The organism is Streptomyces sp. NPDC005955, from assembly GCF_042871255.1.
In the GTDB taxonomy this organism is placed as follows: Bacteria; Actinomycetota; Actinomycetes; order Streptomycetales; family Streptomycetaceae; genus Streptomyces.
In genome coordinates this window covers 180750-235464 of sequence record NZ_JBIAIF010000007.1, presented here as the reverse complement: position 1 = coordinate 235464, position 54715 = coordinate 180750, and the positions used below count along the sequence as shown (strand labels likewise).

The window sequence follows — 54715 nt, the reverse complement described above, 5'->3', positions numbered from 1 at the left end:
TCTCCGACCCGGCGAGCGGGAGCACCGGCCCCGGCCCCTCCTTCGAGGCGACCACGCCCCCGCCCCCGCCGGACCCCAAGGAGTTCATCTCCAGCGCGGACAAGGACAAGGCGCCGATCAGCGCGGACAGCCTCTTCCCCGACTCCCGGCTGACCGTGGGCCCCCTGGTCTACGACAAGGGCGCCACCAGCAGCACCGACAGCTGCGCCAGCGTCACCCGCGGTGACCTCGGCAAGGTCCTCACCGGCAACGGCTGCACCCGACTGATGCGGGCCACCTACACCAGGGACGGCATGGCCGTCACCGTCGGCGTCGCCCTGTTCGGGGACGCGACGAAGGCGACCAGGGCCAAGGACCAGGCCGACCGGGGCAACCTGCTCTCCCTCAGCGGCTCCGGCGTCTCCGGCTTCTGCAACACCACGATCTGCCGGACGACCACGAACGCGTACGGCCGGTACGCGTACTTCACGGTCGCCGGGTACACCAGCGGCAAGAACGTGACCCCGCAGGACCGCGCGGTCTACCGCACCGGCGACGACCTCGCCGAGTTCACCTTCCGGCAGATCATCCGCCGCGGGGAGGCCCAGGCGTCCGCCGCCGCCGAGAACCCGCTGTGACGCACCGCCGCGGGGTCAGCAGCACCCCGCGGCGCCCGCACCCGGCAGCGTCCGCTTGTTGCGGGCCTCCCGACTGCGCGCGGCGAGCAGGTCGTCAGCGGGGTAGGCGACCTCCTCCAGGGTCAGCCCGTGCGGACGGACCACGTGCACCGCGGAGTCCCGCACCCCGGCCGCCAACACCTTCGCGGGCCACTCGGGCCCCCGGTGCCCGTCCCCGACGAACAGCAGCGCCCCGATCAGCGAGCGCACCATGTTGTGACAGAACGCGTCGGCCCGCACCGTCGCGGTGACGATGCCCTCGCCGTCCCGCGCCAGGTGCAGTTCCTGGAGGGTGCGGATGGTGGTGGCCCCCTCGCGCCGCTTGCAGTACGCGGCGAAGTCGTGCTCCCCGACCAGGGCGCGGGCCGCCTCGTTCATCGCCTCGACGTCCAGCGGCCAGTCGTGCCACAGCACGTGCCCGCGCAGCAGCGGGTCCACCCCGCCCGGGTGATCGGTCACCCGGTACGCGTAGCGCCGCCAGATCGCCGAGAACCGGGCGTTGAAGCCGGCGGGGGCCGGCGCGACCCGCCACACCCGCACGTCCTTCGGGAGCCGCCCCGCAAGCCGCTTCAGCAGCTTCTCGCGGTGCTCCTCCCACACCCCGACCGGCAGGTCCACATGGGCGACCTGACCCCGCGCGTGCACCCCGGCGTCGGTCCGGCCGGCGACGGTCAGCTCGTAGGAGGCGTCCCCCGACCGGGTCACGGTCCGCAGGGCGTCCTCGACGACGCCCTGCACGGTGCGCCGCCCGCCGGCCTGCTTGGCCCACCCCGAGAACTCCGCACCGTCGTACGACAGGTCCAGCCGCACCCGGACGAACCCGGGCTCCACCTCGTCACTCACACCCTCATCCTCCCAGCTCACAGGGGTACGAACGGAAGACAGACGAAAGCGGGCCCGCCCCGGGGAAGGGGCGGACCCGCTCAGGCACGCATCAGCGTCAGGCGTCCTTGGACTCGCCCTCGGCGGGCTTGGCGTCCTCGACGACCTCGTCGGCCTTCGTCTCGGCGACGTCCTTCTTCAGGGCGTCCTCCTTGACGGCGCGCTTGGTCGCGGCCTCGGCCTCACCGGTGGCCTCCTGCGCCACGGTCAGCGCCTCCACCAGCTCGATGACCGCCATGGGCGCGTTGTCGCCCCGACGGTTGCCGATCTTGGTGATACGGGTGTAGCCACCCGGGCGGTTCTCGTAACGCGGGCCGATCTCCGTGAAGAGCGTGTGCACGATGCTCTTGTCGGTGATCACCTGGAGCACTTGGCGGCGGTTGTGAAGGTCACCCTTCTTCGCCTTGGTGACCAGACGCTCGGCGTAGGGCCGCAGACGGCGGGCCTTGGCCTCGGTGGTGGTGATGCGGCCGTGCTCGAAGAGCGACTTGGCGAGGTTCGCCAGCAGCAGCTTCTCGTGCGCGGCGCTGCCGCCCAGACGGGCACCCTTGGCGGGCTTCGGCATGGTGTTTCTCCTTGTGTGCTGCACCGGCCGTGTCAGGTACCGATGACAGTTCCCGCGAGGCGGCCGCCCCACGGAAGTACATGGCGTCCGTGGTCACCCTACGAGCGATGACGACGGTCCGCGTTTCCAGCCCGTCCGGCGCTTGAGGACAAGGCCGCAGGCCGGGCCTGAACGAAAACCACCCACCGGCGGAAGCCCGAGTACCCCCGGGCCCCGCCGGACGGCGACTAGTACTGCTCGGTCTCCACGAACCCGGCATCCGCGTCGTCGTCCGCGCCGAACGCGTCCGCAGCGGCGGTCGGGTCGAATCCGGGCGGGCTGTCCTTGAGCGCCAGGCCCATGCCGGCCAGCTTCGCCTTGACCTCGTCGATGGACTTCGCACCGAAGTTGCGGATGTCCAGCAGGTCCGCCTCGGACCGGGCGACGAGCTCGCCCACGGAGTGGATGCCCTCGCGCTTGAGGCAGTTGTAGGAGCGGACGGTGAGTTCCAGCTCCTCGATCGGCAGCGCGAGGTCGGCGGCCAGGGCGGCGTCCGTGGGGGACGGGCCCATGTCGATGCCCTCGGCGTCGATGTTCAGCTCGCGGGCGAGACCGAACAGCTCGACCAGGGTCTTGCCGGCCGACGCCATGGCGTCACGGGGACGCATGGCCTGCTTGGTCTCGACGTCGACGATCAGCTTGTCGAAGTCGGTGCGCTGCTCGACTCGGGTGGCCTCGACCTTGTACGTGACCTTGAGGACCGGCGAGTAGATCGAGTCGACCGGGATGCGGCCGATCTCCTGGCCGACCTGCTTGTTCTGCACGGCGGAGACGTAGCCGCGACCGCGCTCGACGGTCAGCTCCATCTCCAGCTTGCCCTTGCCGTTGAGCGTGGCGAGGACGAGGTCGGGGTTGTGCACCTCGACACCGGCCGGGGGCGCGATGTCGGCGGCGGTGACCAGACCCGGGCCCTGCTTGCGCAGGTACATCACGACCGGCTCGTCGTGCTCCGAGGAGACGACCAGCTGCTTGATGTTGAGGATCAGGTCGGTGACGTCCTCCTTGACGCCCGGCACGGTGGTGAACTCGTGCAGGACCCCGTCGATCCGGATGGACGTGACCGCCGCACCGGGGATCGAGGAGAGGAGCGTACGGCGCAGGGAGTTGCCGAGGGTGTAACCGAAGCCCGGCTCCAGCGGCTCGATCACGAACCGGGAACGGAACTCGTCGACGACCTCTTCGGTCAACGAGGGACGCTGAGCGATCAGCATGGGGTGATCAGATCCTTCTGTCGTGGACGCCCGCTATTTGACGTCCGACGGTTACTGCGTAGAACAAGGGTACGGGCGGCACGCCCCAGGAAGGCAGCGTGTCGCCCGAAGTCCTCACCAACCACAGATGCGTGACGCACCTGAGGTCAGACGCGCCTCCGCTTGGGCGGACGGCAGCCGTTGTGCGGAGTCGGGGTGACGTCCTGGATGGAGCCGACCTCAAGACCGGTGGCCTGGAGCGAACGGATCGCGGTCTCACGGCCGGAGCCGGGACCCTTGACGAACACGTCCACCTTGCGCATGCCGTGCTCCTGCGCGCGGCGGGCGGCCGACTCGGCGGCCATCTGCGCGGCGAACGGAGTCGACTTGCGGGAGCCCTTGAAGCCGACGTGGCCGGCGGAGGCCCAGGAGATCACGTTGCCCGTGGGGTCCGTGATCGAGACGATGGTGTTGTTGAACGTGCTCTTGATGTGCGCGTGGCCATGAGCGACGTTCTTCTTTTCCTTGCGGCGCACCTTCTTGGCGGCACCCTGACGACCCTTGGGGGGCATCTGTTTCTCCTACGGGAGGTGGTCGGTCCTACAGCGAAGACCGCTGACTAGCGTCCGCTGAGGACTACTTCTTGCCCGGCTTCTTCTTACCGGCAATGGCGCGACGCGGGCCCTTGCGGGTGCGGGCGTTGGTGCTGGTGCGCTGTCCGTGGACGGGCAGGCCGCGACGGTGACGGAGACCCTGGTAGCAGCCGATCTCGACCTTGCGGCGGATGTCCGCCTGGATCTCGCGACGGAGGTCACCCTCGGTCTTGAGGTGGTTGTCCACGTACTCGCGGATCTTGACCAGCTCCTCTTCGGAGAGGTCGCGAACGCGGGTGTTCGGGTTCACACCGGTCTCGGCCAGCGTCTGCTGGGAAAGGGTCCGGCCGATGCCGAACACGTAGGTGAGGGCAACCTCCACGCGCTTTTCGCGCGGGATGTCAACACCGGAAACGCGTGCCATTCAATGGCTCCAGTTGATATTCGGAGGTCTTCCGCAGGACCGGTCCCCTCCGCCGACCCCTTCGGGTGGTACGGAGCGGGTCCCCGGCCTCCGACCGGGGGTGTCGGACCGCTGACGGCCCGGGTCCTGCGTATGTACATGTCTGCTGCGTCGCGCGAGTTCTGCGGGTGCAGAAGGTGCGGTCGTGCGTCAGCCCTGGCGCTGCTTGTGGCGCGGGTTGTCGCAGATGACCATGACCCGACCGTGACGGCGGATCACCCTGCACTTGTCGCAGATCTTCTTGACGCTCGGCTTGACCTTCATGGGTGTGAGGTTCTCCGGGTCAGTGCCATCACCCCGAAGGCGGACCGAACGGTCCGATCCCGGGGGTAGGGCAAGATCTACTTGTAGCGGTAGACGATCCGGCCACGCGTCAGGTCGTACGGAGACAGCTCCACCACGACCCGGTCGTCAGGGAGGATGCGGATGTAGTGCATGCGCATCTTGCCGCTGATGTGTGCCAGGACCTGGTGGCCGTTCTGGAGCTCGACCTTGAACATGGCGTTCGGAAGAGACTCGACGACAGTGCCCTCGATCTCGATGGCACCTTGCTTCTTGGCCACGCTTCGCCCTTCGAATCGACTACCTTGGCCGGCCCCTGCTCCACCCGGCGACCACATGCGGACATGCAGACATGCGGGTACAAGAGGGCCGACGAGTCAGTCTACGTCAGCGCCCCAGGAAAGACGAATCGAGGAATGATGCCCCACGGCGGAGATCCTTAAGCGAACCGACACGGGGACACCACTCCCGTGGACGTGCACGTCACGGGCCCCCGCAGGGGCCCGGCCGGGCGGTCAGGCCAGCGGGTCCGGGGCGGCCGTGATCCCGTACTCGGCGAGCTTCGCCCGGCCGCAGTCGGGGGCGGTGAGCACCAGCGGACCCTCCTCGGTCAGCGCCACGGAGTGCTCCCAGTGCGAGGACCAGGTGCCGTCGGTGGACACCACCGTCCACTCGTCCTCCAGCACCGCGGTCTTCGGCGTGCCGAGCGACACCATGGGCTCGATGGCCAGACAGAAGCCGGGCACCAGCTTGGGCCCCTTGCCCCGGCGGCGCTCCACGTAGTTCAGCAGGTGCGGGTCCATGTGCATCTCGGTGCCGATGCCGTGCCCGCCGTAGTCCTGGACGATGCCGTACTTGCCGCCGCCGACCCGCGGCTGGCGACGGATGTACGTCTCGATCGCCCGGGAGATGTCCACCAGGCGGTTTCCCGCCTTCATCGCGGCGATCCCGGCCCACATGGACTCTTCGGTCACCCGGGACAGCTCGACCAGCTCCGGAGCGTGTCCGGACCCGACGAACGCGGTGAACGCGGCGTCGCCGTGCCAGCCGTCCACGATCGCCCCCGCGTCGATCGAGATCAGGTCGCCGTCCTTCAGGACCACCTCGTCGCTCGGGATGCCGTGGACGACGACCTCGTTGACCGAGGTGCAGATGGTGGCCGGGAAGCCGCCGTAGCCGAGGAAGTTCGAGGTGGCCCCGTGCTCGGCGATGACCTTGCGGGCCACCTGGTCCAGGTCCTTGGTGGTGGCCCCGGGGACCGCGGCCTCACGCGTGGCCGCGTGCACCGCGGCTACGACCAGGCCCGCCGCCCTCATCTTGGCGATCTGGTCGGGGGTCTTGATCTGCACCATGGCGGCGGGGGCCTTTCTGCAACGGTTCTCGGTCCCTCCCCACGATAGTTCCCTCCGGGGGGCTCGCCGCCGGGTGCGCTGCGGTGACCCACACCGTTCCGCGCGGGTGCGCTGTGGTCCCCCGCGCAGTTCCCCGCGCCCCTACCGGGGCCCGACCCGCCGCGGGTGCACTGTCCCCTGCGGGTGCGCTGTGGTTGCCCGCGCCGTTCCCCGCGCCCCTATCGGGGCCCGACCCGGTGCGGGTGCGCTGTCGCCTGCGGGGGCGTGGGGGTTGCTCGCGCCGTTCCCCGCGCCCCTGTCGGGGCACGACCTGCGGACGACGGCGGCGGGAAGGAGCGCCCCTTCAGGGGCGCGGGGAACTGCGCGAATGGCACCGCGCACCCGAGCCGAGCAGCGCACCGCCAGGTGAACGTACCGAAGGGGCGCGGGGAACTGCGCGGGCAACCACAGCGCACCCGCACGGAACGGGCCCCGGCGGGGGAACCTGGGAGGGTTCCCGCACCGGGGCCCGGACGGAGCAAACGTCAACGCATTACCGCGAGGTCAACGCGGACATCGCCCGCGCAGTGACCTCCTCAACCTTCCCGAGCGCGGAGATGGTCACGACCAACCCCTGCTCCCGGTAGTAGTCGATGATCGGCTCGGTCTGCGTGTGGTAGACCTCCAGCCGCTTGCGCACGGTCGCTTCGCTGTCGTCCTCGCGCTGGTACAACTCCCCGCCGCAGACGTCGCAGACGCCCTCGGTCGCGGGCTGCTTGTACGTCACGTGGAAGACGTGGCTGGAGTCCTTGCGGCAGATGCGCCGCCCGGCGATCCGCTTGACCACCTCGTCCTCGGGGACCTCAAGGTCCAGGACCGCGTCCAGCTTCATGGACTCGGCCGCGAGGGTCTCGTCCAGCGCCTCGGCCTGCGAGACGTTCCGCGGGAACCCGTCCAGCAGGAAGCCGCGTTCGGCGTCCGGCTGCTCCATGCGGTCCTTGGCCATCCCGATGGTGACTTCGTCCGGAACCAGGTTGCCCGCGTCCATGTACGACTTGGCCTGCTTGCCGAGCTCCGTGCCCTGGCTGATGTTGGCACGGAAGAGGTCGCCCGTGGAGATGTGCGGGATCGACAGGTTCTTGGCGAGGAACGCGGCCTGCGTACCCTTGCCCGCACCGGGCGGCCCGACGAGGACGATTCGCATCAGCGGAGGAACCCTTCGTAATTGCGCTGCTGGAGCTGGCTCTCGATCTGCTTCACCGTCTCCAGACCCACGCCGACGATGATCAGGATGCTGGTGCCACCGAACGGGAAGTTCTGATTGGCACCGAAGCCCGCCAACGCCATTGTTGGCACCAGAGCGATCAGCCCCAGATACAGCGAACCCGGCCAGGTGATCCGGTTGAGTACGTAGCTCAGATACTCAGCGGTCGGTCGGCCAGCCCGGATGCCCGGGATGAAGCCACCATACTTCTTCATGTTGTCCGCGACTTCCTCGGGGTTAAACGAGATCGCGACATAGAAGAAGGCGAAGAAGACGATCAGCAGGAAGTACGTGGTGATGTACATCGGAGAGTCCATCTCCGCGAGGTTCCGCTCGATCCAGGTCTTCCAGCCCGACGTGCCGCCCGCGAACTGGGCCACGAGTGCCGGGATGTACAGCAGTGACGAGGCGAAGATGACCGGGATCACACCCGCCTGGTTGACCTTCAGCGGAATGTATGTGGAGGTGCCGCCGTAGGACCGGCGGCCGATCATCCGCTTCGCGTACTGCACCGGGATGCGGCGTTGGGCCTGTTCGACGAAGACCACGAGGGCCACCATCACCAGGCCGACCAGGATGACGACGCCGAACTCGATCCAGCCGTCGGCCAGCTTGCCCTGCTCCTTGATCGTCCACAGCGCCCCGGGGAAGGTCGCGGCGATCGAGATGAACATGAGGATCGACATGCCGTTGCCGATGCCGCGGTCGGTGATGAGCTCACCGAGCCACATGACGACGGCCGTACCGGCGGTCATCACGATGACCATCGTGACGGTGACGAAGATGGACTGGTCGGGCACGATCTCGCCGGCCATGGAACAGCCTTGGAACAGGGTGCCGGTGCGCGCGGTGGCGACGAGTCCGGTGCCCTGGAGGACGGCCAGAGCCATCGTCAGGTAACGGGTGTACTGCGTGATCTTCGCCGTACCGGCCTGGCCCTCCTTCTTGAGGGCTTCCAGCCGCGGGATGACCACCGTCAGCAGCTGGAGGATGATGCTCGCCGTGATGTACGGCATGATGCCAAGCGCGAAGACCGTGATCTGCAGCAGCGCGCCGCCACTGAGCATATTGACCAGTCCGAACAGACCCTGGCTGGATTTGGCCTGGTCTACACAGAACTGGACATTCTCGTAGTTGACGCCGGGAATTGGCACGTGTGTACCAATCCGGTAGATCACGATGATGCCGAGCGTGAAGAGCAGCTTCTTGCGCAGGTCGGGCGTCTTGAACGCCCGGGAGAACGCGCTGAGCACGGTGCCTCCTGCGACCCCCGCGCACGTGCGTCAGAGGTGACGGTCTTGAGGTTTCGACGTATGGGTAAGGAACAGATAGACAACAACGCTCGCCACCTTACCGGCGACCGCACGCCCCTTGGAACGACCAACCGGGGATACCCCTTTTGTGGGGTATCCCCGGTCGGGATCGATCAGGTCATCGTGGCTCAGACGAGCTCGGTGACGGTACCGCCGGCAGCGGTGATCTTCTCCTTGGCGGATCCGGAGACGGCGTCAACCGTCACCGTCAGCGCCACGGAGACCTCGCCCTGTCCGAGGACCTTGACGAGACTGTTCTTGCGAACGGCACCCTTGGCGACCAGGTCGGCAACGGTGACCTCCCCACCCTCGGGGTAGAGGGCGGCGAGCTTGTCCAGGTTCACGACCTGGTACTCGGTCCGGAAGGGGTTCTTGAAGCCCTTGAGCTTCGGGAGACGCATGTGGAGGGGCATCTGCCCACCCTCGAAGCGCTCCGGAACCTGGTAACGGGCCTTGGTGCCCTTGGTACCACGACCGGCCGTCTTACCCTTCGACGCTTCACCACGACCGACACGGGTCTTCGTGGTCTTGGCGCCGGGGGCGGGACGGAGGTTGTGGAGCCGCAGCGGGTTCTGCTCCGCCATGATCAGTCGACCTCCTCGACCGTCACGAGGTGGCGGACGGTGTGCACCATGCCGCGGAACTCGGGACGATCATCCTTGACGACCACGTCGTTCAGGCGCTTGAGCCCGAGCGAACGCAGGGTGTCACGGTGGTTCTGCTTGCTACCGATGTACGACTTCGTCTGCGTGATCTTGAGGCGAGCCATTACGCACCCGCTCCCGCACGTGCACGCAGCAGGGCCGCGGGGGCCACGTCCTCGAGGGGCAGACCGCGGCGGGCCGCGATCTCCTCGGGACGCTGGAGGCCCTTGAGGGCCGCCACGGTGGCGTGCACGATGTTGATCGCGTTGTCGGAGCCGAGCGACTTCGACAGGATGTCGTGGACGCCGGCGCACTCGAGCACCGCGCGCACCGGGCCACCGGCGATAACGCCCGTACCGGGGGAAGCAGGCTTGAGCAGGACGACGCCCGCAGCCTTCTCGCCCTGGATCGGGTGGGGGATGGTGCCCTGGATGCGGGGGACCTTGAAGAAGTGCTTCTTGGCCTCCTCAACACCCTTGGCGATGGCGGCCGGCACCTCCTTGGCCTTGCCGTATCCGACACCCACGGTGCCGTCACCATCGCCCACCACGACCAGCGCGGTGAAGCTGAAGCGACGACCACCCTTCACAACCTTGGCGACGCGGTTGATCGCGACGACGCGCTCAACGTACGCGGTCTTCTCGGCGGCAGCTGCGCCGCCGTCACGGCCCTTCCGGTCCCGCCGCTCGCCGCCACCGGCACCGCCACCGCGGCGCTGGGGTCCAGCCATTGGAATTACCTCTCTCTGTTTCCGCTAGCTACGAGGGCTGGCTAGAACTTCAGCCCGGCCTCGCGGGCGGCGTCGGCCAGGGCGGCGATGCGCCCGGCGTACTGGTTGCCGCCGCGGTCGAACACGACGGTCTCAACGCCGGCGGCCTTGGCGCGCTCGGCGACCAGGGAACCGACCTGCTTGGCCTGCGCCGACTTGTCACCCTCGCCACCACGAATGCTGGTGTCCAGGGTCGACGCGGACGCAAGGGTGTGACCCTTGAGGTCGTCGATGACCTGAGCGATGATGTGGCGGTTCGAGCGCGTCACGACCAGGCGAGGACGCTCGGCCGTACCGGAGACCTTCTTGCGAATCCGGATGTGACGGCGCTTGATCGCGGCGCGCTTGTAGGCGTCGCCCTTGGCGATCTTCGTTCCGTATGCCATGGCTTACTTACCCGCCTTTCCGACCTTGCGGCGGATGACTTCGCCCTCGTACTTGACACCCTTGGCCTTGTACGGGTCGGGCTTGCGAAGCTTGCGGATGTTGGCCGCGACCTCGCCGACCTTCTGCTTGTCGATGCCCTCGACCGAGAGACGGGTCGGGGACTCCACCTTGAAGGTGATGCCCTCGGGCGCCTCGACCGTGATCGGGTGGCTGTATCCCAGCGCGAACTCCAAGTTGGAGCCCTTCGCCTGGACGCGGTAACCGACACCGCTGATTTCGAGCTTCTTCACGTAGCCCTCGGTCACGCCGGTGATCATGTTCGCCACCAGCGTGCGGGACAGGCCGTGGAGGGCCTTGTTCTGCCGCTCATCGTTGGGGCGGGTCACCTGGAGGGTGCCGTCTTCGCCCTTTTCGATCGCGATCGGGGCCACAACGGTGTGGGTCAGGGAACCCTTGGGGCCCTTCACCTGAACCGTGGGACCGTCGATGGTGACGTCCACGCCGGCGGGAACCGTGATGGGGAGCTTGCCAATACGCGACATAGCTGTTTCCTCCGTTCCCTTCCGCTACCAGACGTAGGCGAGGACTTCCCCACCCACGCCCTTCTTGCCGGCCTGCTTGTCGGTGAGGAGCCCGTGCGACGTGGAGATGATGGCCACGCCCAGGCCGCCGAGCACCTTCGGCAGGTTGGTGGACTTCGCGTACACCCGGAGTCCGGGCTTGGAGATCCGCTTGATGCCCGCGATGGAGCGCTCACGGTTGGGGCCGAACTTCAGCTCCAGGACGAGGTTCTTGCCGACCTCGGCGTCCTCGACCTTCCAGCCCGTGATGAAGCCCTCCTGCTGGAGGATCTCCGCGATGTGAGACTTGATCTTGCTGTGCGGCATGCCCACGGAGTCGTGGTACGCCGAGTTCGCGTTACGCAGACGCGTCAGCATGTCTGCGATCGGATCAGTCATGGTCATGAATTGGCCTTCGGCCTCTCTCGCCGGGGTTTCCTGTATGCGCCATCCCTCTCCCCACACAGGGGCGGGACGGGTGCGGCGCGGGGACCTACGGCGTAGTAAGCGTTGTCAGCGGGCCGTGAGGCCCGCGTGTGTACGGGCGGCAGACGCCCAACCCTCCTAGCCTAAGCCATGGAGGGCCGGGCCCCTGCCTGCCCTATGCCTACCGAGAGCGTCCGGTCGTTCCCCGAAGGGGGAACTACCAGCTGCTCTTGGTCACGCCCGGCAGCTCGCCGCGGTGAGCCATCTCACGAAGGCACACGCGGCAGAGGCCGAACTTGCGGTAGACGGAGTGCGGACGACCGCAGCGCTGGCAGCGCGTGTAGCCACGCACACCGAACTTGGGCTTGCGGGCGGCCTTGGCAATCAGAGCCTTCTTCGCCATCTCGCTCACGCCTCCTTGAAGGGGAAGCCGAGGTGACGGAGGAGCGCGCGGCCCTCAGCGTCGTTGGTCGCCGTGGTGACCACGGTGATGTCCATACCCCGGACGCGGTCGATCTTGTCCTGGTCGATCTCGTGGAACATGACCTGCTCCGTGAGACCGAAGGTGTAGTTGCCGCGGCCGTCGAACTGCTTCGGCGACAGGCCACGGAAGTCGCGGATGCGCGGGAGCGCGAGCGACAGGGTGCGGTCCAGGAACTCCCACATGCGGTCACCGCGGAGGGTGACGTGGGCGCCGATCGGCTGGCCCTCGCGCAGCTTGAACTGCGCGATGGACTTGCGGGCCTTGGTCACGGCGGGCTTCTGACCGGTGATCGTGGTGAGGTCCTTGATGGCACCCTCGATCAGCTTGGAGTCGCGGGCGGCGTCGCCCACACCCATGTTGACCACGATCTTGACGAGGCCCGGCACCTGCATGACGTTCTCGTGCGAGAACTCCTCACGCAGCTTGCCGATGATCTCCTCGCGGTACTTCGTCTTGAGACGCGGGATGGTGGTGGTCGTCATCAGATGTCCTCACCCGTCCGCTTGGCAACGCGGATCTTGTTGCCCTCGTCGTCGAAGCGGTACCCGACGCGGGTGACGACCTTCTTGCCGTCCTTCTCCACGACGAGCTGAACGTTGCTCACGTGAATCGGGGCCTCGGTGGTCACGATGCCGCCGGCCTGGGAGCCGCGGGCCGTCGGACCGGCCTTGGTGTGCTTCTTGACCCGGTTGACACCCTCGACCAGGACGCGGTCCTCGCGGGGGAAGGCCGCGATGACCTTGCCCTGCTTGCCCTTGTCCTTACCGGTGATGACCTGTACCAGGTCGCCCTTCTTGATCTTCATGCTTACAGCACCTCCGGCGCGAGCGAGATGATCTTCATGAACTTCTTCTCGCGCAGCTCACGGCCGACCGGGCCGAAGATACGGGTGCCGCGGGGGTCGCCGTCGTTCTTCAGAATGACGGCGGCGTTCTCGTCGAAGCGAATGTACGAGCCGTCGGGACGGCGGCGCTCCTTGACGGTGCGAACGATGACGGCCTTGACGACGTCACCCTTCTTCACGTTGCCACCGGGGATCGCGTCCTTGACGGTGGCGACGATGACGTCACCGATGCCCGCGTAGCGACGACCCGAGCCACCGAGAACACGAATGCAAAGGATTTCCTTCGCGCCCGTGTTGTCGGCGACGCGCAGTCGCGACTCCTGCTGGATCACGTCTATCTCCTGTTTGTCTGCCGGTTCCCGGCGAGCTCCGTAAGTCGTTTCACGGAGCTCGCCGAGCCTGGCGGAACGGTACTCGTGGGGTTACCCCCGACGAGTTGTTTACTTGGCCTTCTCGAGGATCTCGACGATGCGCCAGCGCTTCGTCGCGGACAGCGGCCGGGTCTCCATCAGGAGGACACGGTCGCCGACACCCGCGGCGTTCTGCTCGTCGTGCGCCTTGAGCTTGTTCGTACGGCGGATGACCTTGCCGTACAGGGCGTGCTTCACGCGGTCCTCGACGGCGACGACGACGGTCTTGTCCATCTTGTCGCTGACGACAAGACCCTCACGGGTCTTGCGGAAGCCGCGGGCGGCGTTCTCTTCAGTCACGTTCTTCTCGCTCATCAGGCGTTCTCCACCGTCTCGATGCCGAGCTCACGCTCACGCATGAGGGTGTAGATCCGGGCGATGTCCTTGCGGACGGCCTTGAGCCGGCCGTGGTTCTCGAGCTGGCCCGTCGCCGCCTGGAAGCGGAGGTTGAACAGCTCTTCCTTGGCCTCGCGGAGCTTGTTGAGGAGCTCCTCGTTGCCCAGCTCGCGCAGCTCGGACGCCTTGGTACCGGCCGACATCACGCTTCACCTGCCTCGCGCCGGACAATGCGGCACTTCATCGGAAGCTTGTGAGCAGCGCGGGTAAGCGCCTCACGCGCAATCTTCTCGTTCGGGTAGGACAGCTCGAACATCACCCGGCCGGGGTGAACGTTCGCGACCCACCACTCGGGCGAACCCTTACCGGAACCCATGCGGGTCTCGGCGGGCTTCTTCGTCAGCGGACGGTCCGGGTAGATGTTGATCCAGACCTTGCCGCCACGCTTGATGTGACGGGTCATCGCGATACGAGCGGCCTCGATCTGACGGTTCGTCACGTAGGCCGGAGTAAGCGCCTGGATGCCGTACTCGCCGAACGCGACCGTCGTCCCGCCCTTGGCCTGACCACGCCGCTTGGGGTGGTGCTGCTTGCGGTGCTTGACCCTACGGGGGATCAGCATGGGTCAGCCCTCCGTTCCGGTGCTCTCAGCGGCCGGAGCGGCGGTCTCGGCGGGAGCCTCGGCCTTGGGAGCCTCGGCAGCCCCACCGGACTGCTGCTGCGGCCGACGGCCACGGCCGCCGCGCTCGCCACCGCGGCCACCACGGCCACCGGCGGGACGGTCGGCACCGCCACGGGCCGGGCGGTTGCCGGCACGGGCGGCGGCGTTCTCGGCGCGGACCTCGGCGATGTTCTTGACGTCGCCCTTGTAGATCCACACCTTGACGCCGATGCGACCGAAGGTGGTCTTGGCCTCGAAGAAGCCGTAGTCCACGTTCGCACGGAGCGTGTGCAGGGGCACGCGGCCCTCGCGGTAGAACTCCGAGCGGGACATCTCGGCGCCGCCGAGACGGCCACCGCACTGGATCTTGATGCCCTTGGCGCCCGCCTTCATCGCCGACTGCATGCTCTTGCGCATGGCACGGCGGAAGGAGACGCGGGAGGACAGCTGCTCGGCGACGGCCTGGGCCACCAGCTGAGCGTCCGTCTCCGGGTTCTTGACCTCAAGGATGTTCAGCTGGACCTGCTTGCCGGTCAGCTTCTCCAGGTCGCCGCGGATACGGTCGGCCTCGGCGCCGCGGCGGCCGATGACGATGCCCGGACGCGCGGTGTGGATGTCGACGCGGACGCGGTCACGGGTGCGCTCGATCTCCACCTTCGAGATGCCGGCGCGCTCCATGCCGGACGTCATCATCCGACGGATGGCGACGTCTTCCTTGACGTAGTCCTTGTACAGCTTGTCGGCGTACCAACGGGACTTGAAGTCCGTGGTGATGCCGAGCCGGAACCCATGCGGGTTAACCTTCTGGCCCATTACCGGGTTCCTTCCTTGCTGCTGACGACCACGGTGATGTGGCTGGTCCGCTTGCGGATCCGGTAGGCACGGCCCTGGGCACGCGGACGGAACCGCTTCAGGGTCGGGCCCTCGTCGACGTACGCTTCGCTCACGACGAGCGAAGTGGCGTCCGTGTGGTCGTAGTTGTGCGCGGCGTTGGCAATGGCGCTGTCCAGCACCTTGCCCACCGGCGCACTCGCGGCCTGCGGGGCGAAACGCAGGACCGCCTGAGCCTCCGTGGCGTCCATGCCACGGATCAGGTCCACCACTCGGCGGGCCTTCATGGGCGTGACGCGGATGTACCGCGCCTGGGCCCTGGCTTCCATGGTTGTCCCTTCAGTGTCTGACACGTTCGTCATAGGTCGGTCACCCGCTGTTAGCGGCGCTTCGACTTCCGGTCGTCCTTGACGTGACCCCGGAAGGTGCGCGTCGGCGAGAACTCGCCGAGCTTGTGGCCGACCATCGACTCGGTGACGAACACCGGGATGTGGGTCTTGCCGTTGTGCACCGCGATCGTGTGGCCGAGCATGGCCGGGATGATCATCGAGCGACGGGACCAGGTCTTGATGACGTTCTTGGTGCCGGCTTCGTTCTGGGCGTCCACCTTCTTGATCAGGTGGTCGTCGACGAAGGGCCCCTTCTTGAGACTGCGCGGCATCTGAACCCGCTCCTAGCGCTTCTTGTTCGTCTTGCGGCGGCGGACGATGTACTTGCTCGACGCCTTCTTGGGCGAGCGAGTACGACCCTCCTTCTGACCCCACGGGGAGACCGGGTGGCGACCACCGGAGGTCTTGCCCTCACCACCACCGTGCGGGTGGTCAACCGGGTTCATCGCCACACCGCGGACGGTCGGACGAACGCCCAACCAGCGCTTGCGGCCGGCCTTGCCCCAGTTGATGTTCGACTGCTCGGCGTTGCCGACCTCGCCGACGGTGGCGCGGCAGCGCACGTCGACCAGGCGGATCTCTCCGGACGGCATGCGGAGGTGGGCCATAGCGCCCTCCTTCGCCAGCAGCTGCACGGAGGCACCGGCGGAGCGGGCGAACTTGGCGCCGCCGCCCGGACGCAGCTCGATCGCGTGGATCGTGGTACCGACCGGGATGTTGCGCAGGGCAAGGTTGTTGCCCGGCTTGATGTCGGCCCCGGGACCGTTCTCGACGCGGTCGCCCTGCGACAGGTTGCGGGGGGCGAGGATGTAACGCTTCTCGCCGTCCGCGTAGTGCAGCAGCGCGATGCGCGCGGTGCGGTTGGGGTCGTACTCGATGTGCGCGACCTTCGCCGGCACGCCGTCCTTGTCGTGCCGACGGAAGTCGATGACGCGGTAGGCGCGCTTGTGTCCGCCACCCTGGTGGCGAACGGTCACACGACCGGCGTTGTTACGGCCGCCCTTGCTGTGCAGGGGGCGGACCAGCGACTTCTCCGGCGTGGACCGCGTGATCTCGACGAAGTCGGCGACGCTGGAGCCACGACGGCCCGGAGTCGTCGGCTTGTACTTGCGGATACCCATTTCTCAGTCCTCGTCCGATATCGGACCAGGGCGCTCCGTTAGGAGGCCTGGCCGAAGATGTCGATACGGTCGCCCTCGGCGAGGGTCACGATGGCGCGCTTGGTGTCCGCGCGCTTGCCGAAACCGGTGCGGGTGCGCTTGCGCTTGCCCTGGCGGTTGATCGTGTTGACCCCGGTGACCTTGACCTCGAAGACCGCCTGGACGGCCTGCTTGATCTGGGTCTTGTTGGCCCGCGTGTCAACGACGAACGTGTACTTGTTCTCGTCGAGCAGCGCGTAGCTCTTCTCCGAGACGACCGGCTTGATCAGCACGTCACGGGGGTCCGTGAACGACTTGCTCAGCGGGGTCTCGACGGTGTTCTTGCCCTCGGTGGCGTGACGCTTCGCCTTGGCGATGCGCGCGGCCTTGGCGGCCTTGGCCGCCTTGGGGGCGATGCTCGGGTGACGCGTGGCCATCAGGCGTCACTCCCTTCGGTCTCAGTGGCCGTGGCGGGGCCGGACACGAAGGACTCGAAGGCGGCCTGGGTGAAGACCACGTCCTCGGAGCGGATCACGTCGTACGTGTTCAGCTGGCCCGGCTCCAGGAGGTGAACCTGGGGCAGGTTGCGGGCGGACAGCCACGCGGCCTCGTCGGCACGGTCGACGACCAGGAGCACGTTCTTGCGCTCGCTGATCTTGCCGAACAGCGTCCGGGCGGCCTTCGTGGAGGGGTTGTCGCCCTCGATCACGCCGGTGACGACGTGGATGCGGTTGTTGCGGGCCCGGTCGGTGAGGGCACCGCGCAGGGCGGCGGCCTTCATCTTCTTCGGGGTCCGCTGCGAGTAGTCACGCGGCACGGGACCGTGCACGACGCCACCACCGGCGAACTGCGGAGCGCGGGTCGAACCCTGGCGGGCGCGGCCGGTGCCCTTCTGGCGGTACGGCTTGCGGCCACCGCCGCGGACCTCGCCGCGCGTCTTCGTCTTGTGCGTGCCCTGGCGGGCAGCGGCCAGCTGAGCGACGACGACCTGGTGGATCAGCGGAATGCTGACCTTCGCGTCGAAGATCTCCGAGGGGAGTTCGACGGTCCCGGCCTTGTCGCCCGCGGGCGAAAGGATGTCAATGGTGCTCATCGTTACCTCAGGCCCCCTTGGCCGCAGTGCGGACCAGGACGAGGCCGCCGTTCGGACCAGGAACCGCGCCCTTGATGAGGAGCAGGCCCTTCTCCGCGTCAACGGCGTGGACGGTCAGGTTCTGGGTGGTGACCCGCTCGTTGCCCATGCGGCCCGCCATGCGCAGGCCCTTGAACACGCGACCCGGGGTGGCGCAGCCACCGATGGAGCCGGGCGAGCGGTGCTTGCGCTGGGTGCCGTGTCCGGCGCCGAGGCCCCGGAAGTTGTGGCGCTTCATGACACCGGCGAAGCCCTTGCCCTTGCTCTTGCCGGTGACGTCAACCTTGACGCCCGACTCGAAGGTCTCGGCAGTGAGCTCCTGGCCGAGGACGTACTCGCTGGCGTCAGCGGTACGGATCTCGACGAGGTGGCGGCGGGGGGTGACGTCGGCCTTGGTGAAGTGGCCCTTGAGGGGCTTGTTCACCTTGCGCGGGTCGATCTCGCCGAAGGCGATCTGGACCGACTCGTAGCCGTCGACGTCATTCGTACGGACCTGGGTCACGACGCAGGGTCCGGCCTTGACCACGGTCACCGGGACGACACGGTTGTTCTCGTCCCAGACCTGGGTCATGCCGAGCTTCTCGCCCAGGATGCCCTTGATCTGCTTGGTCATCTCGTTACACCGACCCCTCAGAGCTTGATCTCGATGTCGACGCCGGCCGGAAGGTCGAGTCGCATCAGAGAGTCAACGGTCTTGGGCGTCGGGTCGAGGATGTCGATCAGGCGCTTGTGCGTGCGCATCTCGAAGTGCTCGCGCGAGTCCTTGTACTTGTGCGGCGACTTGATGACGCAGTACACGTTCTTCTCAGTGGGAAGCGGCACCGGGCCCGCGACCGACGCACCAGTGCGAGTCACCGTCTCGACGATCTTCTTCGCCGAAGAGTCGATGACCTCGTGGTCGTAGGCCTTGAGCCGGATGCGGATCTTCTGTCCCGCCATGGCTACTTCGTAGTCCTGTTCTATGGGGAAACGCTCTGGTACCCGGAGAGCCGTTCCGGTTCCCTCCGCCGACCCACGCGGTCGGGCGTGTCGCGGTCCCGCTGACATGAATGTCCCTTGGGGGGACGTCCCTGCGAGGGGATCGCGGTCACAGACCGCGGGCCGGGGATGAAACACCCGCCGGGTGCCTGGCTGGTACCCCGCTCACACTTCCCGAAAGATTCCCGTACGTCCGCCCCAGCGCTGCCTCACGGCAGATAAGGGCGACGAGTACTGTGGGACTCGCTTCCGGTCCTCCCGGCGGGAGGCGTGCAGCATCGATACTCAACCGAGCAACCCCGACAGTCTGCCATACGGGGTGTGACCCTGGCCAATCGAGCCGTAGAGCGTACCCCAGGCCACTCTGGGCTACACACTCCCTACGCGAGGTCGTCTCCGGTGACGGTCAACCCGGCCAGGCGCCGGGGGCCGCTCCGTTCAGAACCTGTCGCCCTTCTCTCCCGTCGGAACCCGGTAGCACCCGGAGACCACCGTCACGCTGAGCGACTACGGCTCGTTCTTCGCCAGGCGAACCACCTGCACGCTGAACCTTCGCTCGTCGTGGTCGGCACACTCACTCACCGGGGACCGGGCTCCGCCACCTTGCCCTTGACCTCCAGGAGGTCCAGCAGGTCACTGGCGACCCGGCGGGTTTCACGTGTGGCGTCCTCGACCGCTCATCGTCCCCGCGGAAGGAACTCGGGATTCGGACTTTCCGGAATCGATCATGGCGCATCCAGTGATCGGAACCAGTGCGAAGGCGAGGGGGAGGCCGAGGCCCACCATCTAGTTCTCAAGTCTCACGTTCCCGTCGAGATCCTCCGCCGCGGTGAACACGAGGCCACCGGAGAGGCCGGCCTCGCCCTCCGGTACGACCTGACCGTTCCCCTGGCCCGCGCGGCGGCGGCCCGCGGCAGCCAGCTCCCCTCGCCGTACAAGCGGTACGCCATCGCTCCGGTGCGGCGGGCGGACCGGCCCGGCAAGGGGCGGTTCCGCGAGTTCGTCCAGTGCGACCTGGACATCGTCGGATCGTCGTCGCCGCTGTCGGACGCCGAGGTCGTCCTCGCCCTGCACGACGCCCTGGAAGCGCTGGGCGTACCCGAGTTCCGCTCCGGAATCACCTTCGACGGGCTCATCGGTCGACTCGGCGGCAAGGACTCCCCCGCCTGCGGCGGCTCCCTCGCGAGGAACAGGCATCGACAGCAGGCGGGTTCAGCCGATCGCCGCCAGGACCACCACCGACTCCACGAGCAGTACGAGTGACCCGTATCCGAGGATCTGGCCGACGGACCACACCCGGCGCCCCGCGTCCGTACGCACCACCGCGCCGTGCGCGGCCAGCGCTGCCGGTGTGCAGATGACGTAGAAGGCTGACGCGTACAGCAACCAGTCGAGGGCGTCCCGCCACGAACCGACACCGGGGCCTCGCCCGTAGGCTGCCGCGGCCAACGGCAACGAACCCCCTACGAGGAGCAGCGCGGCTGCGGTCATGGGCCACCACCAGCGCGGTCCGCTGCCCCGCCGCGCTCCCAGCCAGTGACCGAGGGCGACGGAAGGCAGTACGAACGCGGCAGAGACCAGTGCGCCGCTGAAGAGCAACGCCAGTACCAGCAGGGGCAGGACGAACACGGACCTCGCCCCCGGTGTCACGCCGAAGAGCGGCAGCGCCAGAAGCAGGCCCGAGCCCTCCACGCACAGCACGGCCATCGAGACCGACGACGGTGCCGTGGCCCGTTCCTTCCGAAGCGCTCCGCGCAGCAGTTGAGTCATCTCGCCCCCGTCCGGCAGCCATCATCGCGGACCGGGGACGTGCAGGAACACCCGCCTCGACGCAGCAGCGCACGTGGTGCTCGGGGATCAGCTCGCGGTCACCGTGAAGGCTTCGCGGTGTAGCGCGGGCAGCCCCAGGTGGTCGCAGATCAGCCGGGTCAGCCGCTCGTCGTGGTCGTCGTGGTCGTCGTACTCGCGCTCGCGCTCGTGCTCGTTGCCCAGCCCGGCCGCGGCGATGAGGGGAGCCATTTCGTTGGGCCAGTACTCCCCGACGTGGTCCGGGTCCTCGTAGTCGATGCAGGAGGAGATCCGGCCGTCCTCGTAGTGGTACGCCTTGGGGCCGTGGGCCTTCGCCAGGCACGGGTTGGGTATGAACACCATCAGCTGGGCGCCCCGGGGACACAGCTTGCGGTGGTCGATGGGGTCGAAGTCGTTGCGTTCCGGGTCGTGCAGGTGGTGGACGATCGCGCCCCAGCCGCCGGGCTCCGCGTCGTCGCCGTGAGCGAGCGGCGGGCGGTGCTGTGCGACCAGCCCCTCGGTCATCGCCGCCAGCCGGGTGCCCTTGAAGAACACGAGGACGGACTCGTCGTCGAGGTACCGGTCCTCGATCCATGCCATGACGCCCCGGTCGATCCACTTGGTCATGCACGGAACGGTAGCCAGCAGCACTGACATCGACCGGACGGCCGGGGGCGGGGCGCCGGCCCCGGACGTCAACCTCGGGGATATCCATGATCCGTTCGGGGAAAGGATTCCCGGGTCCGGAGATCGACGGCCCGCCGGACCCGATCGGACGACCGACGCACGCGTACGACACAGAGCACGTCCTTGCCGGCCCCCACCGACCGAAAGGCAACCTCTCCCTTGCGCGCACAGACTCCGACCCCCGTCCGTGAGCCCGCCCCCACCCTGCTCGAACGATTCCCCGTCTTACAGCGCGGACTCGAACGGCTGGAGCGCAACCCCACCGCCTACGGATTGGCGTTGTGGGCCAGCGGTCACCTCAAGCCGGTCTTCCTGGACCATGTGGTCACCCCCCGGCCCCGCGCCGAACTCGGTCCGGTGCGGGAGGTGTTGGAGGCGGGCCGCGAGGCGTACGCACAGCGGCTGACCGGGTTCCTGGCCCACGCCGACCACCTCGCGCGCATCCCCGTCGAGGGGAGGGAACGGGGGTCCACCCCGTACTGGGGCAACACCTGGCTGTCGCCACTGGACGCGCTCGGGCTGTACGGCATGCTCGCCGAGCACCAGCCGGCCCGCTACCTGGAGATCGGGTCCGGCAACTCCACCAAGTTCGTGCGCCGGGCCGTCACGGACCTCGGTCTGAAGACCCGGGTCACGTCGATCGACCCGCAGCCCAGGGCCACCATCGACCACCTCTGCGACGAGGTGGTCCGGGTGCCGCTCCAGGACGCGAGCCACGCGGTGTTCGAGGAGTTGGAGGCGGGCGACATCGTCTTCCTCGACGGTTCGCACCGGCTCCACATGGGGTCGGACGTCATGGTCTTCTTCTTCGAGCTGCTGCCCCGGCTGAAGCCCGGCGTGCTGATCCAGGTGCACGACATCATGCTTCCGGGGGACTACCCGGAGTCCTGGCGGTGGCGGCTGTACTCCGAGCAGTACCTGTTGGCGGCGATGCTGACGGCGGCGCCGGAGCGGTTCGACGTCCAGTTGCCGAACGCCTTCATCCACGGCGATCCGGAACTGAGCGGGATCCTCCGGCCGCTCTGGCAGCGGCTCGGGGTCACCCGGCACTTCGACCCCGGTTCCTTCTGGTGGCGCCACCAAGGCTGACGCGCCCCATGTCCTTCCGCCCGCCCCCCGTACAGCCGGGACACCGCCGCGCGCAGACCGGACAGTCACCGCACGCAAGCGTCGTATCGCTCAACAGGGCGGGCGGAAGTGGCGACATTGAGGGACGTGAACCGAGAAGCCTCTGAACTCCCCGGCCCCGTGCGGGCCTTCGAGGCCGAGCTGTCGTCCACCCGGGTGGGGGCACGGCTCGCCCGGCTACTTGCGGAGAGTCGACTCCGTTCCTGGGGCCTCTCCCTCGACGGCGCCCCGCTCGTCGTGGCCGAACCGGCGGCGAACGCGGCGCTGCACGGGAGCAGCGACCGCCAGGGCTTCCGTCTCGCCCTCACGGTCACGGCGTCGGCCCTGCGGATCGAGGTCTCCGACACCGCGGGTCACCGGGTGCCGGGAACCCGGGAGCCGGACGAGGATGCCGAGTCGGGGCGGGGGCTCCTGCTGGTGGAGGCCCTGGCGGACCACTGGGGTGTCACGTCGGGCCCTCCACCAGGCAAAACGGTGTGGGCGGAGATGTTCCTCCCCAGCGAGTGACGGGCCCGTTCGTCAATCCGAGCCGCCCATTCGCTCGAATTACTGAACGATGATCGAACAATCACCTGGCATTAAGCGATCTCTTTATGCTCCGGATCATGGTCACTTCCTCTCACGAGGCCGCTCACCGCATCTTCCAGGAACGTCCCGAGCTACTGAGCCCGGTCTTCCGTGTACTCGGCGTGCCCCTGCCCGAGAAATCCGACGTTGAGGTCCTGACAGGTGACGCAACCGAATTCCGACCTCTGGAACGCCGAGTCGACAGCGTCCTGAGGATCGAATCATCGGACGGCACCAAGTTCCTGCTGGCCATCGAAGCTCAGGGCAGACGGGATCCGGAGAAGGCCGCGAGCTGGACTTACTACCTGGCGTTCCTACACGCCAAGTACGACCTGCCCGCGCTCCTCCTGGTGGTGTGCCGGGACCGGGCGACCGCGAAATGGGCGACGGGCCCGTTCAGAACGGGCATCGAAGGCTGGACGGCCCTCAGCACCCACCCACTGGTCATCGGCCCCGACAACGCGCCGGTCATCACCAGCGCTGCCGAGGCCGCGAGGAATCTGGCACTCGCCACCTTCGCGGCCATGACTCATGGCAAGGATCGGGACATCACCCCGATACTGGATGCACTGGCTACTGCTCTCGGCTCCGTCGAGCTGGACACCGCCGAGTACTTCAGCGAACTACTGGAACTCGGACTGGGCGACACCCAGGCCCGGAACACCTGGAGGAACATGATGAGCGTAGGCACGTACTTCCCCGGCCGCGGGACGATCGTCGAAGAGTCCTATCTCAAAGGCAGGACCGACGGTCGGGCCGTGACCATCATCGACATCCTAGGGATGCGGGGCCTCACCCTCCCGGACGGAGTCCGGGAGCGGATCACCTCCACCACCGACGAGGACACGCTCATCCAGTGGTTGGAAAGGGCGCTCACCGCCACCGCCGTGGATGACCTGTTCGTGGACGAGCCGCCCCGGGCGACAACATCCAGCGAGGACGCGTAGCTCCTACCCCGGGCGCCCGAACCCGGCAACGCCCACGGCAGGGCCCGTACGACCACTGGTCGTACGGGCCCTTCGAGGTTCAGGGGGCGAGCGACCGTACTCATCCACCGCCGGAGGCCGGCTCCCCGGCCTTCGGCGGAGCGGGCGCTAACCCCCCCATGGCTGAGGTCAGTTGGAGGAGGATTCCTACCCACCCCACCCCGCCGGACAACAACCCGCCCCCGCGTCGCTCGTCCGGGTGACAGGTCGGTGAGAAGTTCGCGTCGGGTCCGATTTTCGGAGAGGGTTCCTTCGACCGAACGGCCAAGCGACCACACCATCACGCGGCCACACGGCCACTCGACGAAACGACCGCACGGCGCACATACATCCCTACATGCGTCGGCCCCCGGCCGGGACTGGCATCCCGAACGAGGGCCTCACCACACGAGAAAGCAACACCTTTCCCGATGGCTGACATGAAGCTTAATGCCCTCCCCGCACCCACACCGCGCATTCCGGAAACCCCACACGGAATCGCCAAAGTCCCCGCCGCCCGATCGCGTGAGGGCGTGCACCTGGGGCACCACCTCACCCGGCACCGAACCCTGTCGTGCACCGCGATCGGGCTCGCGGCGCACCTGCTGTCGCTGCCGGACGGCAGCCCCGCGGACATCCGCAGCCTCGCCGCCCGCCTCCCCGAGGGCCGCGACCGCATCGCTTCGGCGCTGCGCGAGTTGGAGAAGCACGGCTACCTGGAACGGGTGCGCAAGAACCTCCCCAACGGCACCTGGGTGACGCTCACCTACGTGTACGAGGACCCGACGGCGGCCCGTACCGCACCGGAGCCCGCGCCGGAGGTCACCCCACCGCCCGCGCCGAAGCCCACGGCACCCAGCGCACCCGCCGCTCCGACCGAACGGCCACCGCCGCCCCCACTCCCCTCCCCCACCACCCACGCCCCGCACCTGCACGACCAGGCAGCCGAGCTGTTGGCTGGCCTACGCACCGCGGACCCGCGGCTCGCCCTCGCGCAGCGGGACGTACGACGGCTCGCCCCGGCCGTCGCGACCTGGCTGGAACGCGGCACGCACCCCGACGCGGCACGCACCCCGACGCCGTCCGCACCGCCCTGACCACCGGGCTGCCCGCGGAACGGCTCCACCACCCGGGCGGATTCGTCGCGTACCGTCTCGCGGCCCTGTTGCCCCCGCCCCTCCCCCGACACCGCGCCGGTCCCCCGGCACCGCCCCCGCTCCAGAACTGCGAGGACTGCGACCGCGCCTTCCGCGCCCCCGAACCGGGCCGCTGCCCGCACTGCCGCTCCGGGACCGCGGACCTACTCCCCGCCCCCGACCCCGTCCCCCGAAGACGTCCCGTTCAAGTAGCGACCCGGCGACGTGCCGACCGTGCGGCGGAAGGCTGCGAGGAAGGCGCTCGGGGTCGCGTACCCGACGGCGTGCGCGACCCGGGAGACCGGTTGCCCCTCGGCGAGCAGGGGCAGCGCGGCACGCAGGCGCGCATGGGTGCGCCAGCGGTCGAAGGCCATGCCGGTGTCCCGGACGAACAGCCGGGACAGGGTGCGCCGGCTCACCCCGACGGCCCGGGCGTGGGCCTCCAGGCCGCGCGGGTCCGCCGGATCTTCCAGCAGCGCGCCGGCCACCGCGCGCACCCGGTCGTCGGTCGGGACCGGCACGTCGACGGGGGTGACGGGCAGCGGGTGCAGCAGGTCCAGGACGACGGCCTCGCCCCGCAGCCTGGCGTCGTCGGACAGGTCGTCCCGGGAGAGGTAGACCATCAGCTGGGCCAACAGTCCGTCGACGCCGACCGCGGTCGGTTCCGTCCAGTCGAGCGCGCACCGCTCCCGTACGAAGTAGAGGCTGCACATCACCGCGTCCCGCGTGGCGCCGGTGCGGTGCAGTACCCCCGCGGGGAGCCATAGCGCCCGGGTGCGGGGCAGCACCCACGAGGTGTCGTCCACGGCGACGCCGAGCACCCCGCGCCGCGCCCACGCGAGTTGGTGGTGGTGCGGGTGGCGGTGCGGGACGAACCACTCCCCCGACACCAGGGGGAAGTGCCCGACGACGATGGCGCCCACCCCGACGGGAACGGTCCCGAACACGTCTTCGCTCATACCGTCCCAGGGTATGTCCCCAAGGCGCTACCACCTGGCCCCGTAACGCATCGCGGCCACCGTGGCCCGCTCCGTAGCGTCGTGGGCATGACGATCAACGACTCCACGGGCACCCGTGGCGACGCCGGCACCCGTAGCGATCTCGGCGCCACCGGGCCGCCCGCCCGCCGCGGCACCGCCCTGCTCGTGCTGTGCTGCGTGCAGTTCATGCTCGTCCTGGACGACAACGTGGTCAGCGTGGCGCTCCCCAGCCTCCGCGACGAGCTCGGGTTCAGCACCGCGGGGCTGGCCTGGGTGGTCAATGCGTACTTCGTCGCCTTCGGCGGACTGCTGCTGCTGTTCGGGCGGATGGCCGACCTGCTGGGCCGCCGGCGCGTGTTCCTGACGGGCGTCGCCCTGTTCGGCGCGGCGAGCCTGGTCTGCGGGCTCGCCCAGGAGCCCTGGCAACTGGTGACCGGACGGTTCGTCCAGGGCGCGGGGGCGGCGATGGCCAGCCCGGCCGCCCTGGCGTTGATCGCGCTGCTGTACCCGGGGCCGGCGGAACGGGCCAGGGCGTTCGGCATCTGGGGCGGGATCGCGGGGCTCGGCGGCACCATGGGCCTGGTGGTCTCCGGGGCGCTGACCGGCCTCGCGTCCTGGCGCTGGATCTTCCTGGTCAACCTGCCGGTGGCCCTCGCGGCCGTACTGCTGCTGCCGCGGCTGGTGCCCGAGAGCCGGGCCGAGCGGGCGGTGCGCCTGGACGTGCCCGGCGCGGTGCTGGGCACCGGCGCCGTGGTGTCGCTGGTCTACGGGCTGCTCCGGGCCGGGGAGTCGGGCTGGGGCGATCCGACCGCGGTGGCCCCGCTGGTGCTGGCGGCGGTGCTGGCCGTGGCGTTCGTGGTGTGCGAGGCACGGGCCGCCGCGCCCCTGGTGCCGCTGTCGTTCCTGTCGTTCCGCTTCCGTGCCGTGGCCAACGGGGCGACCCTGCTGTTCTCCGCCGCCCTGTACGCGATGGCCTTCCTGCTGATGCTGCACCTCCAGACCGTGCTGGGCTACGAACCCCTCGCCGCCGGGATCGCGTACCTGCCGTTCGGCGGCGGCATCCTGCTGGGCATGTGGCTGTCCGCCCGGGCGGTGGTCCGCCTCGGGGTGCGGCCCGCGCTGGTGGTGTCGTTCCTGATCACCGCGGGCGGGTTGCTGCTGCTGTCCGGGATGGGGCCGGACGACGCGTACGCCCCGGGGGTGCTGCCCGGGATGCTGGTCACCAGCCTCGGGTGCGGGCTGAGCCTGCCCGCGCTGACCGTCGCCGCGCTCAGCGGCACCACCGAGGAGGACGCCGGCCTCGGCTCGGCCGTCCTGAGCTCCGTGCAGCAGGTCGGGGGCGCCGTGGGGCTGGCGGTGCTGGTGGCGCTGGCCGCACGGCACGGTGGCGAGGGGAGTACGGGGGCCGCGACGACGGACGGCTTCTCCTTCGCCCTGACGGTGGCCGCGGGGATCCTGGTGCTCGGTGCCGTGCTGATCGGCGCCCTGCTGCGGGACGCCCCGGCGCACGAGGAGGACCGTACGTAACCGGGCGCGCCCCGCACGGACGCTCCGGAAGACGTGCCCGAGCGCTCCGGAAAAACAGAGGACCCGTACGACCACTCGGGTCGTACGGGTCCTCCGCGCATGCGCTGACGCGCGTCAGGTCACTTGTTGATCTTGACGACCTGGCCGGCGCCGACGGTCCGGCCACCCTCACGGATGGCGAACTTCAGGCCCTCTTCCATGGCGACGGGCTGGATGAGCGACACCGTCATCTGGGTGTTGTCGCCCGGCATGACCATCTCGGTGCCCTCGGGGAGGGTCACGACGCCGGTCACGTCCGTCGTACGGAAGTAGAACTGCGGGCGGTAGTTGTTGAAGAACGGGGTGTGACGGCCACCCTCGTCCTTCGACAGGATGTACGCCTGCGCCTCGAACTCGGTGTGCGGAGTGACCGAGCCCGGCTTGATGATGACCTGGCCGCGCTCGACGTCCTCGCGCTTGATGCCGCGGAGCAGCAGACCGACGTTCTCACCGGCCTGGCCCTCGTCGAGCAGCTTGCGGAACATCTCGATGCCGGTGACCGTGGTGGTGGTCTTCTCGGTCTTGATGCCGACGATGTCGACGGTCTCGTTGACCTTGAGGATGCCACGCTCGATACGACCGGTGACGACGGTGCCACGACCGGTGATCGTGAAGACGTCCTCGATCGGCATCAGGAACGGCTTGTCGACGTCACGCTCGGGCTGCGGGATGGACTCGTCGACGGCCTTCATCAGGTCGAGGACGGTCTGGCCCCACTCCTTGTCGCCCTCAAGGGCCTTGAGCGCCGAGACCTTGACGACCGGCAGGTCGTCGCCCGGGAACTCGTACTCGGAGAGCAGCTCGCGGACCTCGAGCTCGACGAGCTCCAGGATCTCCTCGTCGTCCACCATGTCGGCCTTGTTCAGGGCGACGACGATGTACGGAACGCCGACCTGGCGGGCCAGGAGCACGTGCTCCTTGGTCTGCGGCATCGGGCCGTCGGTGGCGGCGACCACGAGGATGGCGCCGTCCATCTGCGCGGCACCCGTGATCATGTTCTTGATGTAGTCCGCGTGACCGGGGCAGTCAACGTGGGCGTAGTGACGCGTCTCGGTCTGGTACTCGACGTGCGCGATCGAGATGGTGATACCGCGCTGGCGCTCCTCGGGCGCCTTGTCGATCTGGTCGAAGGCCGAGGCCTCGTTCAGGTCCGGGTACGCGTCGTGCAGCACCTTGGTAATGGCGGCCGTGAGGGTCGTCTTACCGTGGTCGATGTGACCGATGGTGCCGATGTTGACGTGCGGCTTAGTCCGCTCGAACTTCGCCTTCGCCACTGGGGTCCTCCTGGGAGTGGTTCTGTACGCCTTACTTCATCGGCGCCAGGTGATCTTTGCTGGAAAGCCCGGGGCCGGGGGCACCCGCCATGGCTGTGGCGGGTGCCCCGGTGGCTCCGGAGTCAAGCCTAAAGCGTGTACTCGGTTGAGTTACTCGCCCTTGGCCTTCGCGATGATCTCCTCGGCGACGTTCCGCGGAACCTCGGCGTAGGAGTCGAACTGCATCGAGTAGCTCGCGCGACCCGACGTCTTGCTGCGGAGGTCGCCGACGTAGCCGAACATCTCCGACAGCGGGACCAGGCCCGTGACGAGCTTGGCACCGTGGCGGTCTTCCATCGACTGGATCTGACCGCGACGGGAGTTGATGTCACCGATGACGTCACCCATGTAGTCCTCGGGCGTCGTCACCTCGACCTTCATCATCGGTTCGAGCAGGGCCGGGCTGGCCTTGCGGGCGGCCTCCTTGAAGGCCATCGAACCGGCGATCTTGAAGGCCATCTCGGAGGAGTCGACCTCGTGGTAGGCACCGTCGAGCAGGATGACCCGGACACCCGTGAGCGGGTAGCCGGCGAGCACGCCGAACTCCATGGCCTCCTGGCAGCCGGCGTCCACGGACGGGATGTACTCCCGCGGGATGCGGCCACCGGTGACCTTGTTGACGAACTCGTAGCCGTCGCCCTCAAGCGGCTCCAGTGCGATCTGCACCTTCGCGAACTGACCGGAGCCACCGGTCTGCTTCTTGTGGGTGTAGTCGAGGCGCTCGACCTGCTTGCGCAGGGTCTCGCGGTAGGCCACCTGCGGCTTGCCGACGTTGGCCTCGACCTTGAACTCGCGGCGCATGCGGTCGACCAGCACGTCGAGGTGCAGCTCGCCCATGCCGGCGATGATGGTCTGGCCCGTCTCCTCGTTGGTCTTCACACGGAAGGACGGGTCTTCCTCGGCCAGGCGCTGGATGGCGACACCCAGCTTCTCCTGGTCGCCCTTGGACTTCGGCTCGATCGCGACCTCGATGACCGGGGCCGGGAAGTCCATGGACTCCAGGATGACCGGGTTCGCCGGGTCGGCGAGGGTCTCACCGGTGGTGGTCTGCTTCAGACCCATGACGGCGACGATGTCACCGGCGCCCACCGACTCGATCTCCTCACGCTTGTTCGCGTGCATCCGGTAGATCTTGCCGATGCGCTCCTTGCGGCCCTTGACCGAGTTCTGCACCTGAGAACCCGACTCCATGCGGCCGGAGTACACCCGGACGAACGTGAGCTTGCCGAGGTGCGGGTCGCTCGCGATCTTGAACGCCAGGGCGGCCAGCGGCTCGTCCTCGGAGGGCTTGCGCTTGATGATCTCGTCCGGGTTGGACACCGACTGGCCTTCGATGGCCTCGATGTCCAGCGGGGACGGGAGGTAGCGCACGACCGCGTCGAGCAGGGGCTGGACGCCCTTGTTCTTGAACGCGGTACCGCAGAACACGGGGGTGATGGTGGTGCCCTCACCCTTGCCGGAGGCGATCGTGATGCGACGGACGGCCGCGTAGAGCTGCTCCTCGGTGGGCTCGGTGCCCTCCAGGTACAGCTCCATCATGGCGTCGTCGTTCTCGGCGACGGTCTCCAGCAGCTTGCCGCGCCACTCGGCCGCGGCCTCGACGTGGGTCTCGGGGATCTCGACGACGTCGTAAGCCTCACCGAGCGCGGTCTCGGCGGACCACACGAAGGCCTTCATGCGGACCAGGTCCACGACACCCTGGAAGTCGGCCTCGGCACCGATCGGGAGCTGCATGACGATCGGGGTGGCGCCGAGGCGGTCCACGATCATGTCGACGCAGCGGTGGAACTCGGCGCCCGTGCGGTCGAGCTTGTTGACGAAGCAGATGCGCGGAACGCCGTAGCGGTCCGCCTGACGCCAAACGGTCTCGGACTGGGGCTCGACACCGGCAACACCGTCGAACACCGTCACGGCACCGTCGAGGACGCGCAGCGAGCGCTCTACCTCGACGGTGAAGTCCACGTGACCCGGGGTGTCGATGATGTTGATCGTGTGGTCGACGTCCTCAAGCGGCCAGTGACAGGTGGTGGCAGCAGAGGTGATCGTGATGCCACGCTCCTGCTCCTGCTCCATCCAGTCCATGGTGGCAGCACCGTCGTGGACCTCACCGATCTTGTACGAGACACCGGTGTAGTACAGGATGCGCTCGGTGGTCGTCGTCTTGCCCGCGTCGATGTGAGCCATGATGCCGATGTTGCGCACCTTGGCCAGGTCAAGCGAAGTGGTAGCCATAAGGCTCAGTCTTCTCTCGGTTCTCGATGGGGTAAGCGACTACCAGCGGTAGTGCGCGAAGGCCTTGTTGGACTCGGCCATCTTGTGCGTGTCCTCACGCTTCTTCACCGCGGCACCGAGGCCGTTCGAGGCGTCGAGGAGCTCGTTGAGGAGACGCTCGGTCATCGTCTTCTCCCGGCGGGCGCGGGAGTAGCCGACGAGCCAGCGCAGCGCCAGGGTGTTGGCACGACCGGGCTTGACCTCGATCGGAACCTGGTAGGTCGCGCCACCGACACGGCGGGACTTGACCTCCAGGGTCGGCTTGATGTTCTCCAGCGCGCGCTTGAGCGTGATGACCGGGTCGTTACCGGTCTTGTCGCGCAGGCCCTCCATGGCGCCGTACACGATCCGCTCGGCGGTGGAGCGCTTGCCGTTCAGCAGCACCTTGTTGATGAGGGAGGTCACCAGAGGAGAGCCGTAGACCGGGTCGATGATGACCGGGCGCTTCGGGGCGGGGCCCTTACGAGGCATTCTTACTTCTCCTTCTTGGCGCCGTAGCGGCTGCGGGCCTGCTTGCGGTTCTTGACGCCCTGGGTGTCCAGGGAACCACGGATGATCTTGTAGCGAACACCCGGCAGGTCCTTCACACGGCCACCACGCACGAGCACGATGGAGTGCTCCTGCAGGTTGTGTCCCTCACCCGGGATGTAGGCCGTGACCTCGATGCCCGAGGTCAGACGCACACGCGCGACCTTACGGAGGGCCGAGTTCGGCTTCTTCGGGGTGGTCGTGAACACACGCGTGCAGACGCCGCGGCGCTGGGGCGAACCGTCCAGTGCGGGCGTCTTGTTCTTCTCGACCTTGTCCTGCCGGCCCTTACGGACCAGCTGCTGGATCGTAGGCACTACTTCTCCGGTTTCTGTGTGCCGATCATGAAGCTAACCTGGAACGTCGCCGACCCACGCGGTCGGGTGTGTCGAACGCCGTGATTCCGTCCACTCGGGACGGGAGGGCACGGATACGGTGGCCACGATCGGCCACCCGTACGGTTGAGGACACGCACGGGGGCCAGGGCACACCCCAGGCACAAGGTATGAGCGTACCGACCGCACCCAGCGTGGTCAAAATGATATTGGTCCGGCCGTTTGCGGACCCCCTGCCGAGGGGGACGGAAAAGGGTCGCCGACGCCCGGAGGGCGGGCATCCCTGGGATGCCCGCCCTCCGGCCTGACTGCTGCGCGTGCGCGCGGTACGACTACTGGTTGTAGGGCCCGTAGTCGTAGTCCTCCAGGGGAACGGCCTGGCCGGACCCCGTACCGAACGGAGAGTAGTCGATGTCGTCGTACCCGACGGCCGAGTACATCGCGGCCTTCGCCTCTTCGGTGGGCTCGACCCGGATGTTGCGGTAACGGGCGAGACCCGTACCGGCCGGGATGAGCTTGCCGATGATGACGTTCTCCTTGAGGCCGATCAGGGAGTCGGACTTGGCGTTGATCGCCGCGTCCGTCAGGACCCTGGTCGTCTCCTGGAAGGAGGCCGCGGACAGCCACGACTCGGTCGCGAGCGACGCCTTGGTGATACCCATGAGCTGCGGACGGCCGGAGGCCGGGTGACCGCCCTCCTGCACCACGCGACGGTTCTCGGTCTCGAACTTCGACCGCTCCACCAGCTCACCGGGCAGCAGCTCGGCGTCACCGGACTCGATGATCGTCACACGGCGGAGCATCTGCCGGATGATGATCTCGATGTGCTTGTCGTGGATCGACACGCCCTGCGAGTTGTAGACCTTCTGGACCTCGCCGACCAGGTGGACCTGCACGGCCCGCTGACCGAGGATGCGCAGCACGTCGTGCGGGTTGGTCGCACCGAAGGTGAGCTTCTGGCCCACCTCGACGTGGTCGCCCTCACGGACCAGGACCTTGGCGCGCTTCGAGATCGGGAAGGCCGTCTCGTCGCTGCCGTCGTCCGGGGTGACGACGATCTTCTTGGTCTTCTCGGTCTCCTCGATCCGGACGCGGCCGGCCGCCTCCGAGATCGGGGCGACGCCCTTGGGCGTACGGGCCTCGAAGAGCTCGACGACACGCGGCAGACCCTGGGTGATGTCGTCACCGGCCACACCACCGGTGTGGAAGGTACGCATCGTCAGCTGGGTGCCGGGCTCACCGATGGACTGGGCGGCGATGATGCCGACCGCCTCACCGATGTCGACCAGCTTGCCGGTGGCCAGCGAGCGGCCGTAGCACATGGCGCAGGTGCCGACGGCGGACTCGCAGGTCAGGATCGAGCGGGTCTTGACCTCTTCGACCCCGTGGTGGACGAGCTGGTCGATCAGCACGTCACCGAGGTCGACGTTGGCCGGCGCGATGACCTTGCCGTCGATGACGACGTCCTCGGCCAGCATGCGGGCGTAGACGCTGGTCTCGACGTCCTCGGTCTTGCGCAGCGTGCCGTCCGCACCGCGCTCGGCGATCCGCAGCTTCAGACCGCGCTCGGTGCCGCAGTCCTCCTCGCGGATGATGACGTCCTGGGAGACGTCCACGAGACGACGGGTGAGGTAACCCGAGTCGGCGGTACGCAGGGCGGTGTCCGCCAGACCCTTACGGGCACCGTGGGTGGAGATGAAGTACTCCAGCACGGACAGACCCTCACGGAACGACGCCTTGATGGGCCGCGGGATGGTCTCGTTCTTGGCGTTCGACACCAGACCGCGCATACCGGCGATCTGACGCATCTGCATCATGTTTCCGCGCGCGCCCGAGTTCACCATCATGAAGATCGGGTTCGTCTTCGGGAAGTTGTCGTTCATCGCCTCGGCGACCTGGTTGGTCGCCTGGGTCCAGATCTTGATGAGCTCCTGAGTGCGCTCTTCCTTGGTGATCAGACCGCGCTCGTACTGCTTCTGGACCTTCTCGTCCTTGGCCTCGTACCCGGCGACGATCTCCTTCTTCGCCTCGGGCACGACCACGTCGGAGATGGCGACGGTGACGCCGGAGCGGGTCGCCCAGTAGAAGCCGGCCGCCTTCAGGTTGTCGAGCGTCGCCGCCACGATGACCTTGGGGTAGCGCTCGGCGAGGTCGTTGACGATCTCGGAGAGCTGCTTCTTGCCGACCTCGTAGTCGACGAACGGGTAGTCCTCGGGCAGCAGCTCGTTGAAGAGCGCGCGACCCAGGGTCGTCCGCAGACGGAAGGTGTCACCCTGCTGCCACTCGCCGCCGAACCCGTCGGGGCCGGCCTCGTCGACGGGCGGGGTCCAGCCGCGCGGCGGGATGGTGCCCACCGGGAAGCGGATGTCCACCCGGGACTGGAGGGACAGCTCGCCGGCGTCGAAGGCCATGATCGCCTCGGCCACGGACGCGAAGACACGGTCCTCGCCCTTGACGCTGCGCATCTCGCCGTCGGTGGTCAGGAAGAACAGACCGAGGACCATGTCCTGGGTCGGCATCGTGACCGGGCGGCCGTCGGCGGGCTTGAGGATGTTGTTCGAGGACAGCATCAGGATGCGGGCCTCGGCCTGCGCCTCCGCGGAGAGCGGCAGGTGCACGGCCATCTGGTCACCGTCGAAGTCCGCGTTGAACGCGGTGCAGACGAGCGGGTGGATCTGGATGGCCTTGCCCTCGACGAGCTGCGGCTCGAACGCCTGGATGCCCAGACGGTGCAGGGTCGGTGCACGGTTCAGCAGCACCGGGTGCTCGGCGATGACCTCTTCGAGGACGTCGTACACCACGGTGCGACCGCGCTCGACCATGCGCTTGGCCGACTTGATGTTCTGCGCGTGGTTCAGGTCCACCAGGCGCTTCATCACGAACGGCTTGAACAGCTCCAGCGCCATGGCCTTCGGCAGACCGCACTGGTGCAGCTTCAGCTGGGGGCCGACGACGATGACGGAACGGGCCGAGTAGTCGACGCGCTTGCCGAGGAGGTTCTGACGGAAGCGGCCCTGCTTGCCCTTGAGCATGTCGGACAGCGACTTCAGCGGACGGTTGCCCGGACCGGTGACCGGACGGCCGCGGCGGCCGTTGTCGAACAGCGCGTCGACGGCCTCCTGGAGCATCCGCTTCTCGTTGTTCACGATGATCTCGGGGGCACCGAGGTCAAGGAGACGCTTGAGGCGGTTGTTCCGGTTGATGACCCGGCGGTACAGGTCGTTCAGGTCGGAGGTCGCGAAGCGGCCACCGTCCAGCTGCACCATCGGACGCAGGTCCGGCGGGATGACCGGGACGCAGTCCAGGACCATGCCCTTGGGGCTGTTGCTGGTCTGGAGGAACGCCGAGACGACCTTGAGCCGCTTGAGGGCACGGGTCTTCTTCTGGCCCTTGCCGGTGCGGATGATCTCGCGGAGGCGCTCGGCCTCCTCGTCGAGGTCGAAGGACTCCAGGCGCTTCTGGAGCGCGGCGGCGCCCATCGAACCGTCGAAGTAGGTGCCGAAGCGGTCGCGGAGCTCGCGGTAGAGGAGCTCGTCGCCCTCCAGGTCCTGGACCTTGAGGTTCTTGAAGCGCGTCCACACCTCGTCGAGGCGGTCGATCTCGCGCTGGGCGCGGTCGCGGAGCTGCTTCATCTCGCGCTCGGCGCCCTCGCGGACCTTGCGGCGCACATCGGCCTTGGCGCCCTCGGCCTCCAGCTCGGAGAGGTCGGTCTCCAGCTTCTTGGCGCGGGCTTCGAGGTCGGCGTCACGCCGGTTCTCGACCTGCTGGCGCTCGACGGAGACGTGGGCCTCCAGCGACGGCAGGTCACGGGTACGACGCTCGTCGTCCACGTACGTGATCATGTACGCGGCGAAGTAGATGACCTTCTCCAGGTCCTTCGGCGCGAGGTCCAGGAGGTAGCCCAGGCGTGAGGGAACGCCCTTGAAGTACCAGATGTGGGTGACCGGGGCGGCCAGCTCGATGTGGCCCATCCGCTCACGACGCACCTTGGCGCGCGTGACCTCCACGCCGCAGCGCTCACAGATGATGCCCTTGAACCGGACACGCTTGTACTTGCCGCAGTAGCACTCCCAGTCCCGGGTCGGACCGAAGATCTTCTCGCAGAAGAGTCCGTCCTTTTCGGGCTTCAGGGTGCGGTAGTTGATCGTTTCGGGCTTCTTGACCTCGCCGTGGCTCCACTGGCGGATGTCATCCGCGGTGGCGAGGCCGATCCGAAGCTCGTCGAAGAAGTTGACGTCGAGCACTATGCGTCAATCCCTCTCAGGGTTGTGTCTCTCGTGGTCTGTACGGGGTCCGGGGCTGCGGCCGGGATCACCTGGTGGTGATCCCGGCCGGACCCGTCAGACCTCTTCGACGCTGCTCGGCTCGCGCCGGGACAGGTCGATGCCGAGTTCTTCCGCCGCGCGGAAGACGTCCTCGTCGGTGTCGCGCATCTCGATGGACATGCCGTCCGAGGACAGCACCTCCACGTTGAGGCACAGGGACTGCATCTCCTTGATGAGCACCTTGAAGGACTCGGGGATGCCGGGCTCGGGGATGTTCTCGCCCTTGACGATGGCCTCGTAGACCTTCACGCGGCCGGTGACGTCGTCGGACTTGATGGTCAGCAGCTCCTGGAGGGCGTACGCGGCGCCATAAGCCTCCAGCGCCCACACCTCCATCTCACCGAAGCGCTGGCCACCGAACTGGGCCTTACCACCCAGCGGCTGCTGGGTGATCATCGAGTACGGGCCGGTCGACCGGGCGTGCAGCTTGTCGTCGACCAGGTGGTGGAGCTTGAGGATGTACATGTAGCCGACCGAGATCGGCTCCGGGAACGGCTCGCCGGAGCGGCCGTCGTACATCTGGGCCTTGCCGGACGGGAGGACCATGCGGTCGCCGTCGCGGTTGGGAACGGTGTGCTCCAGCAGGCCGGCCAGCTCGTCCTCACGGGCACCGTCGAAGACGGGCGTGGCGACGTTGGTGCGCGGGGCGACCCGGTCGGCCTCGATGGCCTGGAGGCGCTGCGCCCAGTCGTCGCCGAGGCCGGAGACGTCCCAGCCCTGGCTGGCGAGCCAGCCGAGGTGGATCTCCAGGACCTGTCCCGGGTTCATTCGGGACGGGACGCCGAGCGGGTTGAGGATGATGTCGACGGGGGTGCCGTCCTCCAGGAACGGCATGTCCTCGATCGGGAGGATCTTGGAGATGACGCCCTTGTTGCCGTGGCGTCCGGCGAGCTTGTCGCCGTCCGTGATCTTCCGCTTCTGGGCGACGTACACCCGCACGAGCTGGTTGACGCCGGGCGGCAGCTCGTCGCCCTCCTCGCGGTCGAAGACGCGGACGCCGATGACCTTGCCGGTCTCGCCGTGCGGGACCTTCAGCGAGGTGTCGCGGACCTCACGGGCCTTCTCGCCGAAGATCGCGCGGAGCAGGCGCTCCTCGGGAGTCAGCTCGGTCTCGCCCTTGGGCGTGACCTTGCCGACGAGGATGTCACCGGCGATGACCTCGGCACCGATGCGGATGATGCCGCGCTCGTCGAGGTCGGCGAGGACCTCCTCGGAGACGTTCGGGATGTCCCGGGTGATCTCCTCGGGGCCGAGCTTGGTGTCACGGGCGTCGACCTCGTGCTCCTCGATGTGGATCGAGGAGAGGACGTCGTCCTGCACGAGGCGCTGCGACAGGATGATCGCGTCCTCGTAGTTGTGGCCCTCCCACGGCATGAACGCGACGAGCAGGTTCTTGCCGAGCGCCATCTCACCGTTCTCGGTGGCGGGACCGTCGGCGAGGACCTGGCCCTCGATGACGCGGTCGCCCTCGGAGACGATGACCTTCTGGTTGACGGAGGTGCCCTGGTTCGAGCGGGAGAACTTGGCGACCCGGTACGTGTTGTACGTGCCGTCGTCGTTGGTGACGGTGACGTAGTCGGCCGAGACCTCCTGGACGACACCGTCCTTCTCCGCCTTGATGACGTCACCCGCGTCGGTGGCGCAGCGGTACTCCATGCCGGTGCCGACGAGCGGCGCCTCCGCCTTGATGAGCGGAACGGCCTGGCGCATCATGTTCGCGCCCATGAGGGCACGGTTGGCGTCGTCGTGCTCCAGGAACGGGATCATCGCGGTGGCGACGGACACCATCTGGCGCGGCGAGACGTCCATGTAGTCGACTTCGGTGCCGGGCACGTAGTCGACCTCGCCGCCGCGGCGGCGCACCAGGACGCGGTTCTCGGCGAACCGGAGGTCGTCGGTGAGCTGCGCGTTGGCCTGCGCGATGACGAAGCGGTCCTCTTCGTCGGCGGTCAGGTAGTCGACCTCGTCGGTGACCTGGCCGTCGACGACCTTGCGGTACGGGGTCTCGACGAAACCGAACGCGTTGACGCGGCCGTAGGAGGCGAGCGAGCCGATCAGACCGATGTTCGGGCCTTCGGGCGTCTCGATCGGGCACATGCGGCCGTAGTGCGAGGGGTGCACGTCACGGACCTCGAAGCCCGCCCGCTCACGGGAGAGACCACCCGGGCCGAGCGCCGACAGACGGCGCTTGTGGGTGAGCCCCGACAGCGGGTTGTTCTGGTCCATGAACTGCGACAGCTGGCTGGTGCCGAAGAACTCCTTGATGGAGGCGACGACCGGCCGGATGTTGATCAGGGTCTGCGGCGTGATCGCCTCGACGTCCTGGGTGGTCATGCGCTCGCGCACGACGCGCTCCATGCGGGCGAGACCCGTACGGACCTGGTTCTGGATCAGCTCGCCGACGTTGCGCAGGCGACGGTTGCCGAAGTGGTCGATGTCGTCGGTCTCGACGACGATCGTGCGGCCGGACTCGCCGACCGTCTCGATCTCACCGGCGTGCAGCTTGACCAGGTACTTGATGGTCGCGATGACGTCGTCGGTGGTGAGCACGCCGGCGTCCAGCGGCTCGTCGGCGCCGAGCTTCTTGTTGACCTTGTAGCGGCCGACCTTGGCCAGGTCGTAGCGCTTCGGGTTGAAGTAGAGGTTCTCCAGCAGGGTCTGGGCGGCCTCACGCGTGGGGGGCTCGCCCGGACGCAGCTTGCGGTAGATGTCGATCAGCGCGTCGTCCTGGCCCTGGGTGTGGTCCTTCTCCAGGGTGGCGCGCATGGACTCGTACTCGCCGAACTCCTCCAGGATCTGGTCGGTGGTCCAACCGAGGGCCTTGAGGAGGACGGTGACGGACTGCTTGCGCTTGCGGTCGATGCGGACGCCGACCATGTCGCGCTTGTCGATCTCCATCTCCAGCCAGGCACCCCGGGACGGGATGATCTTGGCCGAGAAGATGTCCTTGTCGGACGTCTTGTCGATGGAGGAGTCGAAGTAGACACCGGGGGAACGGACGAGCTGCGACACGACGACACGCTCGGTGCCGTTGATGACGAAGGTGCCCTTGTTGGTCATGAGCGGGAAGTCGCCCATGAAGACCGTCTGGGACTTGATCTCGCCGGTCTCGTTGTTGGTGAACTCGGCGGTGACGAAGAGCGGCGCGGCGAAGGTGAAGTCGCGCTCCTTGCACTCGTCGATGGAGTTCTTCGGCGGCTCGAAGCGGTGGTCGCGGAAGGTCAGCGACATCGACCCGGAGAAGTCCTCGATCGGGGAGATCTCCTCGAAGATCTCCTCCAGACCGGACTTGGTGGGGACGTCCTGTCCGCTGTCCAGAGCCGCCTCTACACGAGCCTTCCACGCGTCGTTGCCGAGCAGCCAGTCAAAGCTCTCGGTTTGCAGCGCAAGAAGGTTCGGAACCTCAAGGGGCTCCTTGATCTTTGCAAAGGAGATGCGCAGCGGGGCGGTGCTGGCGCCGTTGTTCGTATTCGCGGTCGAGGCAGTGCGCGAGGCGGCCAAGAGGGGGTCCTTCCGAGGGCTCGGACTCACTACGCGCGTACCGGTCCCCCGCCTGGACACCACAAGACGTCGACACGAAATCCCAGGTCAGGGCCGGTTTTCGACTCGGTGCTCAAGCATGGGCATGCCCCTGGTGACGGGCAGGAGGCAGCTAACAGGCAGCGCAAAGGGTCAGTGTAGCCACAAGGCTCACTGATGTCCAGTGCGGGTTCACTGCCACCCTTTGTCCGCTCCACACCTGCTGTCCGTCACTGCCCTCGACGCACATCGATACTGCCCTCTTCGTCGCCGATCCATGCCTCGGAGTCGGATCGTTGTGACGACGCGTCCTGAGAATTGCGCGCTGCGTGCGGTTCGTCAAGGCCCCCTAGCCCGAACCGAGTGCCGCGATCGTCACTGATCACCGCCGTGGGCGGGCCGTCACCAGGGCCGCCGCGGGCACAACGAAGATCACCATACTCGTCGGCACGGACCACGCAAGCAGCCCGTCGGCGGCGCCACGAACGCCGAACGGCGACCACCCACTTGGGTGATCGCCGTACGGTGCGTCCGCGTTACAGCGGCAGGGTACGAGGGGGTGCCGCGAGGGCACCGCGCTCGTGCGGGAGTCGGCTGGACTCCCGTGGGGTCACTTGACCTCGACGGAGGCGCCGGCGCCCTTGAGGGCCTCGGCGGCCTTCTCCGCGGCGTCCTTGGCGACCTTCTCGAGGACCGGCTTCGGGGTGCCGTCCACGAGGTCCTTGGCCTCCTTGAGACCCAGGGAGGTCAGCTCACGCACGACCTTGATGACCTGGATCTTCTTCTCGCCGGCGCCGAGGAGGATGACGTCGAACTCGTCCTGCTCCTCAGCGGCCTCGGCGGCCGGGGCACCGGGGACACCGGCGGCAACGGCGACCGGGGCGGCGGCGGTGACGTCGAAACGCTCCTCGAACGCCTTCACGAACTCGGAGAGCTCGATGAGGGTCATCTCGTCGAACTGGGCAAGCAGGTCGTCCTGGCTGAGCTTCGCCATGATGGGCGATCCTTCCACTAATTCGGCAGGTGCCGGATGTACATGTCAGGCGGGCGTACGTCGGGCCCGCGGTGACCGTCTCCGCGCCGGGGCGCGTGCCTCAGGCGGCGACGGTCAAAGTGCGAGCCGAATTACTCGGCACCGCCCTGCTCGCCCTCGGCCTTCTTGGCACGAAGCGCCTCCGCGGTGCGGACGAACTTCGAGGGAAGCGCCTGGAAGAGCGCGGCAGCCTGGGACTGCTTGCCCTTCATGGCACCCGCCAGCTTGGCGAGCAGAACCTCGCGGGACTCGAGGTCCGCGAGCTTCTTGATCTCGTCGGCGGACAGCGCCTTGCCGTCAAGGACACCGCCCTTGATGACGAGATTGGGGTTGTCCTTGGCGAAGTCACGAAGACCCTTCGCCGACTCCACCGGGTCACCGGTGACGAAGGCGACCGCCGTCGGACCGTTGAACAGGTCGTCGAGCGTCGAGATCCCGGCCTCATTGGCAGCGATCTTGGTCAGCGTGTTCTTCACCACGGCGTACTGGGCGTTCTCACCGAGCGAACGGCGCAGCTGCTTGAGCTGTGCCACGGTGAGACCGCGGTACTCGGTCAGCACGGCGGCGTTCGAGCTGCGGAACTTGTCCGTCAGCTCGGCAACCGCGTCAGCCTTGTCGGGCCTCGCCATGAGCCTCGGCCTCCTTCCGGGTGATTCGGACCGCGCGGACCCGAAGGAGGACTGAGGAAAAGAAAACGCCCCGGCGCAGGCGCACGGGGCTCAGCTCTACCAGGCGGAAATCCGTCCAGGAGCAATTCCACGGTCACCTACGCGGGTCGTCCGCAGTTCAGCGGATCCTTCGGCCACCGCGACTCGGATGAGTGCGCGGCAACGACCAGCGGTCTTTGGCTTCTCGGGAAGCATACGGGAACGGGCGTGCGCCAGGCAAATCGGCCACCTCGGGCGGTTCCCCCGAGGTGGCCGGCTGCCGGTGACGGCCGGGTAACGACCGGGAACGACCGGAAAGCACCCTCAGGCGGCCGGCTCCGCTTCGACGTCCTTCATCATCTCCGCCAGGTCCATGACCTCGGAGGCGGGCGGGGCCTTCACGGTGACGGGCTTGTTCACGTCACCGAAGGTCATCGTCACGTCGAGCTTGCCCTGCTCGGCGTCGCCCTGCATGCGGAACTGCTTGGTGCGGTCCTCCTCGGTGATCCAGATGTCCATGGTGAAGTTCTTCACACCGAGGTCCTCGTACTGCTTGAGGCTCTTCTCGCGCTGCTTGCGGGTCTCGGCCTTCTCGTCCTTCAGGGAGGCGCGCAGGTCCTTGACGGAGACCGTGCCCCGGTACTGGGTGGTCTCCTCGCCCTCGATGGTCGCGGTGCCGATCTTCTTCACGTCCTCGGCGCCGTCGAGGAAACCGGACTCCGCGGCCGGGTTCTGGCCGACCTGACCGGGGACCTTGCCGGGGCCGCCGGCAGCGCCCTTCCCCGCCTCGTCGAGGCCGGAGAGGTCCATCTTCAGGAACCGCTTGCCGCCCAGTTCCTCGGCCGCTTCCGGGTTCCCGCCGAGGTACATGGCCTCGTCGACCATGATGATCTCGACCTCGCCCGGCTGGCCGGGGGTGTCCGTCGACAGCTTCATGCTCATCGCCGGCGGCTTCACGCTCATCTGCGCGTTGCCCTCGACCTTGCCCTGGCCGGGATAGGTGCCCTTGATCTTGTAGCTGAGCGAGGTGATCTTCTCGTTCTTCTCGGACGCCGCCTTGACCGCCGCGGCGGGCGACATGTCGGAGGAGTCAGAGTCGGACCCGCAGGCGGCCGTGCCGCCCGCCAGGAGCGCCACGACGAACGCGCCGGCAGCGGCCCTCGACTTCTTGTTGATGTGCATTCCCCACCCCTGAGCAAACGTGAACTGCGTGTTGCGCTTCATGCTGGTCAAGGACAGTACCCGACCCCACCGACAACACCCGTTTCATTAATTGCCTCCAGTAACAGCCGAACCGTTGGCCAGCAGCGCCTGGTAGTCCACGGTGTCCTCGGCCGGGGGCGCCGGCCGGGCGAGCACCCGGGCCCCGAAGTCGCGGTAGTGCGCGGTGCTGAGCAGGGTTCCGGCGGCCGTCCGGCTGCGCTCGCTGCGCTTCACCAGTCGACCCCCGGCGTCGATCCAGGCGTCGATCCGCTCCTCGACGATCCCGGCGGCCGTCAGTTGCTCCCGCAGTTCGGCGGCGCGCCCGGCGCCCGGTCCCCGGGTGGCCAGCTCGGCCGTGCGGACGGTGCCCGCGTAGTGCGTCGCCGTGGTGCCGCGGACCTCCTCGCGTCCCACTCGGCGCAGGTCACGGGCGAAGAGCAGCAGGTCGACCGAGCGTGAGGGGGTGACGTCCGCCGAGGTGTCGTGGCCGTGCCGGATCCAGTGCCGCCCGCCGGCCCGGTCCGCGAAGGCGTCGCCCATCCGCGCGTAGTACACGCCGTCCACGAACCGGGCCTCGGTGGTGCGGGTGCCCAGCTCGCGCAGGGTCTTCGCGAGCTCGCCGCGGTAGCGGATGGTGAGGGTGCCGCTGAGTCCGTCGCTCCAGCCGAGCACCCCGCTGGCCTCGGTGGACGCCTTCCCGTCCAGTTCCATCACGGCAACGACCCGCGCGGAGCCCGCCTCCCGGGTCCGTTCCGCGGCGCTGCGCAGGGCCCGCAGGACGTCGGCGGAGACGGTGGCCGTGGGCCGGGGGTCCGCCGCGCCGTCGCCCCCGGGGGAACAGGCGGTCAGGGCGAAGAGGCCGCAGCCGGTGCCCAGGAGCAGGGGGGCGAGGGAGAGCGCGCACCACGGGAGCAGTCCGTGCCGGCGGGGGAGGGCGACCCGCCCCCCCGCCCGTACACGCGCCCGTGCACCCGCCCGCGCGCGCTGCGTGCCGTCCGACCCGGTCGGTGCCGTGAACCACCTGCGTCCCATGTGCCGCTCCCCCGTACGCGTGTCACTGTTCGCACGCTAGCGCAGGGCGGGCCCGGGCACGGACGGGTCGGGCAACGGGCCGTCCGGGAACGCGGACGGGCCCCCGTGCCGCCGGGGGAACCGGACGGCACGGGGGCCCGTGAGGTCACGCTGACGCGTACCCGATCGCTCAGACGGCGGCCGGGTCCTCCTCGGTGAGGAGGTTGCGGGTGCGGTTGGAGTCGATCGGGACGCCGGGGCCCATCGTGGTGCTGATGACGGCCTTCTTGATGTAGCGGCCCTTCGCGGCGGACGGCTTGAGGCGGAGGATCTCCTCCAGCGCGGCGCCGTAGTTCTCCACGAGCTGGGTGTCGTCGAAGGACACCTTGCCGATGATGAAGTGGAGGTTCGAGTGCTTGTCGACGCGGAACTCGATCTTGCCGCCCTTGATCTCGGTCACGGCCTTGGCCACGTCCGGGGTCACGGTGCCGGTCTTCGGGTTCGGCATCAGACCACGCGGGCCGAGGACGCGGCCGAGACGACCGACCTTGCCCATGAGGTCCGGGGTGGCGACGACGGCGTCGAACTCGTTGAGGCGCTGGCCCTTGGAGATCTCGTCGATCAGCTCGTCGGAGCCGACGATGTCGGCGCCCGCGGCACGCGCGGCCTCGGCACGGTCACCGGTCGCGAAGACCAGGACCCGGGCGGTCTTGCCGGTGCCGTGCGGGAGGTTCACGGTGCCGCGGACCATCTGGTCCGCCTTGCGGGGGTCGACGCCGAGTCGGAAGGCGACCTCGACGGTGCCGTCGAACTTGGACGTGGAGGTGTCCTTGGCGAGACGCACGGCCTCGAGCGGGGCGTAGAGCTTGTCCCGGTCGACCTTGGCGTCAGCGGCGCGGAGAGACTTGCTGCGCTTCACTTCTGCTCCTGTACAGAGTTTCGTCGGGCGGGGGTGCCGCCGGACGGGAATGGAGTCGTGGTGCGGGCCGGCGCTGGCCCTGCCACTTGGTGCGGGTTCGCACGCGCCCGCGCACGGGGCACGAGCGGGGAGGGGGTCAGCCCTCGACCGTGACACCCATGGACCGGGCGGTGCCCGCGATGATCTTCGCGGCGGCGTCCAGGTCGTTGGCGTTGAGGTCGGGCATCTTGGTGGTGGCGATCTCGCGGACCTGCGCCTGGGTGATCTTGGCGACCTTGGTCTTGTGCGGCTCGCCGGAGCCCTTCTCCACGCCCGCGGCCTTGAGGATCATCTTCGCGGCCGGCGGGGTCTTGGTGATGAAGGTGAAGGAACGGTCTTCGTAGACCGTGATCTCCACCGGGATGACCCAACCGCGCTGCGACTCGGTCGCGGCGTTGTAGGCCTTGCAGAACTCCATGATGTTGACGCCGTGCTGGCCCAGCGCAGGGCCGACGGGCGGGGCCGGGTTAGCGGCACCGGCCTGGATCTGGAGCTTGATAAGCCCCGTGACCTTCTTCTTCTTGGGAGGCATGTGCTCTCTCCGGGTCCTAGTGAGAGGTGAGCACTCCAGCCGATCATCCGGATGGAGGCATACCGCACAACGATAACGGGTATTGCCGCGCGGATAAAAACCGACAGGTCAGAGCGGTCACCGGGTGACCGTTCTGACCTGATCGGAAGCTTGGTGGGGAATCCCGGCGCGATCTTCCGCGCCGGGAGACCGCTAGTTCTTCTGGATCTGGTCGAAGCTCAGCTCGACCGGGGTCTCTCGGCCGAAGATCTCGACGAGGCCCTTGACCTTCTTCGAGTCGGCGTTGATCTCGTTGATCGTGGCCTGGAGCGTGGCGAAGGGGCCGTCGGTGACGGTGACCGAGTCGCCCACCTCGAAGTCGAGCACCTGGACCTCGACCTTGCGCTGCGGCGCGGGGCGGCCCTCGGCGTCGGCGGCCTCGCGGGCGGCCTTCTCCTCGGCCTCCGGGGCGAGCATCTTGACGATCTCGTCCAGCGTCAGCGGGTACGGGTCGTAGGCGTTGCCGACGAAGCCGGTGACGCCGGGGGTGTTGCGGACGACGCCCCAGGACTCGTTGGTGAGGTCCATCCGGACCAGGACGTAACCGGGAAGCTTGTTCTGGCGGACGTTCTTGCGCTCGCCGTTCTTGATCTGGACGATCTCTTCCTCGGGCACTTCGGCCTGGTAGATGAACTCCTCGACGTTCAGCGAGACGGCGCGCTGCTCCAGGTTGGCCTTCACGCGCTTCTCGTAGCCCGCGTAGGTGTGGATGACGTACCACTCGCCGGGCAGGGTGCGCAGCTCCTCGCGGAGCGCGGCGACGGGGTCCACCGGCTCGGCGGCCTCGACCTCGTCCTCTTCCTCGGCGTCGCCGTCGGCCTCGTCGGCTTCGGCGTCGTCGTCCTCGGTGGCCTCGGCGTCGTCGGCCTCGGCGTCGGTCTCGGCGGCGTCGTCAGCCTCCTCGACGTGGAGCGCGGCTTCCTCGGCAGCTTCGGCGTCGGCCCCGTCCTGGTCCGCGGCGTCCTCAGCACTCACGGAGTCCGCGCCCTCGACGATGTCGAGCTGGTCCTCGACGGACTCCGCAGCGACCTCATCGGACTCGACGGCGTCGTTCAGGTTCGGGTCAGACACGGTGGCTGCTTCTTCCTGGTTACAGAGGGGTGGAACAACGCGAAAGGGACGCCGACGTCGGCGTCCTTCGCTTCGGGCTGTGCTTTCGGCATCAGCCGAAGATGTACTTCGCGACTCGGTCGAGACCCAAGTCAAGCACGGTGACGATGCCGATCATGATCACCACGAAGATGATCACGACGGTCGTGTACGTGGTGAGCTCGGAGCGATTCGGCCAGACGACCTTGCGCAGCTCAGCGACGATCTGGCGGTAGAAGAGCGCGAGACGGCCGAAGGGGCCCTTCTTGCCGCGCTTGCCGCCCTTACGCGTCTTCTTCTGCGTGTCCGACGCATCGTCTTGAGCATCAGGCATGTCGATGGAGCCCACGGCGTCCGTCACTCGTCCTCACCTGATTCCCGGGTCGGCCGTGCCGCGCCCGGTTGAGCCGCACGACGGTGCATTGCGGTACGTACTTCGCATACATCCACACATCCGGAAGGGGAAGTGTGTCTTGCAGGGCCGGAGGGACTTGAACCCCCAACCGCTGGTTTTGGAGACCAGTGCTCTACCAATTGAGCTACGACCCTTTGGTTCGCCCCAACGTACCGCATCCGGACGGCCGCAGGGTGTGCGGTCGACGGGTGCGGCCGGTGTCGGCCAACGAGGAGAGAGTGTACGTGTTCCCGGGGCCGACGTCGAACAGAAAGCGTCCGGACGGCTGGTGGCCGCGCCGCCCCCGTCCGTCGCGTGCCCGGTGCCCACTGGGTGAAACCCGTGTGCCGGGCCGGTTTCCGGTCTGGAACCATGGGGCCCATGAGCGCTGCTACCTCTCCGACCGATCGCCGAGTATCCGCCCGGGTGGGCGCGATCTCCGAGTCCGCGACCCTCGCCGTCGACGCCAAGGCCAAGGCCCTCAAGGCCGCCGGTCGTCCGGTGATCGGTTTCGGGGCCGGGGAACCCGACTTCCCCACCCCGGACTACATCGTCGAAGCCGCCATCGAAGCGTGCAAGAACCCGAAGTTCCACCGCTACACCCCCGCCGGCGGGCTTCCGGAGCTGAAGGCGGCCATCGCCGCGAAGACGCTCCGCGACTCCGGCTACGAGGTCGAGGCGGCGCAGGTCCTGGTGACCAACGGCGGCAAGCAGGCGATCTACGAGGCGTTCGCCGCGATCCTCGACCCGGGCGACGAGGTCATCGTCCCGGCCCCGTACTGGACGACCTACCCCGAGTCGATCCGACTCGCCGGCGGGGTCCCGGTCGAGGTGGTCACCGACGAGACCAGCGGCTACCGGGTGACGGTCGAGCAGCTGGAGGCGGCCCGCACCGAGCGGACCAAGGTGCTGCTGTTCGTCTCGCCCTCGAACCCGACCGGCGCGGTCTACAGCGCCGAGGACACCGAGGCGATCGGCCGCTGGGCCGTCGAGCACGGGCTGTGGGTGCTCACGGACGAGATCTACGAACACCTGGTCTACGGCGACGCGACCTTCACCTCGCTGCCGACCGTGGTGCCGGAGCTGCGCGACAAGTGCATCGTCGTCAACGGGGTGGCGAAGACGTACGCCATGACCGGCTGGCGGGTGGGCTGGCTCATCGGCCCCAAGGACGTGGTCAAGGCCGCGACCAACCTCCAGTCGCACGCCACCTCCAACGTCTCCAACGTCGCCCAGGCCGCCGCGCTCGCGGCCGTGTCCGGCGACCTGACGGCGGTGGCCGAGATGCGCGAGGCGTTCGACCGGCGCCGCCAGACGATCGTGCGCATGCTCAACGAGATCGACGGCGTGCTCTGCCCGGAGCCGGAGGGCGCGTTCTACGTGTACCCGTCGGTGAAGGCGCTGATCGGCAAGGAGATCCGGGGCAAGCGTCCGCGCAGCAGCGTGGAGCTGGCCGCGCTGATCCTGGACGAGGTCGAGGTCGCGGTGGTGCCCGGCGAGGCGTTCGGCACGCCCGGGTACCTGCGGCTGTCGTACGCGCTCGGTGACGAGGACCTGGTCGAGGGCGTCTCGCGGATCCAGAAGCTCCTGGCGGAAGCCACCGACTGAGCTGTCGACTGAGGCCGTCGACCGGCGGGCGGGTCGCGCCACGCGCGGTGTGGCGCGTCACACGGAAGCGGGTTCCCACCTGGTGGGGGCCCGCTTCTTCGTTCGAGCAAGCACCCGAACGGGGAAAGCCGGTGCCGGTGGGCCGCCGGTTGCGGCAAGATCCTGGGATGGAGCACGTTCGAGACCTCGGCGCCCTGCCGAAGGCGCATCTGCATCTGCACTTCACGGGTTCGATGCGGCCCGGCACCCTGTTGGAGCTGGCCGACAAGTACGGGGTGCACCTGCCCGCCGCACTGTCCGGGGCCGAGCCGCCGGACCTACGGGCCACCGACGAGCGCGGCTGGTTCCGCTTCCAACGCCTCTACGACATGGCCCGGTCCTGCCTGCGCGAACCGGAGGACATCCGGCGACTGGTGCGGGAGGCCGCCGAGGAGGACATCCGGGCCGGCTCGCGCTGGCTGGAGATCCAGGTCGACCCGACCTCGTACGCACCCCGTCTCGGGGGGCTGATCCCCGCACTGGAGATCATCCTCGACGCGGTGGACGGCGCGTCGCGGGACACCGGGCTCGGGATGCGGGTGCTGGTCGCCGCGAACCGGATGAAGCACCCCCTGGACGCCCGGACGCTGGCCCGGCTCGCCGTGCGCTACGCGGACCGCGGGGTCGTCGGGTTCGGGCTCTCCAACGACGAGCGCCGGGGCATGGCCCGCGACTTCGACCGGGCGTTCGCCATCGCCCGGGAGGGGGGCCTGCTGTCCGCCCCGCACGGCGGTGAGCTGACCGGCCCCGCCTCGGTGCGGGACTGCCTGGACGACCTGCACGCCGACCGGGTCGGCCACGGGGTGCGGGCCGCCGAGGACCCGAGGCTGCTGAAACGGCTGGCGGACCGGGGCGTGACCTGCGAGGTCTGCCCCACCTCCAATGTGGCGCTCGGGGTCTACGACAAGGCGGCGGACGTACCGCTGCGCACCATGTTCGACGCGGGGGTGCCGCTGGCCCTCGGCGCGGACGACCCGCTGCTGTTCGGTGCGCGGCTGAACGAGCAGTACGAGCTGGCGCGGACCGTCCACGGCTTCTCCGACCCGGAGCTCGCGGAGCTCGCCCGCCAGTCGATCCGGGCCTCGGCGGCGCCCCGGGAGGAGAAGGAGCGGCTGCTCGGGGAGGTCAACACCTGGCTGACCTCCGTTCCCGCGGTGCCCGTCTAGCGCCGCCGGGTCCGGGGCGCCCCGGTCAGCCGAGGCCCGCGAGCAGGGTGCGGGCCGCGGCGCGGGCGAACTCGTCCAGCGGCTGCGGCGAACGGCCGGCCTCGGTGGCGTCGTAGGCGAAGGCGCGCTGGCAGCAGGCGCCCATCAGCAGCGCGGCGGCGGTGAAGGCGTCGGCCTCCGCCCGGATGCGGCCGGCCCGCTGTTCGGCGCGCAGGTAGTCCGCCAACCCCTCGATGGGCAGGTGCGGGCCGGCGCCGATCTGCCGCTGCGCGTCCTCGTGGCGCAGCTTGAGCTGGGTCTCGGCGTAGAGCGAGGCGGCGATCGGGAAGCTCTGCTCGTAGAACAGGGCGGCGACCCGGGCGATCTCGGTGAGGTTGTCCTCGACGCTGCGGGCGCCCGGGTCCCGCGCCAGGCGTTCCATCAGCGGGCCCAGCCGGGGCAGCCGCTCGCCCAGCACGGCGACGAAGAGCTCCTGCTTGCTCGCGAAGTACTTGTACAGCGCGGCCTCGGAGCAGTCGGCGGCTCGGGCGATCTCCTTGGTGGTGGTCCGGGCCATCCCTAGCGACAGCATCAGTTCGTGCGCGGCGTCGAGGATGCGGGCCCGGGTCGGCCGCCGGGCGGTGGGGTCTTCGGTGGGCACGGGCGCTCCGCTTGACGGGTGGGTGAGTGCTTACTCATCCTATGGGTGAGTAAGCACTCACCCACCCAGGAGGGGTTCATGAGGATCACGGTGTTCGGTGCGACCGGTGGGGTCGGCCAGGAGATCGTCCGGCAGGGGCTGGCGGCCGGCCACCAGGTCACCGCGGTGGTGCGCGACCCGGCCCGGCTGACCGTGACGGGCGACGGGCTCGACGTGGTGCGCACCGACCTCACCGCCCCCGAGGAGGTGCGGGCGGCGGTCGCCGGCCGGGACGCGGTGCTCTCCGCGCTCGGACCGCGCAGCCGCAAGGACGGGGGCGTCACCGCCCGACTGACCCGCGCGGTGCTCGCCGCGATGGCCGCCGAGGACGTCCGGCGACTGCTGGTGGTGAGCGCCTCGCCGCTCGCCGCCGCCCCGCCCGGCGAACCGCTGTCCGACCGGCTCATGGGGGCCGTGGTGAACCGCGTCTTCCGGTACGCGTACGACGATCTGCGCCTGATGGAGGCCGCGCTCGCCGCGAGCAGCACGGACTGGACCGCCGTCCGGCCGCCCCGGCTGCTGGACGGCCCGGTGACCGGGCGCTACCGCACCCTGGTCGGCGGGAACCCGCCGTCCGCCCGGAGCATCCGCCGCGCCGACGTCGCCCATGCCGTGCTGGCGCTGATCGACGACCGGACCACGGTCGGACGGGCGGTGGGGGTGGCCGAGTGAGTGCGACGACCGGGCGGCCGGCCGTGGCGCGCCGGTGGCACCACGACCCGTCGCCCGAAGGGGTGGAGCGGGACTTCGGTGCGGCAGCCCGCAGCGAGGAGCCGTTCGTGGACCGGCTCGTCCTGGCCGACGGCGAACCGGTGGGCCTGGTGCAGCAGGTGCCGCTGGCCGACCACCCCGACTACCGCGACGAACTGTCCGGCGTGGTCGAGGTCCCCGTCGGCGCGTACACGATCGACTACCTGATCGGCCCGCCGGAGCGCATCGGGCGGGAGCTCGGGCCGCTGGTGATCGCCGCGGCCGTGGCGGACCTCTGGCGGGCGCCCCGGTCCGCGCGGTGCGTGATCGTGCCGGTCGTCGCGGGCAACCGCAGGTCGTGACGGGCCCTGGAGCGCGCCGGACTGCGCCGGGTGGGCAGCGGCCCGCTGGAGCCGGACCACATGCAGGACGATCCGCTGCACCACGTCCACCGGATCGACCGCCCCGGCCCGCCGCTCACTCCCGCGACCTGAGCCGGCCCAGGGTGTAGCCCGCGCCCGTCGGATCGAGCGGGCGGGTGGCCTGCTTGAACAGGTACTCCGCCCGTTCGTAGGACAGTCGGGCCAGCCCCGTCGTCGGGTCGGTGTCGGCCGCGGACCTGCGGCGGGCCGGGCCGGGGCGACGGTCGGTGAGGAAGAGCGGACCGCCGGTCCGTCCTGCTAGGTGGGCCGGCAGCAGCAGGGCGGTGCCCGCCCGCCAGCTCACCCAGCCGCTCCCGGTGCGGGCCCGGCGGTCGTCCAGGTCCAGTTGCTCGACGTCCAGGGCCAGGACCCGTTTCACCGCGGCGCCCGACTCGTGCAGCAGTCGCCACAGCAGGAGTTCGCGCAGCGGGGTGCCCGGTCGGGCCCACAGGGCGTCCAACCGGTCCGGGGCCAGCGGCGGGGTGCGCGGGGCGGTGCCGCTGCGGCGGTCGATCAGGGACGTCACGTCCTCGCCGAGTCCGGCCGCGGCGGCGAAGGTCCGCAGCGCCGAGCGGTGCCGGTTCCAGGTGGCGGCGCTCGCGGTGCCCCACGCCGTGCCGAAGGTGCGCTCGACCGCCTCGGGGGTCAGTTCGCCGAGCGGCAGCCGGTCCCCCAGGGCGAGCCGCAGCCGGCGCAGGGTCTGCCCGTAGGAGCGGGCGGTGGCCGGGTCCAGCCCGTCCCGGGTCAGGAACTCCCGGACGGCCCCGCCGAGCGTGGGCACCTGGGCCCCGCCGAGCGCCGACTGCCAGGACCCCGCGGCGGCCAGGACGTCCGCGCGCCGCTGGAGGAACGCCCGCTCCGCGGTGTTCCCGGTGAGGGAGGCGGCCCGTTCGAATTCGAGCCGGGCCTCGGCGGGCCGCCCCAGCTTGGCCAGCAGGTCACCGCGCACGCCCGGCAACAGGTGGTAGTCCTGGAGCCGGGGATCGGTGGCCAACTCGTCCAGCAGGGCGAGCCCCGTCGCGGGCCCGTGCGCGAAACCGACCGCGACGGCCCGGTTCAGCCGGACCACCGGGGTCGGCAGCAGCCGCACCAGGGCCTCGTACAGGGCGGCGATCCCCGCCCAGTCGGTGTCCGCCGCGTTCCTGGCCTGGGCGTGGGTGACGGCGATCGCCGCCTGGAGCACGTACGGACCCGGGGGCGTGCCGAGGTCGCGGGCCCGGAGCATCGAGGCGAAGCCCCGGCGGATCAGCAGCGGGTCCCAGCGGCCCCGGTTCTGCTCGTGCAGCGGGACCGGTTCGCCGGTGGGGCCGGTGCGGGCCGCGGAGCGGGACTCCTGGATCTCCATCAGCGCGACCAGCCCGTGGACCTCCGCCTCCTCGGGGGCCAGCCCGGCGAGGAGCCGACCGAGCCGGATCGCCTCCAGGGTGAGGCCGGGGCGCAGCAGACCGTCCCCGGTGGTCGCCGCGTACCCCTCGTTGAAGACCAGGTAGACCACCTCCAGTACGGAGGCGATCCGGGCGGTCAGGTCCTCGCCGCGGGGCAGGACGAAGGGCACCTGCCGCTCGGCGAGGGTGCGCTTGGCGTCGGCGATGCGGCGGGCGATCACGGTCTCCTTGACCAGGAACGCCCGGGCGATCTCCGCGGCGGTGAGCCCGCCGAGCAGTCGGAGGGTGAGGGCCACCCGGGCGTCCGTGTCGAGCACCGGGTGGCAGGAGATGAGCATCAGCCGCAGGACGTCGTCGTCCGCTGCGGCCTCCCCGTCCGCCCCGGCCCCCGGAGGCTCCGCGTGCTCCGCGTCCGGTGCGGCGCGCTGCTCCTCGGCCTGCTCCCGGGCGAGCAGTTCCCGACCGCGTTCGCCGCGCTGCTCGCGTCGGACCAGGTCGACGGCGCGGCGTTTGGCGACGGTCATCAGCCAGGCGCCCGGATTGTCCGGGACGCCGGAGAGGGGCCACTGTTCGAGCGCCGACACCAGGGCGTCCTGGGCCAGTTCTTCGGCCAGGCCGACGTCCCTGGTCAGCCGGGTCAGCGCGGCGACGATCCGCGCGGACTCCCGTTTCCAGACCGCGTCGACCGTGCGGCCCGGGTCGACCGTGCGGCCCGGGTCGACCGGCACGTCACCTTCCCCGGTCGACCGGGGCCCCGTCGTCACGGCCCGCCGTCAGGAGGTGAAGACCTGCTGGAGGACGCTCTCCCCGTCGCCCGCTATCCGTCGGAACCGGCGGGCCAGCTCGACGGCCTCCTCCTTGTCCCGGACCTCGACCAGGGCGAAACCGGCGACGGCCTCCTTGGCCTCGGTGAACGGGCCGTCCGTCACGGTGAGCTCACCACCGGAGGAGATCACCCGCACCCCCTCGGGGACGAGGCCGCCGGTCGCCAGCAGGACGCCGGACGCGGTCAGTTCCTCGATGAACGCGGCCATCTCGGTCATCAGGGTGTCGAGTTCCGCACCGGCGGGGGCGTCGGACGACTTGGCCATCATCAGGTAGCGCATGGGGCTCTCTCTCCGTATGGCTCCCGCCCGGGTCCGGCCCGGGTCGGTGAGCGGGTTCCGCTGTTCTGCCCCTACGTCGCACGGGGGATGTGACAGGGAACGTCGCCGTTCCCCGTCACATTACGCGATCGACGTGTCAGCGAACCCCGACAGCAGAAACCGTTCGAGAAGAGGCGCCCCATGGCCACCACCCACGCCCCCACCCGTTCCGCCCGCTCGACCCGTGCCACCGGCACCGCCGCCGCTCCCCTGTCCGCCGCGGCCACCGGAACCCGGCGGCTGCTGTTCGCCGGTGCCCTGTCGGCGCCGCTGTGGACGGTGGTCGCCCTGGGTCAGGCCGCGACCCGGGAGGGCTTCGACATCACCCGCCACCCGCTCAGCGCCCTCAGCAACGGCTCGTTGGGCTGGCTCCAGATCACGCTGTTCGTCGTCGTCGGACTGCTCGCCACCATCGGCTCGGTGGGGGTGCGACGGGCGCTGCGGGGCGCGCCGGGCGGGGTCTGGGTGCCCCGGCTGCTGTTCGCCCACGGCATCGGACTGATCGGGGCGGGCGTCCTGGTCATCGACCCGGTGGCCGGGTTCCCGGCCGGTACCGCCGAGGACGTGGCGTCGCCCTCCTGGCAGAGCATCGGCCACATGGTCGCCGGTTCGTTGACGTTCTGCACGCTGATCGCGGCGAACTACGTGCTCGTCCGGCACTTCCGGCGCGCCGGGGACGAGCGCCGGGCCGTCGCCTCCGCGGTCGCCGGGACGGCGCTGCTGCTCGGCAACGGCTGGGCGATGGTCGGCGGCACGGCGGGGACGCTGACCCTGGCGGTCGGGGCGATCACGGCGATGCTGTGGGTGTCGGCGGTCACCGTCCGGCTCGCCCGCCGCGGCTGAGACGCGGGATACGCGGTAACGGGAGGTGGGGGGCCGCCCCCCCGGGCCCCCCCCCCCCCCGCCGCGGGGGGGGGGGGGGGGGGGGCGGGGCGCGGGCAACACGAGCGGGCACGACAGCCCGCCGCCGGCCCGCCCCGGCCCCGTGACCCGCGGGGC

64 protein-coding genes and 1 tRNA gene (1 of these 65 running past the window's edge) are annotated in these 54715 nt (G+C 68.8%); 13 read left to right on the top strand and 52 right to left on the bottom strand.

Going from position 1 to position 54715, the window contains the following annotated elements; translation table 11 throughout:
• Nucleotides 1–617 carry the 3' portion of a hypothetical protein gene (locus tag ACFYOU_RS19610; RefSeq protein WP_391307080.1) on the top strand. 253 nt of this gene lie to the left of the window's left edge, so only the last 617 of its 870 coding nucleotides appear in the window; its start codon lies beyond the left edge, outside the window; its stop codon occupies nt 615–617.
• Nucleotides 618–632: 15 nt separating this feature from the next.
• Here the strand turns inward: ACFYOU_RS19610 and truA are convergent, their stop codons facing one another.
• From truA to rpsJ, 31 genes are all read right to left on the bottom strand, one after another.
• Nucleotides 633–1499 carry a tRNA pseudouridine(38-40) synthase TruA gene (truA, locus tag ACFYOU_RS19605; protein ID WP_391307078.1) on the bottom strand — a complete coding sequence of 289 codons (867 nt, stop codon included), beginning with the start codon at nt 1497–1499 and terminating at the stop codon, nt 633–635.
• Between the two features lie 97 nt (nt 1500–1596).
• Nucleotides 1597–2103 carry a 50S ribosomal protein L17 gene (rplQ, locus tag ACFYOU_RS19600; protein WP_391307076.1) on the bottom strand — a complete coding sequence of 169 codons (507 nt, stop codon included), beginning with the start codon at nt 2101–2103 and terminating at the stop codon, nt 1597–1599.
• Between the two features lie 227 nt (nt 2104–2330).
• Nucleotides 2331–3353, bottom strand: coding sequence for a DNA-directed RNA polymerase subunit alpha (locus tag ACFYOU_RS19595; RefSeq protein ID WP_003966937.1), 1023 nt, complete (start codon nt 3351–3353; stop codon nt 2331–2333).
• A gap of 146 nt (nt 3354–3499) precedes the next feature.
• Nucleotides 3500–3904 (bottom strand): 30S ribosomal protein S11, encoded by a 405-nt coding sequence (gene rpsK / locus ACFYOU_RS19590; RefSeq protein WP_003948617.1) that lies wholly within the window; start codon nt 3902–3904, stop codon nt 3500–3502.
• Between the two features lie 64 nt (nt 3905–3968).
• Nucleotides 3969–4349 (bottom strand): 30S ribosomal protein S13, encoded by a 381-nt coding sequence (gene rpsM / locus ACFYOU_RS19585; RefSeq protein WP_385493598.1) that lies wholly within the window; start codon nt 4347–4349, stop codon nt 3969–3971.
• A 189-nt stretch (nt 4350–4538) separates the two neighbouring features.
• Complete coding sequence (gene rpmJ, locus ACFYOU_RS19580; RefSeq protein WP_003974245.1) at nt 4539–4652, bottom strand: 50S ribosomal protein L36; 114 nt, start codon at nt 4650–4652, stop codon at nt 4539–4541.
• Between the two features lie 77 nt (nt 4653–4729).
• Nucleotides 4730–4951 (bottom strand): translation initiation factor IF-1, encoded by a 222-nt coding sequence (gene infA / locus ACFYOU_RS19575; protein ID WP_003948620.1) that lies wholly within the window; start codon nt 4949–4951, stop codon nt 4730–4732.
• A gap of 234 nt (nt 4952–5185) precedes the next feature.
• On the bottom strand, nt 5186–6022 hold the full coding sequence (map, locus tag ACFYOU_RS19570) for a type I methionyl aminopeptidase (protein ID WP_385493600.1): 837 nt from the start codon (nt 6020–6022) through the stop codon (nt 5186–5188).
• A 532-nt stretch (nt 6023–6554) separates the two neighbouring features.
• A complete protein-coding gene (locus ACFYOU_RS19565) occupies nt 6555–7205 on the bottom strand; it encodes an adenylate kinase (protein WP_391307075.1) in 651 nt (216 codons plus the stop codon).
• Nucleotides 7205–8518, bottom strand: a complete 1314-nt coding sequence (gene secY, locus ACFYOU_RS19560; protein WP_389771169.1) for a preprotein translocase subunit SecY — start codon at nt 8516–8518, stop codon at nt 7205–7207. Before secY ends, ACFYOU_RS19565 begins: the two co-directional genes overlap by 1 nt.
• 188 nt (nt 8519–8706) lie before the next feature.
• On the bottom strand, nt 8707–9162 hold the full coding sequence (rplO, locus tag ACFYOU_RS19555; RefSeq protein ID WP_385493604.1) for a 50S ribosomal protein L15: 456 nt from the start codon (nt 9160–9162) through the stop codon (nt 8707–8709).
• Nucleotides 9163–9164: 2 nt separating this feature from the next.
• On the bottom strand, nt 9165–9347 hold the full coding sequence (rpmD, locus tag ACFYOU_RS19550) for a 50S ribosomal protein L30 (protein ID WP_385309879.1): 183 nt from the start codon (nt 9345–9347) through the stop codon (nt 9165–9167).
• Nucleotides 9347–9952 (bottom strand): 30S ribosomal protein S5, encoded by a 606-nt coding sequence (gene rpsE / locus ACFYOU_RS19545; RefSeq protein WP_016645168.1) that lies wholly within the window; start codon nt 9950–9952, stop codon nt 9347–9349. Before rpsE ends, rpmD begins: the two co-directional genes overlap by 1 nt.
• Nucleotides 9953–9993: 41 nt before the next feature.
• A complete protein-coding gene (gene rplR, locus ACFYOU_RS19540) occupies nt 9994–10377 on the bottom strand; it encodes a 50S ribosomal protein L18 (RefSeq protein WP_385493605.1) in 384 nt (127 codons plus the stop codon).
• Between the two features lie 3 nt (nt 10378–10380).
• Complete coding sequence (rplF, locus tag ACFYOU_RS19535; protein ID WP_389771165.1) at nt 10381–10920, bottom strand: 50S ribosomal protein L6; 540 nt, start codon at nt 10918–10920, stop codon at nt 10381–10383.
• Between the two features lie 24 nt (nt 10921–10944).
• On the bottom strand, nt 10945–11343 hold the full coding sequence (gene rpsH, locus ACFYOU_RS19530) for a 30S ribosomal protein S8 (protein WP_043443042.1): 399 nt from the start codon (nt 11341–11343) through the stop codon (nt 10945–10947).
• A gap of 238 nt (nt 11344–11581) precedes the next feature.
• Nucleotides 11582–11767: a type Z 30S ribosomal protein S14 gene (locus ACFYOU_RS19525; RefSeq protein ID WP_003948630.1), complete on the bottom strand. Its 186-nt coding sequence runs from the start codon at nt 11765–11767 to the stop codon at nt 11582–11584.
• A gap of 5 nt (nt 11768–11772) precedes the next feature.
• Nucleotides 11773–12330: a 50S ribosomal protein L5 gene (rplE, locus tag ACFYOU_RS19520; protein ID WP_385493607.1), complete on the bottom strand. Its 558-nt coding sequence runs from the start codon at nt 12328–12330 to the stop codon at nt 11773–11775.
• Nucleotides 12330–12653: a 50S ribosomal protein L24 gene (gene rplX, locus ACFYOU_RS19515; RefSeq protein WP_010036713.1), complete on the bottom strand. Its 324-nt coding sequence runs from the start codon at nt 12651–12653 to the stop codon at nt 12330–12332. The genes rplE and rplX overlap by 1 nt, the downstream gene beginning before the upstream one ends.
• A 2-nt stretch (nt 12654–12655) precedes the next feature.
• Nucleotides 12656–13024 carry a 50S ribosomal protein L14 gene (gene rplN / locus ACFYOU_RS19510; RefSeq protein WP_003998823.1) on the bottom strand — a complete coding sequence of 123 codons (369 nt, stop codon included), beginning with the start codon at nt 13022–13024 and terminating at the stop codon, nt 12656–12658.
• A 108-nt stretch (nt 13025–13132) separates the two neighbouring features.
• Nucleotides 13133–13417 carry a 30S ribosomal protein S17 gene (gene rpsQ, locus ACFYOU_RS19505; protein WP_073792871.1) on the bottom strand — a complete coding sequence of 95 codons (285 nt, stop codon included), beginning with the start codon at nt 13415–13417 and terminating at the stop codon, nt 13133–13135.
• A complete protein-coding gene (gene rpmC, locus ACFYOU_RS19500; protein ID WP_059079052.1) occupies nt 13417–13641 on the bottom strand; it encodes a 50S ribosomal protein L29 in 225 nt (74 codons plus the stop codon). Before rpmC ends, rpsQ begins: the two co-directional genes overlap by 1 nt.
• Nucleotides 13641–14060 (bottom strand): 50S ribosomal protein L16, encoded by a 420-nt coding sequence (rplP, locus tag ACFYOU_RS19495; protein ID WP_033319640.1) that lies wholly within the window; start codon nt 14058–14060, stop codon nt 13641–13643. The genes rpmC and rplP overlap by 1 nt, the downstream gene beginning before the upstream one ends.
• A 3-nt stretch (nt 14061–14063) precedes the next feature.
• Nucleotides 14064–14912, bottom strand: coding sequence for a 30S ribosomal protein S3 (rpsC, locus tag ACFYOU_RS19490; protein WP_385493609.1), 849 nt, complete (start codon nt 14910–14912; stop codon nt 14064–14066).
• Entirely contained in the window at nt 14912–15259 is a 348-nt protein-coding gene (gene rplV / locus ACFYOU_RS19485; protein ID WP_385493610.1) for a 50S ribosomal protein L22, read from the bottom strand. The genes rpsC and rplV overlap by 1 nt, the downstream gene beginning before the upstream one ends.
• Nucleotides 15260–15309: 50 nt before the next feature.
• Nucleotides 15310–15591 carry a 30S ribosomal protein S19 gene (gene rpsS, locus ACFYOU_RS19480; protein ID WP_033528345.1) on the bottom strand — a complete coding sequence of 94 codons (282 nt, stop codon included), beginning with the start codon at nt 15589–15591 and terminating at the stop codon, nt 15310–15312.
• Nucleotides 15592–15603: 12 nt separating this feature from the next.
• Nucleotides 15604–16440 (bottom strand): 50S ribosomal protein L2, encoded by an 837-nt coding sequence (gene rplB, locus ACFYOU_RS19475; protein WP_385493612.1) that lies wholly within the window; start codon nt 16438–16440, stop codon nt 15604–15606.
• 38 nt (nt 16441–16478) lie between these two features.
• Nucleotides 16479–16895: a 50S ribosomal protein L23 gene (gene rplW, locus ACFYOU_RS19470; RefSeq protein WP_385493613.1), complete on the bottom strand. Its 417-nt coding sequence runs from the start codon at nt 16893–16895 to the stop codon at nt 16479–16481.
• Nucleotides 16895–17551 (bottom strand): 50S ribosomal protein L4, encoded by a 657-nt coding sequence (rplD, locus tag ACFYOU_RS19465; RefSeq protein WP_385493614.1) that lies wholly within the window; start codon nt 17549–17551, stop codon nt 16895–16897. Before rplD ends, rplW begins: the two co-directional genes overlap by 1 nt.
• A gap of 7 nt (nt 17552–17558) precedes the next feature.
• Nucleotides 17559–18203: a 50S ribosomal protein L3 gene (rplC, locus tag ACFYOU_RS19460; protein WP_385493616.1), complete on the bottom strand. Its 645-nt coding sequence runs from the start codon at nt 18201–18203 to the stop codon at nt 17559–17561.
• Between the two features lie 17 nt (nt 18204–18220).
• Nucleotides 18221–18529: a 30S ribosomal protein S10 gene (rpsJ, locus tag ACFYOU_RS19455; protein WP_003948644.1), complete on the bottom strand. Its 309-nt coding sequence runs from the start codon at nt 18527–18529 to the stop codon at nt 18221–18223.
• 699 nt (nt 18530–19228) lie between these two features.
• On the opposite strand from rpsJ, the gene ACFYOU_RS19450 reads away from it, so the two are divergent.
• Entirely contained in the window at nt 19229–19831 is a 603-nt protein-coding gene (locus ACFYOU_RS19450; RefSeq protein WP_391307068.1) for an ATP phosphoribosyltransferase regulatory subunit, read from the top strand.
• Here ACFYOU_RS19450 and ACFYOU_RS19445 read toward each other — a convergent pair.
• Both ACFYOU_RS19445 and ACFYOU_RS19440 read right to left on the bottom strand, forming a co-directional pair.
• Nucleotides 19781–20338: a hypothetical protein gene (locus ACFYOU_RS19445; RefSeq protein ID WP_391307066.1), complete on the bottom strand. Its 558-nt coding sequence runs from the start codon at nt 20336–20338 to the stop codon at nt 19781–19783. The two genes, ACFYOU_RS19450 and ACFYOU_RS19445, sit on opposite strands and share 51 nt — an antisense overlap.
• Before the next feature lie 87 nt (nt 20339–20425).
• Entirely contained in the window at nt 20426–20983 is a 558-nt protein-coding gene (locus ACFYOU_RS19440; RefSeq protein ID WP_391307064.1) for a hypothetical protein, read from the bottom strand.
• A 219-nt stretch (nt 20984–21202) separates the two neighbouring features.
• Here ACFYOU_RS19440 and ACFYOU_RS19435 point away from each other — a divergent pair, with 219 nt between their 5' ends.
• The 4 genes from ACFYOU_RS19435 to ACFYOU_RS19420 all read left to right on the top strand — a co-directional run bounded on the left by ACFYOU_RS19435 (nt 21203) and on the right by ACFYOU_RS19420 (nt 24800).
• A complete protein-coding gene (locus ACFYOU_RS19435) occupies nt 21203–22132 on the top strand; it encodes a class I SAM-dependent methyltransferase (RefSeq protein WP_391307063.1) in 930 nt (309 codons plus the stop codon).
• A 126-nt stretch (nt 22133–22258) separates the two neighbouring features.
• Nucleotides 22259–22678, top strand: coding sequence for an ATP-binding protein (locus tag ACFYOU_RS19430; RefSeq protein WP_391307061.1), 420 nt, complete (start codon nt 22259–22261; stop codon nt 22676–22678).
• Between the two features lie 98 nt (nt 22679–22776).
• Nucleotides 22777–23685, top strand: coding sequence for a hypothetical protein (locus ACFYOU_RS19425; RefSeq protein ID WP_391307059.1), 909 nt, complete (start codon nt 22777–22779; stop codon nt 23683–23685).
• A gap of 551 nt (nt 23686–24236) precedes the next feature.
• Nucleotides 24237–24800 carry a helix-turn-helix domain-containing protein gene (locus tag ACFYOU_RS19420; RefSeq protein ID WP_391307057.1) on the top strand — a complete coding sequence of 188 codons (564 nt, stop codon included), beginning with the start codon at nt 24237–24239 and terminating at the stop codon, nt 24798–24800.
• Nucleotides 24801–25003: 203 nt separating this feature from the next.
• On the opposite strand, the gene ACFYOU_RS19415 is transcribed toward ACFYOU_RS19420, so the two are convergent.
• Nucleotides 25004–25798 carry a helix-turn-helix domain-containing protein gene (locus tag ACFYOU_RS19415; protein WP_391307056.1) on the bottom strand — a complete coding sequence of 265 codons (795 nt, stop codon included), beginning with the start codon at nt 25796–25798 and terminating at the stop codon, nt 25004–25006.
• A gap of 87 nt (nt 25799–25885) precedes the next feature.
• On the opposite strand from ACFYOU_RS19415, the gene ACFYOU_RS19410 reads away from it, so the two are divergent.
• Nucleotides 25886–27346 carry a DHA2 family efflux MFS transporter permease subunit gene (locus tag ACFYOU_RS19410; protein WP_391307055.1) on the top strand — a complete coding sequence of 487 codons (1461 nt, stop codon included), beginning with the start codon at nt 25886–25888 and terminating at the stop codon, nt 27344–27346.
• Between the two features lie 119 nt (nt 27347–27465).
• Here the strand turns inward: ACFYOU_RS19410 and tuf are convergent, their stop codons facing one another.
• The 9 genes from tuf to ACFYOU_RS19365 form a co-directional block, all read right to left on the bottom strand.
• Entirely contained in the window at nt 27466–28659 is a 1194-nt protein-coding gene (gene tuf / locus ACFYOU_RS19405; RefSeq protein WP_385493632.1) for an elongation factor Tu, read from the bottom strand.
• A gap of 150 nt (nt 28660–28809) precedes the next feature.
• The gene (fusA, locus tag ACFYOU_RS19400; RefSeq protein WP_389771135.1) at nt 28810–30930 is read right to left on the bottom strand and encodes an elongation factor G; all 2121 of its coding nucleotides are present in this window, start codon (nt 30928–30930) and stop codon (nt 28810–28812) included.
• A gap of 39 nt (nt 30931–30969) precedes the next feature.
• On the bottom strand, nt 30970–31440 hold the full coding sequence (gene rpsG / locus ACFYOU_RS19395) for a 30S ribosomal protein S7 (protein WP_073792897.1): 471 nt from the start codon (nt 31438–31440) through the stop codon (nt 30970–30972).
• Between the two features lie 2 nt (nt 31441–31442).
• Nucleotides 31443–31814: a 30S ribosomal protein S12 gene (rpsL, locus tag ACFYOU_RS19390; RefSeq protein ID WP_007823146.1), complete on the bottom strand. Its 372-nt coding sequence runs from the start codon at nt 31812–31814 to the stop codon at nt 31443–31445.
• A 350-nt stretch (nt 31815–32164) separates the two neighbouring features.
• A complete protein-coding gene (locus ACFYOU_RS19385; protein ID WP_386999928.1) occupies nt 32165–36076 on the bottom strand; it encodes a DNA-directed RNA polymerase subunit beta' in 3912 nt (1303 codons plus the stop codon).
• Between the two features lie 96 nt (nt 36077–36172).
• A complete protein-coding gene (rpoB, locus tag ACFYOU_RS19380) occupies nt 36173–39658 on the bottom strand; it encodes a DNA-directed RNA polymerase subunit beta (protein ID WP_385493637.1) in 3486 nt (1161 codons plus the stop codon).
• Between the two features lie 628 nt (nt 39659–40286).
• Nucleotides 40287–40670 carry a 50S ribosomal protein L7/L12 gene (gene rplL / locus ACFYOU_RS19375; protein ID WP_389771130.1) on the bottom strand — a complete coding sequence of 128 codons (384 nt, stop codon included), beginning with the start codon at nt 40668–40670 and terminating at the stop codon, nt 40287–40289.
• 131 nt (nt 40671–40801) lie between these two features.
• Nucleotides 40802–41338, bottom strand: coding sequence for a 50S ribosomal protein L10 (gene rplJ / locus ACFYOU_RS19370; RefSeq protein ID WP_366114088.1), 537 nt, complete (start codon nt 41336–41338; stop codon nt 40802–40804).
• 342 nt (nt 41339–41680) lie between these two features.
• Nucleotides 41681–42241 carry a DUF1396 domain-containing protein gene (locus ACFYOU_RS19365; RefSeq protein ID WP_389771126.1) on the bottom strand — a complete coding sequence of 187 codons (561 nt, stop codon included), beginning with the start codon at nt 42239–42241 and terminating at the stop codon, nt 41681–41683.
• Nucleotides 42242–42383: 142 nt separating this feature from the next.
• Here ACFYOU_RS19365 and ACFYOU_RS19360 point away from each other — a divergent pair, with 142 nt between their 5' ends.
• Nucleotides 42384–42551, top strand: coding sequence for a hypothetical protein (locus ACFYOU_RS19360; protein ID WP_389771124.1), 168 nt, complete (start codon nt 42384–42386; stop codon nt 42549–42551).
• A gap of 74 nt (nt 42552–42625) precedes the next feature.
• Here the strand turns inward: ACFYOU_RS19360 and ACFYOU_RS19355 are convergent, their stop codons facing one another.
• The 6 genes from ACFYOU_RS19355 to ACFYOU_RS19330 all read right to left on the bottom strand — a co-directional run bounded on the left by ACFYOU_RS19355 (nt 42626) and on the right by ACFYOU_RS19330 (nt 46737).
• Nucleotides 42626–43591: a hypothetical protein gene (locus tag ACFYOU_RS19355; protein ID WP_391307052.1), complete on the bottom strand. Its 966-nt coding sequence runs from the start codon at nt 43589–43591 to the stop codon at nt 42626–42628.
• Nucleotides 43592–43760: 169 nt separating this feature from the next.
• Nucleotides 43761–44489: a 50S ribosomal protein L1 gene (gene rplA / locus ACFYOU_RS19350; RefSeq protein WP_385493642.1), complete on the bottom strand. Its 729-nt coding sequence runs from the start codon at nt 44487–44489 to the stop codon at nt 43761–43763.
• A 136-nt stretch (nt 44490–44625) separates the two neighbouring features.
• Nucleotides 44626–45060: a 50S ribosomal protein L11 gene (gene rplK / locus ACFYOU_RS19345; RefSeq protein WP_007384044.1), complete on the bottom strand. Its 435-nt coding sequence runs from the start codon at nt 45058–45060 to the stop codon at nt 44626–44628.
• A 192-nt stretch (nt 45061–45252) separates the two neighbouring features.
• On the bottom strand, nt 45253–46170 hold the full coding sequence (gene nusG, locus ACFYOU_RS19340) for a transcription termination/antitermination protein NusG (RefSeq protein ID WP_391307051.1): 918 nt from the start codon (nt 46168–46170) through the stop codon (nt 45253–45255).
• Nucleotides 46171–46261: 91 nt separating this feature from the next.
• A complete protein-coding gene (gene secE / locus ACFYOU_RS19335) occupies nt 46262–46549 on the bottom strand; it encodes a preprotein translocase subunit SecE (RefSeq protein ID WP_389771114.1) in 288 nt (95 codons plus the stop codon).
• Nucleotides 46550–46664: 115 nt separating this feature from the next.
• Nucleotides 46665–46737: transfer RNA gene (locus tag ACFYOU_RS19330), tRNA-Trp, on the bottom strand.
• Nucleotides 46738–46963: 226 nt separating this feature from the next.
• Between ACFYOU_RS19330 and ACFYOU_RS19325 the strand changes: the two genes are divergently transcribed.
• A complete protein-coding gene (locus ACFYOU_RS19325; RefSeq protein ID WP_389771111.1) occupies nt 46964–48190 on the top strand; it encodes a pyridoxal phosphate-dependent aminotransferase in 1227 nt (408 codons plus the stop codon).
• 167 nt (nt 48191–48357) lie between these two features.
• The gene (locus tag ACFYOU_RS19320) at nt 48358–49395 is read left to right on the top strand and encodes an adenosine deaminase (protein WP_385493648.1); all 1038 of its coding nucleotides are present in this window, start codon (nt 48358–48360) and stop codon (nt 49393–49395) included.
• Between the two features lie 25 nt (nt 49396–49420).
• On the opposite strand, the gene ACFYOU_RS19315 is transcribed toward ACFYOU_RS19320, so the two are convergent.
• Nucleotides 49421–50035: a TetR family transcriptional regulator gene (locus ACFYOU_RS19315; protein ID WP_391307049.1), complete on the bottom strand. Its 615-nt coding sequence runs from the start codon at nt 50033–50035 to the stop codon at nt 49421–49423.
• A 78-nt stretch (nt 50036–50113) separates the two neighbouring features.
• On the opposite strand from ACFYOU_RS19315, the gene ACFYOU_RS19310 reads away from it, so the two are divergent.
• Complete coding sequence (locus ACFYOU_RS19310) at nt 50114–50746, top strand: NAD(P)H-binding protein (protein WP_391307047.1); 633 nt, start codon at nt 50114–50116, stop codon at nt 50744–50746.
• Entirely contained in the window at nt 50743–51126 is a 384-nt protein-coding gene (locus ACFYOU_RS19305) for a GNAT family N-acetyltransferase (RefSeq protein ID WP_391307046.1), read from the top strand. The genes ACFYOU_RS19310 and ACFYOU_RS19305 overlap by 4 nt, the downstream gene beginning before the upstream one ends.
• A 115-nt stretch (nt 51127–51241) precedes the next feature.
• Here the strand turns inward: ACFYOU_RS19305 and ACFYOU_RS19300 are convergent, their stop codons facing one another.
• Both ACFYOU_RS19300 and ACFYOU_RS19295 read right to left on the bottom strand, forming a co-directional pair.
• Nucleotides 51242–53299 (bottom strand): DUF6596 domain-containing protein, encoded by a 2058-nt coding sequence (locus ACFYOU_RS19300; RefSeq protein WP_391307044.1) that lies wholly within the window; start codon nt 53297–53299, stop codon nt 51242–51244.
• 45 nt (nt 53300–53344) lie between these two features.
• Nucleotides 53345–53677 (bottom strand): YciI family protein, encoded by a 333-nt coding sequence (locus ACFYOU_RS19295; RefSeq protein WP_386999906.1) that lies wholly within the window; start codon nt 53675–53677, stop codon nt 53345–53347.
• 180 nt (nt 53678–53857) lie between these two features.
• Between ACFYOU_RS19295 and ACFYOU_RS19290 the strand changes: the two genes are divergently transcribed.
• Nucleotides 53858–54559 (top strand): DUF998 domain-containing protein, encoded by a 702-nt coding sequence (locus ACFYOU_RS19290; RefSeq protein ID WP_389771093.1) that lies wholly within the window; start codon nt 53858–53860, stop codon nt 54557–54559.
• Nucleotides 54560–54715 lie beyond the last annotated feature (156 nt).

Coding starts and splice junctions, on each gene's coding strand:
- rplQ (WP_391307076.1), bottom strand. CDS start 2,103: ATGCCGAAGCCCGCCAAGGGTGCCCGTCTGGGCGGCAGCGCCGCGCAC.
- ACFYOU_RS19595 (WP_003966937.1), bottom strand. CDS start 3,353: ATGCTGATCGCTCAGCGTCCCTCGTTGACCGAAGAGGTCGTCGACGAG.
- rpsK (WP_003948617.1), bottom strand. CDS start 3,904: ATGCCCCCCAAGGGTCGTCAGGGTGCCGCCAAGAAGGTGCGCCGCAAG.
- rpsM (WP_385493598.1), bottom strand. CDS start 4,349: ATGGCACGCGTTTCCGGTGTTGACATCCCGCGCGAAAAGCGCGTGGAG.
- rpmJ (WP_003974245.1), bottom strand. CDS start 4,652: ATGAAGGTCAAGCCGAGCGTCAAGAAGATCTGCGACAAGTGCAGGGTG.
- map (WP_385493600.1), bottom strand. CDS start 6,022: ATGGTGCAGATCAAGACCCCCGACCAGATCGCCAAGATGAGGGCGGCG.
- ACFYOU_RS19565 (WP_391307075.1), bottom strand. CDS start 7,205: ATGCGAATCGTCCTCGTCGGGCCGCCCGGTGCGGGCAAGGGTACGCAG.
- rplO (WP_385493604.1), bottom strand. CDS start 9,162: ATGGCGGAGCAGAACCCGCTGCGGCTCCACAACCTCCGTCCCGCCCCC.
- rpmD (WP_385309879.1), bottom strand. CDS start 9,347: ATGGCTCGCCTCAAGATCACGCAGACGAAGTCGTACATCGGTAGCAAG.
- rpsE (WP_016645168.1), bottom strand. CDS start 9,952: ATGGCTGGACCCCAGCGCCGCGGTGGCGGTGCCGGTGGCGGCGAGCGG.
- rplR (WP_385493605.1), bottom strand. CDS start 10,377: ATGGCATACGGAACGAAGATCGCCAAGGGCGACGCCTACAAGCGCGCC.
- rplF (WP_389771165.1), bottom strand. CDS start 10,920: ATGTCGCGTATTGGCAAGCTCCCCATCACGGTTCCCGCCGGCGTGGAC.
- rpsH (WP_043443042.1), bottom strand. CDS start 11,343: ATGACCATGACTGATCCGATCGCAGACATGCTGACGCGTCTGCGTAAC.
- ACFYOU_RS19525 (WP_003948630.1), bottom strand. CDS start 11,767: ATGGCGAAGAAGGCTCTGATTGCCAAGGCCGCCCGCAAGCCCAAGTTC.
- rplE (WP_385493607.1), bottom strand. CDS start 12,330: ATGACGACCACCACCATCCCGCGTCTCAAGACGAAGTACCGCGAGGAG.
- rplX (WP_010036713.1), bottom strand. CDS start 12,653: ATGAAGATCAAGAAGGGCGACCTGGTACAGGTCATCACCGGTAAGGAC.
- rpsQ (WP_073792871.1), bottom strand. CDS start 13,417: ATGAGCGAGAAGAACGTGACTGAAGAGAACGCCGCCCGCGGCTTCCGC.
- rpmC (WP_059079052.1), bottom strand. CDS start 13,641: ATGTCGGCCGGTACCAAGGCGTCCGAGCTGCGCGAGCTGGGCAACGAG.
- rplP (WP_033319640.1), bottom strand. CDS start 14,060: ATGCTGATCCCCCGTAGGGTCAAGCACCGCAAGCAGCACCACCCCAAG.
- rpsC (WP_385493609.1), bottom strand. CDS start 14,912: ATGGGCCAGAAGGTTAACCCGCATGGGTTCCGGCTCGGCATCACCACG.
- rplV (WP_385493610.1), bottom strand. CDS start 15,259: ATGGAAGCCAGGGCCCAGGCGCGGTACATCCGCGTCACGCCCATGAAG.
- rpsS (WP_033528345.1), bottom strand. CDS start 15,591: ATGCCGCGCAGTCTCAAGAAGGGGCCCTTCGTCGACGACCACCTGATC.
- rplB (WP_385493612.1), bottom strand. CDS start 16,440: ATGGGTATCCGCAAGTACAAGCCGACGACTCCGGGCCGTCGTGGCTCC.
- rplW (WP_385493613.1), bottom strand. CDS start 16,895: ATGGCCACGCGTCACCCGAGCATCGCCCCCAAGGCGGCCAAGGCCGCC.
- rplD (WP_385493614.1), bottom strand. CDS start 17,551: ATGAGCACCATTGACATCCTTTCGCCCGCGGGCGACAAGGCCGGGACC.
- rplC (WP_385493616.1), bottom strand. CDS start 18,203: ATGACCAAGCAGATCAAGGGCATCCTGGGCGAGAAGCTCGGCATGACC.
- rpsJ (WP_003948644.1), bottom strand. CDS start 18,529: ATGGCGGGACAGAAGATCCGCATCCGGCTCAAGGCCTACGACCACGAG.
- ACFYOU_RS19445 (WP_391307066.1), bottom strand. CDS start 20,338: ATGACTCAACTGCTGCGCGGAGCGCTTCGGAAGGAACGGGCCACGGCA.
- ACFYOU_RS19440 (WP_391307064.1), bottom strand. CDS start 20,983: ATGACCAAGTGGATCGACCGGGGCGTCATGGCATGGATCGAGGACCGG.
- ACFYOU_RS19425 (WP_391307059.1), top strand. CDS start 22,777: ATGGTCACTTCCTCTCACGAGGCCGCTCACCGCATCTTCCAGGAACGT.
- ACFYOU_RS19415 (WP_391307056.1), bottom strand. CDS start 25,798: ATGAGCGAAGACGTGTTCGGGACCGTTCCCGTCGGGGTGGGCGCCATC.
- ACFYOU_RS19410 (WP_391307055.1), top strand. CDS start 25,886: ATGACGATCAACGACTCCACGGGCACCCGTGGCGACGCCGGCACCCGT.
- fusA (WP_389771135.1), bottom strand. CDS start 30,930: ATGGCTACCACTTCGCTTGACCTGGCCAAGGTGCGCAACATCGGCATC.
- rpsG (WP_073792897.1), bottom strand. CDS start 31,440: ATGCCTCGTAAGGGCCCCGCCCCGAAGCGCCCGGTCATCATCGACCCG.
- rplL (WP_389771130.1), bottom strand. CDS start 40,670: ATGGCGAAGCTCAGCCAGGACGACCTGCTTGCCCAGTTCGACGAGATG.
- rplJ (WP_366114088.1), bottom strand. CDS start 41,338: ATGGCGAGGCCCGACAAGGCTGACGCGGTTGCCGAGCTGACGGACAAG.
- ACFYOU_RS19365 (WP_389771126.1), bottom strand. CDS start 42,241: ATGGTCGACGAGGCCATGTACCTCGGCGGGAACCCGGAAGCGGCCGAG.
- ACFYOU_RS19355 (WP_391307052.1), bottom strand. CDS start 43,591: ATGGGACGCAGGTGGTTCACGGCACCGACCGGGTCGGACGGCACGCAG.
- rplK (WP_007384044.1), bottom strand. CDS start 45,060: ATGCCTCCCAAGAAGAAGAAGGTCACGGGGCTTATCAAGCTCCAGATC.
- ACFYOU_RS19325 (WP_389771111.1), top strand. CDS start 46,964: ATGAGCGCTGCTACCTCTCCGACCGATCGCCGAGTATCCGCCCGGGTG.
- ACFYOU_RS19320 (WP_385493648.1), top strand. CDS start 48,358: ATGGAGCACGTTCGAGACCTCGGCGCCCTGCCGAAGGCGCATCTGCAT.
- ACFYOU_RS19310 (WP_391307047.1), top strand. CDS start 50,114: ATGAGGATCACGGTGTTCGGTGCGACCGGTGGGGTCGGCCAGGAGATC.
- ACFYOU_RS19295 (WP_386999906.1), bottom strand. CDS start 53,677: ATGCGCTACCTGATGATGGCCAAGTCGTCCGACGCCCCCGCCGGTGCG.
- ACFYOU_RS19290 (WP_389771093.1), top strand. CDS start 53,858: ATGGCCACCACCCACGCCCCCACCCGTTCCGCCCGCTCGACCCGTGCC.